The organism is Sphaerotilus sp. FB-3 (genome assembly GCF_023706025.1).
GTDB lineage: Bacteria > Pseudomonadota > Gammaproteobacteria > Burkholderiales > Burkholderiaceae_C > Sphaerotilus > Sphaerotilus sulfidivorans.
The window spans coordinates 55,617-112,303 of record NZ_BQWE01000004.1; the positions used below are offsets into that span (position 1 = coordinate 55,617).

General features: G+C 69.7%; 52 protein-coding genes (1 of these 52 only partly in view). 25 read left to right on the top strand and 27 right to left on the bottom strand.

From position 1 onward, the window contains the following. Both NFT33_RS00865 and NFT33_RS00870 read right to left on the bottom strand, forming a co-directional pair. A protein-coding gene (locus NFT33_RS00865; RefSeq protein WP_251672584.1) for a glutamate synthase-related protein crosses the window boundary here: on the bottom strand, window positions 1-1,395 show its beginning. It extends 3,363 nt beyond the left edge of the window; only the first 1,395 of its 4,758 coding nucleotides appear in the window; its start codon is at window positions 1,393-1,395; its stop codon lies beyond the left edge, outside the window. Window positions 1,396-1,520: 125 nt separating this feature from the next. Then, a complete protein-coding gene (locus NFT33_RS00870; RefSeq protein ID WP_220787104.1) occupies window positions 1,521-2,231 on the bottom strand; it encodes a transposase in 711 nt (236 codons plus the stop codon). A gap of 133 nt (window positions 2,232-2,364) precedes the next feature. On the opposite strand from NFT33_RS00870, the gene cysK reads away from it, so the two are divergent. Then, window positions 2,365-3,288 carry a cysteine synthase A gene (gene cysK / locus NFT33_RS00875; protein WP_149504394.1) on the top strand — a complete coding sequence of 308 codons (924 nt, stop codon included), beginning with the start codon at window positions 2,365-2,367 and terminating at the stop codon, window positions 3,286-3,288. A gap of 15 nt (window positions 3,289-3,303) precedes the next feature. On the opposite strand, the gene NFT33_RS00880 is transcribed toward cysK, so the two are convergent. The 14 genes from NFT33_RS00880 to NFT33_RS00945 all read right to left on the bottom strand — a co-directional run bounded on the left by NFT33_RS00880 (window position 3,304) and on the right by NFT33_RS00945 (window position 18,477). Continuing rightward, window positions 3,304-4,491 (bottom strand): HupE/UreJ family protein, encoded by a 1,188-nt coding sequence (locus NFT33_RS00880; protein ID WP_251672585.1) that lies wholly within the window; start codon window positions 4,489-4,491, stop codon window positions 3,304-3,306. Continuing rightward, the gene (locus NFT33_RS00885) at window positions 4,488-5,738 is read right to left on the bottom strand and encodes a hypothetical protein (RefSeq protein ID WP_251672586.1); all 1,251 of its coding nucleotides are present in this window, start codon (window positions 5,736-5,738) and stop codon (window positions 4,488-4,490) included. The genes NFT33_RS00880 and NFT33_RS00885 overlap by 4 nt, the downstream gene beginning before the upstream one ends. A 21-nt stretch (window positions 5,739-5,759) precedes the next feature. Beyond that, complete coding sequence (locus NFT33_RS00890; protein ID WP_251672587.1) at window positions 5,760-6,041, bottom strand: hypothetical protein; 282 nt, start codon at window positions 6,039-6,041, stop codon at window positions 5,760-5,762. A 47-nt stretch (window positions 6,042-6,088) separates the two neighbouring features. Then, complete coding sequence (locus NFT33_RS00895) at window positions 6,089-7,636, bottom strand: DUF4331 domain-containing protein (RefSeq protein ID WP_376744111.1); 1,548 nt, start codon at window positions 7,634-7,636, stop codon at window positions 6,089-6,091. Window positions 7,637-7,794: 158 nt separating this feature from the next. Further along, complete coding sequence (locus tag NFT33_RS00900; protein WP_251672588.1) at window positions 7,795-8,520, bottom strand: anti-sigma factor; 726 nt, start codon at window positions 8,518-8,520, stop codon at window positions 7,795-7,797. Between the two features lies 1 nt (window position 8,521). Next, window positions 8,522-9,151, bottom strand: coding sequence for a sigma-70 family RNA polymerase sigma factor (locus NFT33_RS00905; RefSeq protein ID WP_251672589.1), 630 nt, complete (start codon window positions 9,149-9,151; stop codon window positions 8,522-8,524). Between the two features lie 66 nt (window positions 9,152-9,217). Beyond that, on the bottom strand, window positions 9,218-10,357 hold the full coding sequence (gene aroB, locus NFT33_RS00910) for a 3-dehydroquinate synthase (RefSeq protein ID WP_251672590.1): 1,140 nt from the start codon (window positions 10,355-10,357) through the stop codon (window positions 9,218-9,220). Between the two features lie 34 nt (window positions 10,358-10,391). After that, window positions 10,392-10,940: a shikimate kinase gene (locus tag NFT33_RS00915; RefSeq protein WP_220787110.1), complete on the bottom strand. Its 549-nt coding sequence runs from the start codon at window positions 10,938-10,940 to the stop codon at window positions 10,392-10,394. Between the two features lie 204 nt (window positions 10,941-11,144). Continuing rightward, on the bottom strand, window positions 11,145-13,148 hold the full coding sequence (locus tag NFT33_RS00920; protein WP_251672591.1) for a hypothetical protein: 2,004 nt from the start codon (window positions 13,146-13,148) through the stop codon (window positions 11,145-11,147). Window positions 13,149-13,212: 64 nt separating this feature from the next. Continuing rightward, the gene (locus NFT33_RS00925) at window positions 13,213-15,420 is read right to left on the bottom strand and encodes a type IV pilus secretin PilQ (protein WP_251672592.1); all 2,208 of its coding nucleotides are present in this window, start codon (window positions 15,418-15,420) and stop codon (window positions 13,213-13,215) included. Beyond that, entirely contained in the window at window positions 15,417-15,992 is a 576-nt protein-coding gene (locus NFT33_RS00930; protein ID WP_251672593.1) for a pilus assembly protein PilP, read from the bottom strand. The genes NFT33_RS00925 and NFT33_RS00930 overlap by 4 nt, the downstream gene beginning before the upstream one ends. Beyond that, entirely contained in the window at window positions 15,992-16,732 is a 741-nt protein-coding gene (locus NFT33_RS00935) for a type IV pilus inner membrane component PilO (RefSeq protein ID WP_220787113.1), read from the bottom strand. The genes NFT33_RS00930 and NFT33_RS00935 overlap by 1 nt, the downstream gene beginning before the upstream one ends. 15 nt (window positions 16,733-16,747) lie before the next feature. Further along, window positions 16,748-17,401: a PilN domain-containing protein gene (locus tag NFT33_RS00940; protein WP_251672594.1), complete on the bottom strand. Its 654-nt coding sequence runs from the start codon at window positions 17,399-17,401 to the stop codon at window positions 16,748-16,750. Further along, window positions 17,398-18,477: a pilus assembly protein PilM gene (locus tag NFT33_RS00945; protein ID WP_251672595.1), complete on the bottom strand. Its 1,080-nt coding sequence runs from the start codon at window positions 18,475-18,477 to the stop codon at window positions 17,398-17,400. Before NFT33_RS00945 ends, NFT33_RS00940 begins: the two co-directional genes overlap by 4 nt. Before the next feature lie 288 nt (window positions 18,478-18,765). Between NFT33_RS00945 and NFT33_RS00950 the strand changes: the two genes are divergently transcribed. Further along, a complete protein-coding gene (locus tag NFT33_RS00950) occupies window positions 18,766-21,153 on the top strand; it encodes a penicillin-binding protein 1A (RefSeq protein WP_251672596.1) in 2,388 nt (795 codons plus the stop codon). Between the two features lie 43 nt (window positions 21,154-21,196). On the opposite strand, the gene cyaY is transcribed toward NFT33_RS00950, so the two are convergent. The 4 genes from cyaY to NFT33_RS00970 all read right to left on the bottom strand — a co-directional run bounded on the left by cyaY (window position 21,197) and on the right by NFT33_RS00970 (window position 24,854). Further along, entirely contained in the window at window positions 21,197-21,577 is a 381-nt protein-coding gene (gene cyaY / locus NFT33_RS00955) for an iron donor protein CyaY (RefSeq protein ID WP_251672597.1), read from the bottom strand. Between the two features lie 226 nt (window positions 21,578-21,803). Continuing rightward, window positions 21,804-22,883: a porin gene (locus NFT33_RS00960; protein ID WP_251672598.1), complete on the bottom strand. Its 1,080-nt coding sequence runs from the start codon at window positions 22,881-22,883 to the stop codon at window positions 21,804-21,806. A 143-nt stretch (window positions 22,884-23,026) separates the two neighbouring features. Continuing rightward, a complete protein-coding gene (locus NFT33_RS00965) occupies window positions 23,027-23,764 on the bottom strand; it encodes a DUF3047 domain-containing protein (protein ID WP_251672599.1) in 738 nt (245 codons plus the stop codon). Window positions 23,765-23,888: 124 nt separating this feature from the next. After that, window positions 23,889-24,854 (bottom strand): porin, encoded by a 966-nt coding sequence (locus tag NFT33_RS00970; RefSeq protein WP_251672600.1) that lies wholly within the window; start codon window positions 24,852-24,854, stop codon window positions 23,889-23,891. 304 nt (window positions 24,855-25,158) lie between these two features. Here NFT33_RS00970 and coq7 point away from each other — a divergent pair, with 304 nt between their 5' ends. Next, the gene (gene coq7 / locus NFT33_RS00975) at window positions 25,159-25,809 is read left to right on the top strand and encodes a 2-polyprenyl-3-methyl-6-methoxy-1,4-benzoquinone monooxygenase (protein WP_251672601.1); all 651 of its coding nucleotides are present in this window, start codon (window positions 25,159-25,161) and stop codon (window positions 25,807-25,809) included. Between the two features lie 16 nt (window positions 25,810-25,825). Here the strand turns inward: coq7 and NFT33_RS00980 are convergent, their stop codons facing one another. The 3 genes from NFT33_RS00980 to NFT33_RS00990 form a co-directional block, all read right to left on the bottom strand. Next, a complete protein-coding gene (locus NFT33_RS00980; protein WP_251672602.1) occupies window positions 25,826-26,419 on the bottom strand; it encodes a FlgO family outer membrane protein in 594 nt (197 codons plus the stop codon). 54 nt (window positions 26,420-26,473) lie between these two features. Continuing rightward, window positions 26,474-27,118 carry a FlgO family outer membrane protein gene (locus NFT33_RS00985; RefSeq protein WP_251672603.1) on the bottom strand — a complete coding sequence of 215 codons (645 nt, stop codon included), beginning with the start codon at window positions 27,116-27,118 and terminating at the stop codon, window positions 26,474-26,476. A 497-nt stretch (window positions 27,119-27,615) separates the two neighbouring features. Beyond that, the gene (locus tag NFT33_RS00990) at window positions 27,616-28,050 is read right to left on the bottom strand and encodes an OsmC family protein (protein WP_149504418.1); all 435 of its coding nucleotides are present in this window, start codon (window positions 28,048-28,050) and stop codon (window positions 27,616-27,618) included. A gap of 315 nt (window positions 28,051-28,365) precedes the next feature. On the opposite strand from NFT33_RS00990, the gene ilvA reads away from it, so the two are divergent. Continuing rightward, a complete protein-coding gene (gene ilvA, locus NFT33_RS00995; protein ID WP_251672604.1) occupies window positions 28,366-29,898 on the top strand; it encodes a threonine ammonia-lyase, biosynthetic in 1,533 nt (510 codons plus the stop codon). Window positions 29,899-30,020: 122 nt separating this feature from the next. Then, entirely contained in the window at window positions 30,021-31,106 is a 1,086-nt protein-coding gene (locus NFT33_RS01000) for a nicotinate-nucleotide--dimethylbenzimidazole phosphoribosyltransferase (protein WP_149504420.1), read from the top strand. Between the two features lie 6 nt (window positions 31,107-31,112). Here the strand turns inward: NFT33_RS01000 and NFT33_RS01005 are convergent, their stop codons facing one another. Then, window positions 31,113-31,715 carry a hypothetical protein gene (locus NFT33_RS01005; RefSeq protein WP_251672605.1) on the bottom strand — a complete coding sequence of 201 codons (603 nt, stop codon included), beginning with the start codon at window positions 31,713-31,715 and terminating at the stop codon, window positions 31,113-31,115. 80 nt (window positions 31,716-31,795) lie between these two features. Here NFT33_RS01005 and gspG point away from each other — a divergent pair, with 80 nt between their 5' ends. The 11 genes from gspG to gspF all read left to right on the top strand — a co-directional run bounded on the left by gspG (window position 31,796) and on the right by gspF (window position 42,590). Beyond that, window positions 31,796-32,230 carry a type II secretion system major pseudopilin GspG gene (gene gspG / locus NFT33_RS01010; RefSeq protein WP_037481015.1) on the top strand — a complete coding sequence of 145 codons (435 nt, stop codon included), beginning with the start codon at window positions 31,796-31,798 and terminating at the stop codon, window positions 32,228-32,230. Beyond that, window positions 32,227-32,742, top strand: a complete 516-nt coding sequence (locus tag NFT33_RS01015) for a prepilin-type N-terminal cleavage/methylation domain-containing protein (protein WP_251672606.1) — start codon at window positions 32,227-32,229, stop codon at window positions 32,740-32,742. Before gspG ends, NFT33_RS01015 begins: the two co-directional genes overlap by 4 nt. Continuing rightward, window positions 32,726-33,091 carry a type II secretion system minor pseudopilin GspI gene (gene gspI, locus NFT33_RS01020; protein ID WP_251672607.1) on the top strand — a complete coding sequence of 122 codons (366 nt, stop codon included), beginning with the start codon at window positions 32,726-32,728 and terminating at the stop codon, window positions 33,089-33,091. Before NFT33_RS01015 ends, gspI begins: the two co-directional genes overlap by 17 nt. A gap of 5 nt (window positions 33,092-33,096) precedes the next feature. Continuing rightward, window positions 33,097-33,843, top strand: a complete 747-nt coding sequence (locus tag NFT33_RS01025; protein WP_251672608.1) for a PulJ/GspJ family protein — start codon at window positions 33,097-33,099, stop codon at window positions 33,841-33,843. Then, window positions 33,840-34,844, top strand: a complete 1,005-nt coding sequence (gene gspK / locus NFT33_RS01030; protein WP_251672609.1) for a type II secretion system minor pseudopilin GspK — start codon at window positions 33,840-33,842, stop codon at window positions 34,842-34,844. The genes NFT33_RS01025 and gspK overlap by 4 nt, the downstream gene beginning before the upstream one ends. Before the next feature lie 144 nt (window positions 34,845-34,988). Further along, the gene (gene gspL, locus NFT33_RS01035; protein WP_251672610.1) at window positions 34,989-36,221 is read left to right on the top strand and encodes a type II secretion system protein GspL; all 1,233 of its coding nucleotides are present in this window, start codon (window positions 34,989-34,991) and stop codon (window positions 36,219-36,221) included. After that, entirely contained in the window at window positions 36,218-36,742 is a 525-nt protein-coding gene (gene gspM, locus NFT33_RS01040) for a type II secretion system protein GspM (protein ID WP_251672611.1), read from the top strand. Before gspL ends, gspM begins: the two co-directional genes overlap by 4 nt. 13 nt (window positions 36,743-36,755) lie before the next feature. Next, the gene (gene gspN / locus NFT33_RS01045) at window positions 36,756-37,682 is read left to right on the top strand and encodes a type II secretion system protein N (protein WP_251672612.1); all 927 of its coding nucleotides are present in this window, start codon (window positions 36,756-36,758) and stop codon (window positions 37,680-37,682) included. A gap of 2 nt (window positions 37,683-37,684) precedes the next feature. Then, window positions 37,685-39,916: a type II secretion system secretin GspD gene (gene gspD, locus NFT33_RS01050; protein ID WP_251672613.1), complete on the top strand. Its 2,232-nt coding sequence runs from the start codon at window positions 37,685-37,687 to the stop codon at window positions 39,914-39,916. A 32-nt stretch (window positions 39,917-39,948) separates the two neighbouring features. Next, a complete protein-coding gene (gspE, locus tag NFT33_RS01055; protein ID WP_149504427.1) occupies window positions 39,949-41,364 on the top strand; it encodes a type II secretion system ATPase GspE in 1,416 nt (471 codons plus the stop codon). Further along, window positions 41,364-42,590 (top strand): type II secretion system inner membrane protein GspF, encoded by a 1,227-nt coding sequence (gspF, locus tag NFT33_RS01060; RefSeq protein ID WP_251672614.1) that lies wholly within the window; start codon window positions 41,364-41,366, stop codon window positions 42,588-42,590. Before gspE ends, gspF begins: the two co-directional genes overlap by 1 nt. On the opposite strand, the gene NFT33_RS01065 is transcribed toward gspF, so the two are convergent. Continuing rightward, the gene (locus NFT33_RS01065) at window positions 42,583-44,376 is read right to left on the bottom strand and encodes a diguanylate cyclase (RefSeq protein ID WP_251672615.1); all 1,794 of its coding nucleotides are present in this window, start codon (window positions 44,374-44,376) and stop codon (window positions 42,583-42,585) included. The genes gspF and NFT33_RS01065 overlap by 8 nt on opposite strands. A gap of 316 nt (window positions 44,377-44,692) precedes the next feature. On the opposite strand from NFT33_RS01065, the gene NFT33_RS01070 reads away from it, so the two are divergent. Next, entirely contained in the window at window positions 44,693-45,634 is a 942-nt protein-coding gene (locus NFT33_RS01070) for an AAA family ATPase (protein WP_251672616.1), read from the top strand. Window positions 45,635-45,636: 2 nt separating this feature from the next. Here NFT33_RS01070 and NFT33_RS01075 read toward each other — a convergent pair whose 3' ends face one another. Together NFT33_RS01075 and NFT33_RS01080 are read right to left on the bottom strand one after the other, a co-directional pair. After that, on the bottom strand, window positions 45,637-46,245 hold the full coding sequence (locus NFT33_RS01075) for a histidine phosphatase family protein (RefSeq protein ID WP_251672617.1): 609 nt from the start codon (window positions 46,243-46,245) through the stop codon (window positions 45,637-45,639). Then, a complete protein-coding gene (locus tag NFT33_RS01080) occupies window positions 46,242-46,985 on the bottom strand; it encodes a Crp/Fnr family transcriptional regulator (RefSeq protein WP_251672618.1) in 744 nt (247 codons plus the stop codon). Before NFT33_RS01080 ends, NFT33_RS01075 begins: the two co-directional genes overlap by 4 nt. Before the next feature lie 171 nt (window positions 46,986-47,156). Here NFT33_RS01080 and NFT33_RS01085 point away from each other — a divergent pair, with 171 nt between their 5' ends. The 8 genes from NFT33_RS01085 (at window position 47,157) to NFT33_RS01120 (ending at window position 56,658) form a co-directional block, all read left to right on the top strand. Beyond that, entirely contained in the window at window positions 47,157-49,103 is a 1,947-nt protein-coding gene (locus NFT33_RS01085) for an AMP-dependent synthetase/ligase (RefSeq protein ID WP_251672619.1), read from the top strand. Then, the gene (locus NFT33_RS01090; RefSeq protein ID WP_220785820.1) at window positions 49,100-49,903 is read left to right on the top strand and encodes an ABC transporter ATP-binding protein; all 804 of its coding nucleotides are present in this window, start codon (window positions 49,100-49,102) and stop codon (window positions 49,901-49,903) included. The genes NFT33_RS01085 and NFT33_RS01090 overlap by 4 nt, the downstream gene beginning before the upstream one ends. 20 nt (window positions 49,904-49,923) lie before the next feature. Then, window positions 49,924-50,853, top strand: coding sequence for a branched-chain amino acid ABC transporter permease (locus tag NFT33_RS01095; protein ID WP_251672620.1), 930 nt, complete (start codon window positions 49,924-49,926; stop codon window positions 50,851-50,853). Window positions 50,854-50,877: 24 nt separating this feature from the next. Next, entirely contained in the window at window positions 50,878-51,942 is a 1,065-nt protein-coding gene (locus tag NFT33_RS01100) for a branched-chain amino acid ABC transporter permease (protein WP_251672621.1), read from the top strand. A gap of 65 nt (window positions 51,943-52,007) precedes the next feature. Continuing rightward, entirely contained in the window at window positions 52,008-53,336 is a 1,329-nt protein-coding gene (locus NFT33_RS01105; protein ID WP_251672622.1) for an ABC transporter substrate-binding protein, read from the top strand. Window positions 53,337-53,375: 39 nt separating this feature from the next. Beyond that, a complete protein-coding gene (locus NFT33_RS01110) occupies window positions 53,376-54,188 on the top strand; it encodes an ABC transporter ATP-binding protein (RefSeq protein ID WP_220785824.1) in 813 nt (270 codons plus the stop codon). A 58-nt stretch (window positions 54,189-54,246) separates the two neighbouring features. Next, window positions 54,247-55,515, top strand: a complete 1,269-nt coding sequence (locus NFT33_RS01115; RefSeq protein WP_251672623.1) for a phenylacetate--CoA ligase family protein — start codon at window positions 54,247-54,249, stop codon at window positions 55,513-55,515. A gap of 171 nt (window positions 55,516-55,686) precedes the next feature. Then, window positions 55,687-56,658: a tripartite tricarboxylate transporter substrate-binding protein gene (locus NFT33_RS01120; RefSeq protein ID WP_251672624.1), complete on the top strand. Its 972-nt coding sequence runs from the start codon at window positions 55,687-55,689 to the stop codon at window positions 56,656-56,658. The last annotated feature ends 29 nt before the right edge of the window (window positions 56,659-56,687 follow it).

Consider the following 56,687-nt stretch of genomic DNA (forward strand, 5'->3'; position numbering starts at 1 on the left):
CGCGTCCAGACGGATGCGCACGTTCTCGATCCACTGGCGATAGGGCTTGGCCGACGCGAACTGGTTCTTCAGCTCCTCGTCGTCGATGATGCGGCCCTGCTCGAAGTCGATCAGGAACATCTTGCCCGGCTGCAGGCGCCACTTCTTGACGATGCGGTTCTCGGCGATCGGCAGCGTGCCCGACTCCGAGGCCATCACCACCAGGTCATCGTCGGTGACGATGTAGCGGGCCGGGCGCAGGCCGTTGCGGTCCAGCGTCGCGCCGATCTGCTTGCCGTCGGTGAAGACCATCGCGGCCGGGCCGTCCCACGGCTCGATCATCGCGGCGTGGTACTCGTAGAAGGCGCGGCGGCGCTCGTCCATCGTCGCGTGCTGCTCCCAGGCTTCCGGGATCATCATCATCGCGGCATGCGCAAGCGGGTAGCCCGACATCGACAGCAGCTCGAGCGCGTTGTCGAAGGTCGCGGTGTCCGACTGGCCCTCGAAGCTGATCGGATAGAGCTTCTTCAGGTCGTCGCCCAGCACCGGCGACTTCATGACGCCTTCGCGGGCGCGCATCCAGTTGAAGTTGCCCTTGACGGTGTTGATCTCGCCGTTGTGGGCGACCATCCGGTACGGGTGGGCCAGCGGCCACTCGGGGAAGGTGTTGGTCGAGAAGCGCTGGTGCACCAGGGCCAGCGCCGACACGCAGGCCGGATCCTGCAGGTCGAGGTAGTACTTGCCGACCTGGTCGGCCAGCAGCAGGCCCTTGTAGATGATGGTGCGGCACGACATGCTGGGCACGTAGTACTCGCGGCTGTGCGTGAGCTTCAGGCGCTGGATCGCGGCGGACGCGGTCTTGCGGATGACATACAGCTTGCGCTCGAGTGCGTCCGGCACGATCACGTCGGCGCCACGGCCGATGAAGATCTGGCGGATCACCGGCTCGGTCTTGCGCACGGTGGGCGACATCGGCATGTCGGCGTCCACCGGCACGTCGCGCCAGCCCAGCAGCACCTGGCCCTCGGCCTTGACGGCGCGCTCGAGCTCCTGCTCGCAGGCCAGACGGGAGGCGTGCTCCTTCGGCAGGAAGATCATGCCGACGCCGTACTCGCCCGGCGGAGGCAGATCGACGCCCTGCTTGGCCATCTCGGCGCGGAAGAACTCGTCCGGGATCTGGATCAGGATGCCCGCGCCGTCGCCCATCAGCGGGTCGGCGCCGACCGCGCCGCGGTGGTCGAGGTTCTCGAGGATCTTCAGACCCTGCTCGACGATGGAATGCGCCTTCTGGCCCTTGATGTGCGCGACGAAGCCGACGCCGCAGGCATCGTGTTCCTGGGTCGGGTCATACAGACCGCCGGCAGCGAAGGTCTGGATCTCTTGGCGGGACGCGGGTCCCGAGGCGGCCTGGCTCATGGCGCACTCCTAGGAATGACAATAGGGAAAACCGTGCGAATCTACCGCAGTGCAGCAGACCCCTCAAGCAAAACAAAAAGGGGTCAGACTCCTTGAATCCAGATCCAACCAATCCGCAAAAAAAATTAGGGACAGACTGGATCCACCTTGGTCGACCGTGCCGGACGCCCCCGGGGACGCGGCGCCATCGGACGCTCGCAGGAGGCGCCCAGTTTTGCAAGAAACGCGCCAGAACCCAGCGCCCAGCCCTTGGTGGCGCTGTCGGTGTGCTGCTGCACCTCCTCGGGCGTCAGCGGCTCGTCGAGCAGGCGCTGCCAGGCCAGTTCACGCTCGAAGGGCGTGTTGCCGAGCTGCCAGTGGCACAGATGCGTGCTCACCAGCGTGTCGCGCCGGCGTCCGAGATGGTGCATCGCGCTGGACCAGGCGTAGTCGCCCGCCGGCGTGGGCGGAATCAGGCGCTGGGGGTTCTGCTCGATGTAGCGCATGCAGGTCAGCAGGTGCGGCCCGTTCTCGATGACGGTGGCACGGAAGCGCCCGTCCCACAGCGTGCCGATGCGGCCATGGCGGCGGTTGAAGGCCGCGACATAGCGCCGGCCGATCGCCTGCAGCATCTTGCTCAGCGCCTCGGCGGTCGGCGGCGTCACCAGCAGGTGCAGATGGTCGTTCATCAGCACATAGGCATGCACCGCGACCCGGTGCAGCGCGGCCGACTCGCGCAGCGCGGCCAGGTAGGCCAGGCGGTCCTCGTCGTCGAGAAAGATCGGCTGGCGGTTGTGGCCGCGCTGGATGACATGGTGAGCAAGACCGGCGATGGAGAGGCGAGGCAGTCGGGCCATGAGCGGGAACCGGGACAGGTCGGATCGGACAGGGGGAGGCTTGGCCGACGGTGATGCTGTCGATGGGCCAGAATGCACATTTTCCACCCCCCATCCCATCTGTCACGCGCTCGTACCAGGGCAAGGAACTCCGATGAAAGCTGACAACGTTCTCGCCACGATCGGCCGCACGCCGCACATCCGCGTCAACCGCCTGTTCGGCGCGGGCCATGAGGTCTGGATCAAGTCCGAGCGCGGCAATCCCGGCGGCTCGATCAAGGACCGCATCGCGCTGGCGATGATCGAGGACGCCGAGGCCAGCGGCGCGCTGCAGCCCGGTGGCACCATCGTCGAGCCGACCTCGGGCAACACCGGCGTCGGCCTGGCGATGGTGGCCGCGGTCAAGGGCTATCCGCTGGTGCTGGTGATGCCCGAGAGCATGAGCATCGAGCGCCGCCGCCTGATGCTGGCCTATGGCGCGAAGTTCGTGCTGACGCCGCGCGAGAAGGGCATGAAGGGCGCGATCGAGAAGGCGCAGGAACTGGTCGCCGCCACGCCCGGCGCCTGGATGCCGCAGCAGTTCGAGAATCCGGCCAATGTCGCGGTGCATGTGCGCACCACGGCGCAGGAGATCCTGGCCGACTTTCCCGAGGGTCTGGACGTGCTGATCACCGGCGTGGGCACCGGCGGCCACCTGTCGGGCTGCGCGCAGGTGCTCAAGGCGGCCTGGCCGAACCTGAAGGTGTTTGCGGTCGAGCCGGCGGCCTCGCCGGTCATCAGCGGCGGCGCGCCCGCGCCGCACCCGATCCAGGGCATCGGCGCCGGCTTCGTGCCGAAGAACCTGCACACCGATCTGCTCGACGGCGTGATCCAGGTCGAGGCCGAGGCCGCACGCGAGATGGCCCGCCGCAGCGCCCGCGAGGAAGGTCTGCTGGTGGGCATCTCCAGCGGCGCCACGCTGGCGGCCATCGCCCAGAAGCTGGCCGAGCTGCCGGCCGGCAGCCGCGTGCTCGGCTTCAACTACGACACCGGCGAGCGCTATCTGTCGATCGAGGGCTTCCTGCCGGTCGAGGGCTGAGCCCCGCGCCGCCGCTCAGAGCTGCGGCAGCAGCGACAGGTCCAGGCCGCGCTCGGCGGTCCAGACCAGCGCCAGCAGCGCGATCGCGCCCGAGCCGCCCTGCACCGCCAGCCGCCGATAGGCCGGCGCATGGCGCAGCGCGATCGCCAGCGGCAGCAGCAGCGCCACCAGCGCGAGCTGGCCCAGCTCCACACCGAGATTGAAGCCCAGCAGCTGCAGCAGCAGCTGGTCCTCGCGCAGGCCGAGGTCCTGCAGCGGTCCGGCGAAGCCCACGCCGTGGATCAGCCCGAACAGGCCGACCAGCGGCCAGCGCGGCCCGGGCAGCAGCGGCCGCAGGTTGTCGAGCGCCGCCAGCAGCACGCTGACGGCGATCAGCGCCTCCACCCAGCGCGTGGGCGGCGGCAGCACCCCGACGGTGACCAGCCCGAGCGTCAGCGAATGCGCCAGCGTGAAGGTGCTGACCAGCACCAAGGCCTCGCGCCAGGCCGCCGATGCGGTCTCGCGCGGCGTCCAGCCATCGCCCTCGCGGCGCCAGACCGCCACCAGCAGCAGCGTGACCAGGAACAGGATGTGATCCAGGCCGATGGCGATGTGGTGCATGCCCTCGCGGACGAAGTCGAGAAAGCCGCCGCCCGCCTGCGCCAGCACCCAGGACCGCTCGCCCTCGCCGGCAATCAGCACGGCAGCCTGCCCGTCTGACGCCGGCTGCCCGGCCGTCTCCGCCACAGCGATGTTCAGCAGGCCGCGGTGGCTCGGATCGGTGCGGGCGAACAGCCGGTAGTCGAGCTGCGCCACCTGGACCGGGGCCGCACAGGCCCAGCTGCTGCGCAGCACCAGGTGCTGGCCATCGGCATGGCGCTCGACCTGCATCGGTGCTCGTGCGCTCAGGCGGCAGTCGGCGCCGTCGGCACGCGGCTGCAGCGCCGCATCGACCAGGCGGATGATGTCGGCCTCGCGGGAGCGGATTTCGCCCCAGCGCAGCACGCCGTCGTCATCGGCGTCCAGAACCAGCTCGCGGTCGAGGTCGCGCAGCGACAGGTCGATGCGCTGCTCGATGCGCTCGCCGTCGATGCGCCAGTTCAGATAGGCATCGCTGGCCTGATGCGCCCGGGCCGGCGCCAGCGCGACGAACAGCAGCACCAGCACGGCAAGCAGATGCCCTGGCCACAGCATCGGATGCATGGCGGCAGATCGGATCTTCATGTGCGTTCTCCCGGACGCCGGACACCGCCGGCAGCCGCGTCGGTCGGGGCGGCGCGCAGTCTCACGTCGACACGCGCCGGATCGCGGGTCCAGGCCTGCAGCAGTCGCACCGCCTGCGCGGTCTGGCCGGCACGCAGCGCGCTGCGCCACAGCAGCACCGCATCGGCCGGCTCGCGCTGGCCCGCCCAGTTCTCCTGGGCCAGCGTCCAGGCGCGGGCCGGATCGCGGCCCACATCCAGCGCCAGGCGCGCTTCTTCACGCAGATGCGGCTCGCCGCGGCGGCGTGCCGCATCCAGCCGCGCTGTCATGCCCGACAGCACCGCAGCGGCCCGCGCATCGCCCAGGCGATGCAGCGCGATCGCGCGGCGCAGCTGCAGCGCGTCGGCCTCGACCGGGCCGACCGACACCGCCGCCAGCGCCTCGGCAGCGCGGCCGCGGTCGAGCAGCCAGTCGGCCCGCGCCGCCTGCGCATAGGGATCACCGCCCTGCCCGGCCGCCTGGGCCAGCAGCCGCTCGGCCTCGGTGTCATCGCCCAGCCGCACCGCCAGCTCGGCGCGCACCAGCGCCAGCCAGCGGTCATCGGGCGCCTGGCGGGCCAGCGCGTCCAGACGAAGATCGGCCTGGCGCGGATCGAGGTCGCCGCGCAGGCTGTCGATCTCGACCGCACAGACCTCGGCCGCCCGGGCCAGCCCCGCACCGGCGGCCGCCAGCTCGGGCGCCTGCAGGGCGCGGCAGGCGCGCGCCGCCTCGGCCAGCCGACCCTGCACCTGCAGCACCGCGACCTGCGTCAGCCCGGCCTGGGCCCGCAGCGCCAGCGGCACCGACGCGTCGCCCACCAAGGCCTGCAGGTCGAGCAGCGCAGGCGCGAACTCATGCCGCGCCTGCAGGATCGTGGCACGCAGCAGCCGCACCGGCGCCGGTGCGTCGCGCTGCGCCCACCACGGCGCCAGCGCGGCCTGCGCGGCGCCGTACTCGCGCGGATCGCCCTCGCGGCGGGCGCGGTCGATCGCCTCGCGCGCCACCGACAGCGCCAGCGGCAGACGCGAGGGATCGCGCTGCAGCTCGGCGCGGGCGCGGCGCTCGGCCAGGCCGGGTCGGGCCGGCAGCCGCTCGACCACCTCCTCGTCGGAGGCCGGCGTGAACGGCGCCGCCTGCAGCGGCCCGGCCAGGGCCAGCAGCAGGATCAGCGCCAGACGGGGAGCCCGCAGGTGCGAGGCGGTGTGCGGTGGCGTGGAGGCGATGGGCATCGGCACAGCTCCTGGCGCCGCTCAGCGCAGCTCGACCGGCTCGGCAGTCTCGGAGGTCGGCGGCACGACCATCGCCAGATCGATCGGCTCGGCGGTGTCGTCGGACTGGGCCGCCAGCGTCGAGGCGAAGCCGCTGTAGGCCTCGGCCGAGACGGTGGCGCTGGCCGGCACCTCGGTGATGACGGTCGCGCCGGCATGGGCCGCGGTGTCGCCGCTGCCGCCGCAGGCCGCCAGCAGCAGGGCCAGGCCGGCCGCGCCCAGAAGGCGGCCGCCGCGGCGGCGCCAGGACAGGCAAGAGGTCATGGTGATGCTCCGGATGAGGATGGTGGAATGCGCGTTCGCCTCGCGGCTCACTTGCTGCCGGGCACCGGCGTGTTCAGGTAGGGGAAGCCGGACAGCAGCGGCACGACACCCTGGTCGACCGCGTCATGCAGCTTCAGCGCCGTCGCGCCCAGCGGCACCGCGGACGGACGGCAGGCCGAGCCGAAGCCGAGCTTGTCGGTGTCGCCATTGGCCAGGCACAGCCCGCCCATCACCGCCACCAGCGAGATGTCGACCACATCGTCCTTGGGCCGGCGGCCATTCGGAAAGCCGGCGTTGTCGTTGCCGCCGGCCAGCAGGTTGCCGACGATGCCGAGCCGGTTCTGCTCGGCGTAGGCCACCGGCGCGATGCCGGTGTTCAGCCGCAGCATTTCCGAGGCGACGACGTTCTTCGGCTGGTTCACGCCCTTGATGCCGGTCAGGAAGGTGGTGACCAGATCGGTGCGCGGCAGGTTGGTCGGCGCGGTCTTCGGCAGGTTCAGCGCGATCTCCAGCAGCGCCGGCAGCGTCGGATGGGTCACATAGTCGGCGAACTGCGCGTCGCCCGAGGGCTTCGAGGCGTTGAAGCGGTCCTTGTCCTTCAGCCCGATGACCACCTCGTTGACCAGGGGCATGCCCAGGCGAGACACCTGCGTCCAGGCACCGCCGGCGCGCTCGCTGGCCTGATGCCCGCTGCCGGGCTTGCCGTCGATCAGCCGGGCCTGGCGCAGGCTGGCGCTGGTCCAGCCGCCGATCACGTCGTCGCCGCTGGTCAGGCAGCTGCGGTGGATCTCCAGCGCGATCGCGGTGACGTTCTTCGCGCCGAGCGGGTTGGGCACCGCACCGGTCAGCGCCGGATCGGTGATGACCGAGACCGGTGCGTTGACCAGGTCGAAGACCGGACCGAGATTGACCGCAAACGGATCCTGGCGCTGGCCGACAAACATCCGTCCCGGCGTCGCGCAGCCCGGAATCGCGACCGCATGCACATGCTTGGCGGCGTAGCCGGGATAGTCGGGAATCGTCTTGACGCCGATGTTGTCGACCGGCTTGGCAAAGGTCTCGCTGCCGGTGCCGACCTGGGTCAGCGCCTGGCGGGTGCCGGTGCGGCGGTCGCCGCGCACCACCTGGACGGTGTAGGTCTCGGCCAGCTGCAGGTTCGGGTCGCCCACCTGCGAGACCTGGCCGGACTGGACCAGCGGAATGCCCACCGAGCGGTCGCCGATCTTCAGGCTGGTGCCGGCGCCGCCGTTGGACAGGGTGTTGCGGAAGCGGAACTGGAAGCTCAGGTCCTCCTTCGCGTCCCCGTTGTTGTCGATGTGGATCTCGTAGAGCGCGTTCGGATCGAGCGCGAAGTAGTTCGGGCCGCCGTAGGCATCCTGCAGCGGCAGGTAGTTGGCGATCAGCGTGACGAAGTCGGAGCGGCCGGCCTCGTAGCTGCGGAACATGTAGAAGTCGCTGGCATCGACCTTCGGGGCGGTGGTGATGAAGGGCGCCTCGCGGTGGCTGGAAGCAAGTGCGGAACCGGAAAGCAGCGTCAGGGCCAGCGGGAGGGCAGCCAGCGGGCCGCCGATGCGTTGCAGGGTCGTCGACAAGATCTGTCTCCTTGGAGCCGGGTCGGGAAAGCGGACGGGGGTGACACCGCGATGCGGCATCTGTCCATTCCCTACGCACCCCGGACAGGAGCGGATGCAACCCCACGATTCAGGGGGTCTTTCGACGTCAGACCCGGTCGGATGCCGGATCGGACTCCGGATCAGATGCCGATCTGGCCGACCGAGACGACCGGCCCGGTCGGCTGGCCGGTGGGCGAGCCGCCCGCGGGCTCGACGCTGATCGCAAAGGCGCGGGTATCGTCGAGCAGCCGAGCCCGGCGCAGCACGGTCTGTCCGCGCGCATCGACCAGACCGAGCGAGCGCGGCGTCCCGTCGGCCGGCAGCGCCCACAGCTCCAGCGCACGCCCGGTCTCGAGCGGGACCAGATCGATCGGACGCAGCACCAGGGCCTGGCCATCGGCGCTGACGCTGGCGACGAAGCTGGCGTGCATCACTCCGCCACCCGATCCGCCGCCCGACTTCGGGCTGGCCACCAGCAGCACCACGATCGGCGCACCGTCCGGATCGGCGGGCGGCGGCTGCAGCATCAGCACCGCCATGCCCAGCGCTGCCGCGCTCGCCAGGCCGCTGAGCAGGCGCCACGGCAGCAGCTGCTGCCACCAGCGTGCGGGCGCCTCGTCGGGCGCCGGTGCCGGCTCGCCGAACAGGCGCTGCTCGATCTGCTGCCAGACCCGGTCGGGCGGCGCGACCGGCGCCACGCTCAGCGACATCGGCTCCAGCCGCAGCCGCCAGCCCTCGACCGCCTCGCGCAGCGCCGGATGCGCCGGCAGCAGCGCCTCGAAGCGCCGGCGGGCGGGCCCGCGCAGCGTGCCCAGCACATAGGCCGCCGCCAGCCGGTCGGCCCGTTCGCGTCGTCCGTAGTCCATGTCAGCGCTCCCGGGCCACCGCGTGGCCCAGACAGTCCTTCAGCGCCAGCAGCGCGCGGCGCACCCAGCTCTTGACCGTGCCCAGCGGCTGGGCGAGATGCTCGGCCACCTCGGCGTGCGACAGCCCCTGGTAGTAGGCCAGCGCGACGCACTGCTGCTGCTCGGCCGACAGCACCTGCACGCAGCGCGAGAGCTCGCGCGCCTCGGCCGCCTGGTGCAGCAGTTCCTGCGGCCCGGCCGCGTCGTCGGGCAGATCGGCCAGCAGGTCGCCGCCCTCCTCGTCGTCCTCGTCGTCGGCGACATGACGGCTGACGGTGCGCACCTCGCCGCGACGGCGGCGCAGGCTGTCGATCGCACGATGGCGCGCGATGCTGGTCAGCCAGGTCAGCGGCTGGCTGCGCTGCGGGTCGAAGCTTCCGGCGGATTGCCAGAGGCTGATGTAGATGTCCTGCAAGAGATCCTCGGCGCGGGCTGTGTCAGGCTGTATACGCAGCACGACGCCAAACAGATGCGCAGAGGTCTCGCGGTAGAGCGCCGCGAAGGCCTGGCGGTCGCCCAGGGCGATGTGCGACAGCCAGGCGGCCAGCCGGTGGCTGCGCTGGGCCCAGGCGTCGACAGGCGTGCTCGGCATCGGCGGGACTCCTTGGAGGGAACAGTCGGGCGTGACGGCGCCGGGGCCGTCGGACGGCGCCGGCCGTCAGCTGGCGCTGGCGCAGGCGCTGCAGTGTGCGGCCAGCACCTCGCGCACCATCGCTTCAGGAGCCCCCTGCATCCGGGCACTGCCCAGGCGATCGATGACGACGAAGCGGATCTCGCCGCCCTCGGACTTCTTGTCGATCTGCATCAGCTGCAGGTAGCGCTCCGCCCCCAGGGCCGGGCCGACCACCGGCAGGCCGGCGCGCTCGCACAGCAGGCGCACCCGCGCGACGAACTCGGCCGGCATCAGGCCGAGCCGCGCCGACAGGTCGGCGGCCATGACCATGCCGCAGCCGACCGCCTCGCCGTGCAGCCATTCGCCGTAGCCCAGGCCCGCCTCGATCGCGTGGCCGAAGGTGTGGCCGAAGTTCAGGATGGCGCGCAGGCCGCTCTCGCGCTCGTCGCAGCCCACCACCTGCGCCTTGATCTCGCAGGAGCGCTTGACCGCCTGCGCCAGCGCCGCCTTGTCGCGCGCGCGCAGCCGCTCGATGCTGGCCTCGATCCAGGCGAGGAACTCGGCATCGGCGATCGGGCCGTACTTGATGACCTCGGCCAGTCCCGCCGAGAGCTCGCGCTCGGGCAGCGTGTCGAGCGTGTCGAGGTCGCAGATCACACGCACCGGCTGGTAGAACGCGCCGATCATGTTCTTGCCCAGCGGGTGGTTGATCGCGGTCTTGCCGCCGACCGACGAGTCGACCTGCGACAGCAGCGTCGTGGGCACCTGCACGAAGGGCACGCCGCGCATGTAGCAGGCCGCGGCGAAGCCGGTCATGTCGCCGATCACGCCGCCGCCCAGCGCGAACAGCACCGTCCTGCGGTCGCAGGTGGCGCCCAGCAGCGCGTCGTAGATGCGCTCGAGCGTCGCGGCGTCCTTGAAGGCTTCGCCGTCGGGCAGCTCGACCGTCAGCACCCGTGCGTAGTGCGGCGCCAGCGCCGCCTGCAGCCGGGCGGCGTACAGCGGCCCGACGGTGGTGTTGGTGACGATCATCGCGGTCTGCGCCTTCGGCAGGCCGGTCCAGGCGGCGGGATCGTCCAGCAGGCCGGTGCCGATCAGGATGTCGTAGCTGCGATCGCCCAGCTCGACGCGGACGGTCGCGCGGATCGGGGCGGCGGGGGAAGGAGCGGCGGAGGTCGTCGGCATCATGGCGGGCGGATGATCGTCGTCGGCGGCCGGGTCAGCGGCGGGAACGGGAAGGAAAGCTGCCGGGCAGCGGCCGCTCGTCGTCGGGCACGACGCCGGCCAGCTCCAGCTGCATCAGGATCATGTTGACCAGCGTCGGCACCGAGGGGCGGCCGGTCTCGATGACGAAGTGCGCGGTCTCGCGGTAGAACGCGTCGCGGTCGCGGTAGAGCTCGCGCAGCTTGCGCAGCGGGTCGGCCACCTGCAGCAGCGGGCGCTGGGTGTCGTGGCGCAGCCGGCGAAACAGCTCCTCCGGCGAGGCGCGCAGGTAGACGACGACCGAGTTCTCCTTGAGCGCGCGGCGGTTGGCCTCGCGCAGCACCGAGCCGCCGCCGGTGGCCAGCACGATCGGCGGACGGATCTGCACCAGCTCGGCGATCACCTGCTGCTCCAGGTCGCGGAAGGCCTGCTCGCCCTCGCGCTCGAAGTAGGCGCGGATCGACATGCCGATGCGCTGCTCGATCTCGACGTCGGCATCGACGAAGCGCCAGCCCAGGGCGGCCGCGAGATGCCGGCCGGCGGTGGACTTGCCGGCGCCGGGCATGGCGACAAGACTGACGGAGGAGCCGGGGCGGACGCGGGGGTCGCCCCCGTCGGACGAGATGGAAGACACGCGGGCGGGGGAGGAAGTCGGACAGGTCGGGAAAAGACGCGAACGGCGCCGGAACGCGGGGTTCCGGCGCCGTCACGGGCGTCAAGTCTAACGCGGGCGCAGCCTCAGGCCGCTGACGCAGCCGCGCCCGGCGAATCAGTTGATGCGGCCGAGGTCGTAGGTGTAGCTCTGGCCGTTGGGCATCTTGATCGTCAGGTCGATCGCGCCGGGAGCCTCCAGCGCCTTGGTGCAGTCGTCGAGCTCAGCGATCAGACGATGTATTGTCGGAGCCGTACCACTCGGAATAGGACTGTTGTCAATTCGAATTGACGCGCCTTTGGCTTTTGTCGTGACAGCCAGCGTCGCACCAATCGGAATTCTGTTGCCCCCAAGGGCATCAGCCTCCTGATTGGAATCTCGAACACAGATGTCTCGAGTCACACGGCAAACCGATGTCGTCGGCTGAAAAGACAGCCCCAAAGAATCCGTTGTGGGGGTCGTCCCTGAACAGCGATCCACCTGCAAACGAGGCGCATATCGAGAGTCAGACAGGACAAAGACAATTCGATCCTTGAAGCGGACATAGGTGTTGCCATCCCACGTACCATTGGCAGTCAGGCCGGCCAGGTACTCGCCATTGGCGGTGTCCATCAAGCCGTTTTCGTCCTTGTCGATGTAGAGCTGGCCAAGATCCTCGAATGTCTCGCCCGGGGTGTAGAGCTGGTCACCGTTCGTATCGACAAAGGACTCTTCACCCTGCGCATAGGCCAGCACCGTGACGCGACCATTGAGTGGCCTGTAGTTGCTGGACACGAACTTGGTCGTGCAGACGCCATTCACTGTCGTGCATTTGGCGGGAATGATGCTGGCGCCCTCGGCCACGAAGCTGACCGCCGTCCCATCAGACACGGGATTGCCGAACCGGTCATTGAGCTGAACACGGATCTCGCTTTCAGTTCCATCGCGCCAACCCCCATCGGGATTCAATGCCGCAGCCGCAAAACTGAACGCATTGTTCGTTGGCAAACCAGCATTGATCGCCAACACATTCGACAGAGTCATCAGCGGCGACCCTGTCGGCAAGACGGCATCAGAACCATCGGCGTTCAGCACCTTGGCACGCACACGAACGGGGGTCGGCGTCGCCTTGGCGGTCACGGAAACAGTAACAACGCCGTTGGCATCCGTCGGCAGGGATGTGGCCCCCAGTATCGCGACATTAGGGATATCCAGTGAAAACTCCACCATTCGATTGGCGATGACGCCCCCCGAAGGGTCTCTGAGCTTGAAAGACACTTGGGACGAAATCGGACAGCCGCTGCCAGCCAGGCAGATCTTGTCCGGCGAGGCCGAGACGAACTCGAGCGACTGCGCGACCGGCGCGGCCACCACCAAGTCGACCTGCTTCTGCTGGCTGGTGCCGGAGATCGAGGCGCTGATGCGGTCGGTCGCCGCACAGCCCTTGTCCTGGTAGGTGGTCGAGGCGCTGGAGCCGGTCACGGTGATCGAGGTCGGCGACAGCACCGCCTTGCCGGCGGTGGCGCAGGTCGACGAGAAGTTCACCGTCACCGGCGAAGCCGACGAGGCGCCGCTGACGTTGACCGTCACGACGGAGGCACCATACGACGAGATGCTCGTCGGCGAGGCCGCGGCCGAGGTCAGGCTGACATTGGTCGCCGAGACGGTGAAGACCTTCTGCGCCGTCAGCGCGGTGCTGCTGCCCGTGGGCGTGAAGCTGGCGGTGACGGTATCGGCCCCGACCTGGCCCGAGACGGGCTGCAGCGTCGTCGTCGCCTGCCCGTTCGCATCGGTCTTGACGCGCGCGACATCGACGGTGGCCGCGCCATTGGCCACCGAGAAGGTCACCAGCACGCCCGCGGCCGCCGTGCCGTCGGCGTTCTTGGCCTGCGCGGTCACCGTGCCGGGCGTCGAGGCGCTGACCGTGTCGGAGGTCATGGCCACCACGATGCTGGCCGCCGCCGCGGTCGTCGTCGAGCCGGAGCTTGACCCGCTGCTTGAGCTGGAATCGGTGCTGGTGGAACAGCTGCCCGAGAAGCTCACGCAGCCTGCATCGCTGCCGCCCCCGCCGCAGCCGGCCAGCAAGGCCGCCGCCGCCAGGGCCAGCGCACTGGCGCGCAGCGCCGTGATCGTCGTCGTCATGAAATCAATCCCCTGCCTGTCGGTCGATGTTCGTCTTGTGGCCGCCCTCCCCTCGCGGGCGGGCTCAGCGTGCCGGCGCGTTGCGGTCGGTGATGACCTTGGGCGTCAGGAAGACCAGCAGCTCGGTCTTGTTCGATGACCGCGTCTTGTTGCGGAACAGCGCGCCCACATACGGAATGTCGCCCAGCACCGGCACCTTGTTGACCGACTCGGTCTCGTCGATCTGGAAGATGCCGCCGATCACCACGGTGCCGCCGTTCTCCACCAGCACCTGCGTCTTCACATGCTTGGTGTTGATCGCGAAGCCGGCCGAGGTCGACTGGCCGACGCTGTCCTTGTTGACATCGACATCGAGAATGACGCTGCCCTCGGGCGTGATCTGCGGCGTGACCTCGAGCTTGAGGTTGGCCTTGCGGAACTGGATCGCGGTGGCGCCGCTGGAGGTGGCCGACTGGTAGGGCAGCTCGGTGCCCTGCTCGATCAGCGCCTTGACCTGGTCGGCGGTGATGACCCGCGGGCTCGACACCAGCTTGCCGCGCCCTTCGGCCTCCAGCGCCGACAGCTCCAGGTTCAGGAAGCGGTTGGACGCCGCACCGAACAGCGACAGCGCGAAGCTGGCGGCACTCGCGCCGCCGAAGGAGGAGGTGTTGGCCGGCAGGTTGACGAACTGGGTGTTGCTGAAGTCGACCTGCTCGCTCTGGTTGGTCTGGTAGCCGATCGCGTTGTAGTTGCCGCCGATCGCCAGATTGCCCACACCGGCGTTCCAGCCGGGCACGCCCCCGCGAATGCCGCGCATGTCCGAGCTGCCCAGCTTGATGCCCAGCGAGCGGCCGAAGGTGTCCTCGGCCTCGACGATGCGCGCCTCGATCATCACCTGACGCACCGGGATGTCGATGCGCGAGACCATCTGCGCGACCTCCTCGAGCTTGGCCGGAATGTCGGTGACGAAGAGCTGGTTGGTGCGCGCCTCGTAGAGCACGCTGCCACGCGCCGACAGCAGCCGGGTGGCGCTGGTGGACGCCCCGGCGCTGGCGCCGGAGGCGCCGCTGGAGCCGGTCTGCTGGCCGGTCAGCGCACGCGAGATCTCCTCGGCCTTGGTGTAGTTGAGCTGGAAGGCCTGGGTGCGCAGCGGCTCCAGCGCGGCGACCTGGGCCCGCGCCTCGAGCTCGGCCTTCTCCTTGGCGGCCAGCTCCTCCTTGGGCGCGACCCACAGCACATTGCCGGTCTTCTTCACGCCCAGGCCCTTGGCCTGCATGATGATGTCGAGCGCCTGGTCCCAGGGCACATCCTTCAGCCGCAGCGTGACATTGCCGGTCACGGTGTCGCTGGTGACGATGTTGAAGTTGGTGAAGTCGGCGATGACCTGCAGCAGCGCACGCACCTCGATGCTCTGGAAGTTCAGCGACAGCTTGTCGCCGCTGAAGCCCGGACCGGCGGTGAGCTTCTGCGGATCGACCTTGACCGGCCGGACCTCGAGCACGAACTGGTTGTCGCTCTGGTAGGCGCTGTGCTCCCAGTTGCCGCGCGGCTCGATCGTCATGCGCACCCGGTCGCCGACCTGGGTGGTGGAGACCGACTGCACCGGCGTGCCGAAGTCGGTCACGTCGAGGCGGCGACGCAGCCCCTCCGGCGCGGTCGAGCGCAGGAACTCGACGATCAGGTTCTGGCCCTGCTGGCGGATGTCGACGCCGACCTGGTTGCTCGGCAGGTCGACCACCACCCGGCCGGCGCCGTCGCGCCCGCGGCGGAAGTCGATGTCGCGCAGCGACTCAGGTGCGGTGTTGCGGCTGTCGGCGAAGTGCAGCGGTTCGGCCGAGGTGCGCACGCCGGCGGCAGCGGCCGTGGCCGGCGTGCCGGAGGACACCTGCACCGGCTCGAGCGTGACCACCAGCGCCTTGCCGTCGATCTCGGCGCGGTAGCGGGTGGACTGCTTCAGGTTCAGCACCAGCCGGGTGCGGTCGCCGGCCTGGGCCAGCGCCACCGAGCGCAGATTGCCCTGGTTGACCTCCTGCTGGGACCGGCCGGTGGCGTTGATGACACCGGGCAGGTCCAGCGCCACCCGGGCGGGCGACTGCAGCACGAAGCCGGCGGGCAGCGCGGCCAGCGGCTCGGAGAGCTCCAGCCGGATCACCTCGCCGCCGTCCTTCACGCCGCTCGACAGCGACTGGATGGCGTTCTGCGCCCAGCCGAGCACCGGAGCGGCGGCCAGCGCGGCCAGCGTCGCCAGGCGAACGCTCCAGCGGGGGATGGGGGCTTTCTGGGTCGTCTTCATCGCTTCTCCTGGGCCCGCTCCTGGAGGGTCAGCGTGCTGGCGCGCTCGACGATTTCTCCGAGGGTGTCGGGCACGAGTTCGCGCAGGGCAATCTCGGTTTCCGTGATGCGGGTGACGCGGCCGTAGTTCTGGCCGAGATAGTCACCCACCTTGACTTGGTAGAGCAGGTTGTCGGCCTTCAGCAGCGCATGCGGCCGCCCGCCGCGCACGACGCTGCCGACCATCGTCAGCGCGTCGAGCGGGTAGGCCTCGAGCGGCTCGCGGCGCCGGTTCATCTCGGCGGCCAGCAGCGAGTTGGGCTGGCGGCTCTCCTGCTTGAGCGCCCCCTGCATCTTCTGGCTGCTGAAGGGCTCGGTCTGCGAGAAGGCCGCATAGGGCTGCGGATCGAACTTGCGCGGCGCCACCAGCGGCGAGACCTGCGGCTTGGCCACGCGGCGCTGCTCCTCCATCCAGGCACGCAGTTCCTCGTGCGGATCGGAGCAGCCCGACAGGCCCGCCAGGCCGGTCAGCGCCAGCAGGACCAGCGCCGCGCGGGACGGTCGCCGCGACCGGCGGAAAGGACGGGCGGTCATCATGGCTGGCCTCCGGACTGGGGCGCGCCGCCGGGCTTGCCGCCCTTGGCCGCCTGCTGCGCCTTGCGATGCTCGGCGACCTCGGCCGGATCGAGATAGCGGTAGGTGCGCGCGGTGGCCTCCATCGCCAGCAGGCCATTGGCGCTGGGCAGCATCTGGCCGCTGGCCTGGCCCGGCGTGGTGATCACCAGGTTGTGCAGCGTGACGATGCGCGACAGGTTGGCCACATCCGCCGCGAAGGCGCCGACGTCGTGGTAGCGGCCGGTCACCCGCAGCGCGATCGGCAGCTCGGCGTAGTAGTCCTTGATGATGACCTGGCCCGGCCGGAACAGCTCGAACTGCAGGCCGCGACCGAGGCCGGCCTGGTTGATGTCCGACAGCAGCGCGTCCATCTCGGCCTTGCCGGGCAGCTGGCGCTCGAGCTGGGTGACATATTCCTGCACCTGCAGCTTCTGCTTGCGCAGTTCGTCGAGATTGATCGCCTGCGCCAGCTTGGCCTGGTACTCGGTCTTGAGCGTGGCCTCGCGGTTGCGCTCGGCCTCGAGCTCGTCGGCGGTGAGCGAGACCAGGCCGAGCCAGCCCAGCAGCACCACCAGGCCGGTCATCGCCGTCCAGGCGGCCACCTTGGGCAGCAGCGGCCACTGGCCGGGCTCGTTCGGATTGAGGTTGCGGAACTGGGACGACACCTGGTCGACCAGGGTGTCGAGCTCGATGTTCATGGACATGCGGGGAGAGGCCATGGTGATACGTCTGCGTCAGCTACGACGACGGCCATGTCGACCAGAAGAAACACCACCAGGATCAGAAGCACTTGCGTCAGGGGATGCCGCGCCAGGGGCCGGCTCGAGATCCTGCGGCCGGCGCAGCGTCAGCCGCACCGAGACGTCGTAGAGCCGCTTGGCATCGCGCACCGTCGAGACCGGCGCGGCCTTGATCTCGACCAGCTCGGGCTTCTCCAGCCAGGTCGAGCTGCGCGCGGTGTTGCGCAGGAATTCCGACACCCGCTCGTTGGTCTGCGCCACCGCGGTCACCGCGATGCTCTGGCCGTCCTGGCGCACCGTCGTCAGGTACATGCCCTCGGGCGTCTGCGCGGCCAGCTCGTTGAGCAGGTGCACCGGCATGTTGCGGTCGATCTGGAAGTTCTCGACCACCTGCTGGCGGGCCTTCAGCGCCTCGATCTCGGTCTTGAGCGACGCGATGTCCTTGATCTGGTTCTCGAGCCGCTGGATCTCCGACTGCAGGAAGGTGTTGCGCGAGTTCTGCTGCGCGGTGAGCTCGCCCAGCACCGCGTTCCAGCCCAGCGCGATGGCCGCGCCCGCAAGCGCAGCCGCGCCCAGACCCATGAAGAAGGCCTGGCGGCGCCGGCGCCGCTTCTCTTCCCGATGCGGGAGGAGGTTGATCAGGATCATTGGAGGAATCTCCGCATCGCCAGGCCGCAGGCGATCAGGTAGGACGGCGCCTCGCGGCGCAGCTTGCTCTCGCGCACCGCGGAGCCGATGCGCATGCCGTTGAACGGGCTGACGATCTGGGTGGCGAAGCCGGTGAACTCGGTCACCCGCTCCTTCAGTCCGGGCAGCGTCGCCGAGTTGCCCGACAGCATCACATAGTGGACCTTGTGGTGCGGCGTGCTGGTGAAGAAGTACTGCAGCGCGCGGCCGATCTCCTGCGCCAGGCTGTCGATGAAGGGCGCCAGCAGCGTCGACTCGTAGTCCTCGGGCAGATCGCCGTTGGCGCGGCGCTGCTCGGCCTCGTCGAAGGTCAGGCCGTACTGGCGCACGATCAGCTGGGTGAGCTGCGCGCTGCCGAAGGTCTGGTCGCGGTCGTAGAGGATGTCGTCGTCGCGCAGCACCTTCAGGCTGGTCGAGTCGGCCCCGATCTCGAACAGCGCCACCAGCACGTCGCGGCCCTGGTTGGGCAGGGTCTCGACGACGCGGCTCATCGCCAGCCGCGAGGCATTGGATTCGATGTCGAGCACCACCAGCTTCAGTCCGGCCGACTCGGCCAGGCCCTGGCGGTCCTGGATGCGGTCCTTGCGCGAGGCCGCCAGCATCACCTCGACATCGCCGACCTGCTCGATGCTGGGCCCGATGACGCAGAAGTCGAGGCTGACATCGTCGAGCGGGAACGGAATGTACTGGTGGGCCTCGGCCTCGACCTGCAGCTCCATCTCCTCCTCGGTCAGCCCGCCCGGCAGCACGATCTTCTTGGTGATGACCGCCGACTGTGGCATCGCCATCGCGACCTGCTTGGTGCGGGTGCCGCTGCGCTGCACCAGCCGCTGCACCGCCTCGGCCACCTCGTCGAACTTCTCGATGGTGCCGTCGTTGATCCAGCCCTTCTCGAAGTTCTCGCTGGCGAAGCGCTCGACGATGTACTCCCCGGAGGCGGTCTGACCGAGTTCGACCAGCTTGGCGCCGGACGAGTTGATGTCCAGCCCGATCAGGGACGCATGACGGCGGCCCAGCAGGAGGTCAAGAAAGCCCACGCAATTCCCCAATGCACGTCCGAAAACGCGCCGGACTGTTAACAAATCACTTCAATGCTATCAACAAAGGCATTGAGGGCCCAAGGATATCCCGGCTTTCGCATTCCGGGGATGTTGCAAAGCCGTCAACTGGCTGCGCAAGGCAAAGCTTGTCATGCGATCACGATACAGGAGCCGGGGCAAGGGGGGGCTCGCCCGCCGTTACAAACGTATCTCGCGGTTCGTGACCAGTTCCTATAATCCGCCGCGATCGGCCTGCCATCCGGCGGCCCCCTGTCCCGAGAGTCCATGAGCGATAAAGGCACTTCCCCGAACACGCCGAGTCCGGCCGGGACGGCGAACGGCGCCCGGAAGGTGCTGCGAACCCTGGGCTGGATCGTCGGCCTGCCGCTGGCCCTGCTGCTGACGGGCACGCTGCTGCTGGGCATCGCGCTGGCGATGGCCTACCCGAACCTGCCCGAGATCCACTCCCTGGTCGACTACCGGCCCAAGCTGCCGATGCGGGTGGTTTCCTCCGACGGCGTGATGCTGGGCGAGTACGGCGAGGAACGCCGCAGCTACCTGCCGATCGAGCAGATCCCGAAGGTGATGCAGGACGCGGTGCTGGCCATCGAGGACGCGCGCTTCTACGAGCACGGCGGCATCGACTACAAGGGCATCCTGCGTGCGGCGGTCGAGAACCTGCGCGACTCGCGCAGCCAGGGCGCCTCGACGATCACGATGCAGGTGGCGCGCAACTTCTACCTGTCGACCGAGAAGACCTTCACCCGCAAGATCTACGAGATCCTGCTGTCGCTGAAGATCGAGAGCCAGCTGAGCAAGCGCAAGATCCTCGAGGTCTACATGAACCAGATCTTCCTGGGTCAGCGCGCCTACGGCTTCGCTGCAGCCAGCGAGATCTACTTCGGCAAGCCCCTGAAGGACATCACGGTGGCGGAAGCCGCGATGCTGGCCGGCCTGCCCAAGGCACCGTCGGCCTACAACCCGATCCGCAACCGCAAGCGCGCGACCCTGCGCCAGCGTTACATCCTGGAACGAATGGTCGAGAACGGCTTCATCACCGAGGCCCAGCGCGACGAGGCGCTGGCTCAGGAGCTGAGCTATCCCAGCCCGCGCGGCAGCGACATCCATGCCGAATACGCGGTCGAGACCGCACGCCAGCTGATCTTCGCCCAGTACGGCGAGGCGGCCTACACCCGCGGCCTGACGGTCGAGCTCTCGCTCGATGCCGGCGAGCAGATGCAGGCCTACCGCGCGCTGCGTCGCGGCCTGCTGAACTACGAGCAGCGCCGTGCCTACCGCGGCCCGACCGGCTTCGTCGAGCTGCCGGTGACCGACGCCGGCCTGGACGTGCGCATCGCCGAGGCACTGGAGGACCATCCCGACTACGACGACGTTCGCGCCGCCATCGTGACCGTCGCCTCGCCGCGCAAGGTCAGCGCGATGCTGCAGAACGGCGAGACCATCACGATCAGCGGCGCCGGCCTGAAGCTGGCGGCCTCGGCGCTGGGCGAACAGGCGCCGCCGGCGCAGCGCGTGCGGCGCGGCGCGATCATCCGGGTCATGAAGTCAGGCAGCGCCGGCGACTGGAGCATCGTCAGCCAGCCCGAGGTCGAGGGTGCATTCGTCGCGCTCGATCCGCGCACCGGCCACATCCGTGCGATGGTCGGCGGCTTCGACTACGCCAAGAGCAAGTTCAATCATGTGACCCAGGCCTGGCGCCAGCCGGGCTCGAGCTTCAAGCCCTTCGTCTACTCGGCGGCGCTGGAGAAGGGCTTCTCGCCGGCGACCGTCATCAACGACGCGCCGCTGTTCTTCGACGCCGGTACCACCGGCAGCCAGCCCTGGGAGCCGAAGAACTACGACGGCCAGTTCGACGGCCCGATGTCGATGCGTCGCGCGCTGGCCAAGTCGAAGAACATGGTCTCGATCCGCATCCTCAAGTCGATCGGCCCGAGCTATGCGCAGCAGTGGGTGACGAAGTTCGGCTTCGAGGCCGACAAGCATCCCGCCTACCTGACGATGGCGCTGGGCGCGGGTTCAGTCACGCCGATGGAGATGGCCGACGCCTATGCGGTCTTCGCCAACAGCGGCATGCGGGTCGATCCGGTGCTGATCACCCGCATCACCGATGCACGCGGCCAGGTGATCGCGCAGGCCCGCGCGCCGGCCGGCCATGACGAGCGGCTGCGGGTGATCCCGGAGCGCAATGCCTTCATGACGAACAGCCTGCTGCAGGAAATCACCCGCAGCGGCACCGCCGCCAGCGCGCAGGCGCGACTCAAGCGGCCGGACCTGTATGGCAAGACCGGCACCACCAACGATTCTCAGGACGCCTGGTTCACCGGCTTCAGCTCGTCGCGGGTCGCGGTGGTGTGGATCGGCTACGACAAGCCGCGCTCGCTGGGCGCACGCGAGACCGGCGGCGGACTGGCCCTGCCGGTCTGGATCGACTACATGGGCCACGCGCTGCGCGGCGCGCCGGTGGTCGAGTACACCCCGCCCGATGGCGTGATGCAGGTCGGCGGCGAGTGGTACTACACCGAGAACGCGCAGGGCGGTGGCGTGCGCTCGCTGGGCCTTGACGAGGGCCCGCCGCGCACCGGCGAGGAAGAGCGCAAGGGCATTCTCGACCTGTTCCGCTCCGACGAGAGCGGCGCCAGCGCGCCGCAGTGAGGGCGATGGCGCCCGGCAGGAAGGGCCGGCGCCATGGTGGCGGTCAGGCCGCCGGCGCCTCGAAGCGCAGTGCCCGGCCGCCCTGGGCGCTGGCCTGCACCGACAGCGCGGCAAAGAACTCCTCGCCGCTGCGGGTGTCGCGCCAGGCGCCGTCGGCCCAGCGGTAGTGGTAGCCGCCGGCACGCGCAGCCATCCAGATCTCATGCAGCGGTGGCTGGGTGTTCAGGATGATCTTGCTGCCACCGGAAAAGCTCAGCTCCAGCAGGCCGCCGGTGCGGTGGGTGTCGATGTCGATGAGGTCCTCGTCGAGCCAGCGGTCGATCGTGGTCTCGATCGCGGCCAGCGCCGCATGGGCCAGACGAAGGTACTCGGCATCGGCGAGGCCGGAGGGCGTGCTGTGGGCAGGGGTGTCCGGAGTGGTCATGGCGGTCAGGCTAGAATCGTCTTCATGTTGCAAGGTCTGCTGAAAACGAGTGTAGCGCTGGCCTGCACGGTCCTGCTGGCGACGGGATGTGGCCAGAAAGGGCCGCTGACCCTTGCCCGCGAAGCAGCAGTCACCCCGGCGCCCGCGCCGGCCTCAGGCCCGGTGCCGCCCGCCGCACGCTGAAGCGCCGGCAAGCAGACCGGGCGGATGAATCCGCCCGAGCCACTCAGAAGCGGTGGCGCACGCCCACCATCGTGCCGACCCGGCTGGTCGCGCCGTTGGCGAAGGTCAGGCTGTCGCGGAAGCGCGTGCGGTCGATCTCCAGGTAGACGTCGGTGCGCTTCGAGAAGGCGTAGTCGGCCACCACCGCGTAGAAATCGGCCTTGCCGTCACCAGCGATGTTGCGGCCGGTCTGGCGTACATGCCAGTAGTGCGCGCCCAGGTTGAGCTGCGGCGTGAGCTGGTAGCCGGCGCCGACCGACAGCATGTCGCGGTGCTCGACATTGCCCAGCGCGAAGGTGCCATTGGTGCCGCCATTGCCCAGCAGCGAGGCGATGATCAGCGGATTGAAGCCGCTCTCGAACTTGTTGCGCGCCAGACCGAGCGAGGTGCTCCACGGACCGCTGCTGTAGGAGCCGCCCAGGGTGACGACCTCGCTCTTGCGCGCCGCGCCGTCGCGCAGCGCCAGATAGGCGCCACCCGCCGCGAAGCCGCCGCTGGCATAGCGCACGTAGCCGCCGCTCGACTTGCCGCCGGTGGCCGCGCCCTCGGACACGCTGGCCTGGACCGCTGCGCGCCACGGACCGCTTTCGACCAGGTACTTGACCATGTTGCTGTTGCGCGAGCCCAGCGAGAAGCCGATCTCCGGCTTGAAGGCCTCGATGTAGGGCGAGTAGCGGAAGGACGCGTAGGTCGAGGTGAAGACATCGAACAGCACGTTGTACTGACGACCCACGGTGATGCGACCGAAGCCGCCCTGCAGGCCGACCCAGGACTGGCGCCAGAAGTCGGTCGCCGCCTGCGTGCCCTCGTCGGCATTGAAGCGATGCTCGAGATTGCCCAGCGCGCGCAGGCCGCCACCGAGATCCTCGGAAATGTTCAGGCCCAGCCGGCTCTGCGACATGCCGGCGGTCACCTGGCTCTGGGAATCACCCCGAGTGGCTGCGGTCGCGCCATCGTTGGTGGTGTGGCGCAGCGCCAGATCGACGATGCCGTAGATCGACACCGCGCTGGGCGCAGGCGTCTGGGCCAGCACGCCGCCATGCAGGGCGGCAGTCGCTGCGGCAAACAGGAGGGTCTTCTTCATGGGGACTCCGTCAGCAAGGTGAGACACCGCCATTCTTGGCCCTCGCCCGCCGGACGTGCAGTCTGGAAGATCCTGAGGCCGCCGGCTCACATCTCGTCACCACAGTGACAGAAGGGGCATGACGACGCAGGCGCCACGCCGGATCAGAACAGCCGTGCTGGCCCGTAGCAGGCCTCGGCACGGCCCTGGGTGTTGTCGGCGTCGGTCATGTAGGCCAGGCTGGTCAGCGGCCCCGACGGCTCGCCGAAGGCCCGCTCGAAGTCGGCGCGGACATCACGCTCGTAGTGGCGCCAGCCGTTGAGCTGGCCGCGACCGGACTCCACGACGATCTTGCGGATGCGGTCGCTGCGGCTGCTGACGATGACGCTGCCGACCGGCGCCTGCGCATCCCACACATACATCAGCGTGGCGTAGGGCGGCATCTCGCCGGTCAGGGTGTGCGCCAGGTCGAAGAGCATGCGGTTGCGTGCATTCAGCCTCGACAGATCGCCGTCGAAGGCCAGCACCACCCGGGCGACCGCATCGTCGCTGTCGGCCTGCGCCACCGTGGCGCGCTCGTCGAGGTCGGCAGCCCACCAGGAAAAGCGCAGCAGGCGGGCTGAGGTGCGCGGCGCCTGCAGCCGCATCCGCCACAGGCTGGCCGAGCGCTCGGCCCGCGCATGCAGGCAGGGCTGGCCCAGCCGCTGCGCCGGGCGGTAGAGCGTCTCGCGCTTGCCCGGCAGGCGCTGCATGCCCCCTGCGTCGGTCGCCACCACCGGCGACTGCGGATCCTCGGGCAGGCTGGCGGGCCGCTCGACGGCAGAGGGCTGCCCTGCGCAGCCCGCCAGCACGAGGCTGACCGCCGCCAGCACGAGCCGGCCCCGGGAAAGGATCATCGTCATGGGGAGAAGCGCCATGGAACAGCAAGGTATCAGTCCGTCTACCCATGACAAAAGGCAGAAGGCCACCCGAGGGTGGCCTTCTGCGCATCTTCGATCTTCAAGCCTGCAGGACGCAGGCCGGGAATCAGAAGGTGTGGATCACGCCGAAGTCGTAGCCGGTCTTATCGGTATTCTTGATAGCGTCGTTGATGCGGGTGACGTCGGTGTACAGCTGGGTGCGCTTCGACAGGTTGTGGCGATAGCCCAGCGAGACCTTCTTGGTGGCGTCGTCCGTGCCGACTTCTTGCTGAGCGTAGCCGGCCAGGACTTGACCAGCGGCGCCAACGCTGACGGTCACGCCGGCCAGAGCCTGCTTGACGGTACGCGAGCTGGCCTCGTCAGTCTTGCCACGACCCAGGCCAAGAGAGACCTTGGCCGGACCGAAGGTGTACGAACCACCCAGAGTGGTCAGGTTGTCGTTGGCGCCGGTCGGGTTGTCGTACGAAGCGGCGACCATGAACGGGCCGGCAGCGTACTGAGCAGCGACCGAGTACGGACGATCGACGCCAGGCGCCGGGGTTTCGGCGATGTCGGCAGCGACCTTCAGGCCACCGAAGGCGCCGTCGTAGCGGACCGAGTTCTCGGTGCGCAGACGGGCCAGATCGGTCGAAGCAGTAGCGCCAACTTTCTTGTACTTAGCAGTGAGCGATTCGTCACGCAGGCCGGCGACGGTATAACCACCGAACGGATCGATGACGTCGGTGGCCAGCGAGAAGGCGGCCGTGTACTGGCGGCCCAGGTTCACGGTGCCAAACGAGCCGCCCAGACCGACGGTCGAAATGCCGTGCCAGAAGGCGGCGTTAGTGACGGTACCGTCATCCGGGTTGAAACGGTGCTCGAACTGGAACATGGCCTTCAGACCGCCACCCAGGTCCTCGACGCCACGGAAGCCGACGCGGCTCTTCGAGCCGTCGGCGACTTGCTTGTCAGCCGAACCAGCAGCCTTGGCGAAGCCAAGATCCAGCTTGCCATACAGCGTGACCGACGACTGGGCCGAAGCGGCACCGGCGAAAGCGCCCAGGACGGCGAGAGCGAGCAGAGACTTCTTCATGCAAATATCTCCTAGGTTGAACTAGAGGGTCCTGCAGCACGAGGTGTCGTCGCACGACACTGCCCGGGCCAGGCCGACCTCCTCATCGGAAGCTGACGGTATTGCACCAGAGCCGTTCTCGCATTGCCAAGCGAGACAACACCGAGCGGGAATTGGCCGTTGCTGCAACACAACAAGCGGGACTTTCGTGACACTGACAAGTCGGAAGTGCCTCGCGACTGTCACGCAACGACGCAGCAAGTGGCGTGGAAACGCCCGGATCTGTCGCAATTCGTCATCGGCGCCCCACTACACTGCCAGCGCCATGAAGATCACATTCTCGCCGATCGACCGCCTGGTGTCGGTCATGGACCAGAGCCTGCGCACCGTCTGGAGCCACCACCATGCCGGCCGGCCGACACCGTGCCCCGACCCTCAGACCGCGGCCGAGACGCCGGAGCTGGACGAGGCCGAACGCCGGCTCTCGGGCGCGCTGATGCGGGTGAACCATGTCGGCGAGGTCTGCGCGCAGGCGCTCTACACCGCGCAGGCGCTGGCCACCCGCGACGAGCGGCTGCGCGAACAGCTCGAGGAAGCCTCGCGCGAGGAGACAGACCATCTCGCCTGGACCGAGCAGCGCCTGAAGGAACTCGGCGACCGGCCCTCGCTGCTCAATCCGCTCTGGTACGCCGGCGCGTTTGCGATCGGCTGGGGCGCGGCGCGCCTGGGCGACCGTGCCAGCCTGGGCTTCGTCATCGAAACCGAGCGCCAGGTCGAGCAGCATCTCGACGGCCACCTGCAGCGCCTGCCGGCCCATGATCACGCCTCGCGGGCGATCGTCGCGCAGATGCGCGACGACGAGATCCGTCACGCCGAATCGGCTCAGGCCGCCGGCGGCATCCGCCCGCCGCTGCCGGCGCGCTGGCTGATGCGCGCGGCGGCGAAGGTCATGACCGCCACCGCGCACAGGATATGAGCTCAGAACAACGACATCACTTCATCATGAAGGTGATGTCAGTCTCGCCTGTAAGAAGGGGGGTGCAGCGCCACTGCACCTCACGCGAAGCCATGTGCGTGATCACGGAGTCCGTGATGCGCACCGCACGGGCGACAACCGTCAACCGATCTGGCGCAAGGCTGTAGGTCGCCACCATCGCCACGGGCAAAGCCGCTGACTGCTCACGCAGCACGCTGCTGTCACGCGACAGCGCCATCAGCCCGTCGGGAGTCAGGCTGAAGTCTCTGGCCATCTCCACCTGCTTGATCGGCGTACGACAGTTTCGGTGCAAGCTTTCCCTGAAAATCTCGCTGGCGGCCAGCCCGAAGGCATGGGGCTGATATGACAGCACATCCACGACATCCGGCACCAGCAGCGGATGGGACGATCGATAATGATCTGGAGCGACACCCCCGGCAACCTGGCAGACTTCGGACGATATCTCGTCCATCATCTGCTTCAGATCAATTCTCGAGAGAATGCGGTCTGTTGACATCGCGCAATGTCCGACCACCTTGCCCGGCTGAGCTGCACAGCCCATCAGGAAAATCGATGCAGCAAAAAGCGGAATCATCCGCACCTTGTTCATCCCAGCCAAGATCAACCGCATCGCACTGCCCTTCAGCCTGGTTCGGCCTTGCTGTCAACGCGAAAATCTTACCACGGGCAGAACAGGTGGCTTGTCCACCAATGCAGCAACAAAAGCATCCCGGGGGAACCGTGTCTGCGCCGTCGACAGAACCTGACCCGATGCGACATCCAGAACCCGGACGCTCAGCAGAACGCCATCCTTGGTCGTGGTATAGGTCCCCGTGACGACATTGGCCATCGGCATCGATTCGCGGATCTTCATGATGTCCCGGCTGAGAATGAATTCACCGGAATCATTGATGATGAGATTGCGGGTCATGCGCATGTCAGCCACCAGCCAGCCTCGCACGACCAGTTCATGCATCAGATGCTCGCCAATCAGCCGCCCGAACGATGACGATTCGCTCAGATCGCCCAGCGGCGAGAAGCTGGTGACCACCGTCTGGCGAGACTTGCCGTCTGGCGACACATTGCGGTTGATCTGCTCGGCGAGGAAGATCATTCCGCTGTTGAAGATGCCTGCAGGCGAGCCCGCGTGGTGCGAAATGATCGGCTCGTAGCGGTAGACATTCGGCTCGAGATAGTGCTGCCGACGCAGATCCATGCGCTCATCGATCAGCACGACTGGCTGCGCCACAGCAGCGGCACCCATCAGGCTGGCGCCAGCCAACGCAAGGAGGACACGGAGGAAATTCATGACTGCGCCCTCTCACATCACTTGCAGCACGGCGAGGACCCACAGGCAGCGTAATAACCACCCGTGGAAACCAGCTGGGATCGATCGACCGGGCGAATGCGATCATCCACCTCCGGAATCTGGACCCGATAAGTGACCGGATAATCATTGCACGCACCCGGACGGGTCACTGCAGTGGCATAGTAGGGAGCAGGCTTGCAGGTTGCACAGGACGACACCACGGGCGCCGGCTGCTCCACTGAATTTCGGACTTCTACCGTCGAGCAACCGGACATCAGCCCGATACCCAAAAGGGAGAACAGAGTGGAGAAGACGGTCTTCATTGCTGCAACTTCCTGTGATTGAACCTACTGCTTCACAGATCGGCCCCTCTACCGAGGAAACCTGACCACTGAAGTCATCCAGACTTCGCCTGACAAGTATCGACAGGCGAACCGACGGATTGAGGGCAAACAATCACGCGGCGCAGCAAACCTGCAGCCGACCGTCCCGAAGAATCAACCGCCCGCAGCGGTGTCGACGATCTCGACCTCCAGATCGATCTGCGCCGTCTTGGCCAGCATCGCGGTGGCCGAGCAGTATTTCTCGTAGGACATCTGCACCGCGCGCTTCACCGCCGCCTCGGGCAGCTTCGCGCCGCTGACGACGAACTTCATGACGATGCGGGTGAAGACCTTGGGCTCGGTCTCGGCGCGGTCGGCGCTCATCTTCACCTGGCAGCCCTGCACCGCATGGCGGCCGCGCTTGAGGATCAGCACCACGTCATAGGCGGTGCAGGCGCCGGCGCCGGCGAGCATCGTCTCCATCGGACGGGGCGCCAGGTTGCGCCCGCCGCCCTCGGGGGCGCCGTCCATCATCAGAAGGTGCCCGCTGCCGGTCTCGGCGGAAAAGGCCATGCCCGAGGCCGGCATCCAGTTGATCGTGCACTCCATCGTTCGTGTCTCCGCAGAAAAGGGAGCGATTGTGACGCCTCACCGCGACGCCTTGCACGAACCGCCCGCCCGGGCGGCGCAGAGTCTCGTTGCAATGCAGCAATTGCTTTGGTACAATTTCGAACAAGCAATCGAGACTGTCCCCTAGAACTTTTCGAACGACGGGCACTCTAACGCACTGGTTGTCTCCTCCACCCTCCTCCATAGGTGGATTGAGCCCGAGGCCTCAAGCCTCGGGCTTTTTTTCGTCCGCCATCCGGGTTTGCGAGACACTAGCGGCCGTTTCTGCCCTTGTTCCCGCTCTTGCTCCCGCCCATGTCCGACGACCGCCAGACCCTGCTGAACCATTACCTGAAGCGCATCCTGACCGCCCGGGTCTACGACGTCGCGCGCGAGACCGAACTGGAGCCGGCACGCCAGCTCTCGCGCCGGCTGGACAACCAGGTGCTGCTCAAGCGCGAGGACAACCAGCCCGTCTTCAGCTTCAAGCTGCGCGGCGCCTACAACAAGATGGCGCACCTCAGCCCGGAGCAGCGCGCGCGCGGCGTCATCTGCGCCTCGGCCGGCAACCATGCGCAGGGCGTGGCCCTGGGCAGCCAGCGCCTGGGCTGCCGCGCGGTCATCGTGATGCCGGTGACGACGCCGCAGGTCAAGGTCGACGCGGTGCGCCACCTCGGCGGCGAGGTCGTGCTGCACGGCGACAGCTACAACGACGCCTACGACCACGCGCTGAAGGTCGCCGAGGCCGAAGGCCTGACCTTCGTGCACCCCTTCGACGATCCGGACGTGATCGCCGGCCAGGGCACGATCGGCATGGAGATCCTGCGCCAGCACGAGGGCCCGATCGACGCGGTCTTCGTCGCCATCGGCGGCGGCGGCCTGATCTCGGGCGTGGCGGCCTACATCAAGGCGGTGCGCCCGGAGATCCGCATCATCGGCGTGCAGACGGTCGACTCCGACGCGATGCTGCAGTCGGTGCGCGCCGGCCAGCGGGTGCGTCTCAACGATGTCGGACTCTTCGCCGACGGCACCGCGGTCAAGTTCGTCGGCGAGGAGACCTTCCGCGTCGCGCGCGAGCTGGTCGACGAGTTCATCGTCGTCGACACCGACGCGGTCTGCGCGGCGATGAAGGATGTCTTCCAGGACACCCGCTCGATCCTGGAGCCGTCGGGCGCGCTGGCGGTCGCAGCGGTCAAGCAGTACGTGGCGCGCGAGGGCTGCGCCGACCGGACCTTCGTCGCGATCACCTGCGGCGCCAACATGAACTTCGACCGCCTGCGCTTCGTCGCCGAGCGCGCCGAGGTCGGCGAGGAGCGCGAGGCCCTGTTCGCGGTGACGATCCCCGAGGAGCGCGGCTCCTTCAAGCGCTTCTGCGAGCTGATCGGCCCGAGGAGCGTCACCGAGTTCAACTACCGCATCAGCGACGAGCGCATCGCGCACATCTTCGTCGGCCTGAGCACGAAGACCCGCGGCGAGTCGGCCGAGATCGGCGCGCTGTTCGCGGCCCAGGGCTTCGGCGCGGTCGACCTGACGCATGACGAGCTGGCCAAGACGCACCTGCGCCATCTGGTCGGCGGCCGCTCGGAGCTGGCCCGCGACGAGCGGGTCTTCCGCTTCGAGTTCCCGGAGCGGCCGGGCGCGCTGATGCGCTTTCTCTCGAGCATGCACCCGGACTGGAACATCAGCCTGTTCCACTACCGCAACCAGGGCGCCGACTACGGCCGCATCCTGGTGGGCATCCAGGTGCCGGCGGCCGACGGTGCGGCTTTCAGCGAATTCCTCGACACGCTGGCCTATCCCTTCACCGAAGAGACCGACAACCCGGTCTACCGGCTGTTCCTGCGCTGAATTCACGCGCCGGAATGCACTGAAGCGCCACGGGATGCCGGGGCGCGCGGGTCACGGCCGGGCGGGCTGGCGCACACAATCTGTCGCCTTCTCCGTCGCCCTGTCCTGAACCCGGATTCCCGATGTCTTCCGCTGCCCGGCCCCTGATCGTCCCGACCGCCCACCCCCAGCTCGAGGAGGCGCTGCGCTTCAAGCTCGAGCGTCGCGTCGCCACCGCCGGCGGACTCGGCGAGCTGGTGCCGCTGGCGCTGCGTCTGGGGCTGATCCAGGGCACGCTGCGCCCGCGACTGCGCCAGCCGCAACTGCTGCTGTTCGCCGGCGACCACGGCCTGGCGGTCGACCTGAACCCGCCGCAGCACCACAGCACTGCCGCACAGATCGAGGATCTGCTGGCCTGCCGGGTGCCGCTGCCGGTGTTCGCCCATCAGCAGGGCATGACGCTCGACATCGTCGACTGCGGCCTGGCCAGCGCGATGCCTGCCCGGCCGGGCATGCTGCTGCGCAAGATCGCGCATGGCACCCGCAACGGCCGCGTCACCGCGGCGATGACGCTCGACCAGGTCAATGCCGCGCTGCGAGCCGGCATGGAGATCGCCAAGGCGCTGCCGGGCAATGTGCTGGGCTGCGCCGGGCTGGGCGTGGGCTCGGGTGCCTCGGCCGCGCTGGTCATCTCGCGCATCACCGGCCTGCCGCTGCGCGAGCTGGTGCGCTCGGGCGCACGGATGGACGAGGACGAGCTCAACCATGTGCTGACGGTGCTGCACAGCGCCCACTCGCGCCACCCCGGCAGCGAGGATCCGGTGCAGGCGCTGGCCAGCTTCGGCGGCTTCGAGATGGCGGTCATGGTCGGCGCGATGCTGAGCGCGGCCGAGCGGCGCATGCTGATCCTGGTCGACGGCATGAGCGCCTGCGCCGCGCTGCTGGTGGCCTCGCAGATCGCGCCGGCGGTGGTCGACTATGCGCTGTTCTGCCGCAGCACCGACCACCGCGGTCTGGATGTGGTGCTGGCCGGCTTCGAGAGCGCGGCGCTGCTGGCGCTGGGCCTGGAGTCGATCGACGGCACCGGCACCGCGCTGAGCTGGCCGCTGGTGCGTGCCGCCTGCGCGCTGCTCACCGAGGTCGAGGACACCGTGGAGCCGATGCCGCCGCCGGCCGAACCCGCCGAGACCACGCCGTCGGACTTCGACCCACGCCCGGTGCGCGGCTGAGACGCTTCAGCGCACCATGGGCGGCTCGACCACCCCGCCGCTGACGGTGCCGGCCCCTTCGGGCGGCGCCTGGATGATCGGCGGCTGCCCCGGCATCACGCCGTCGGGCGGAACCTGGATGGGCGGCACCGGCTGCATGCCCTCCGGCATCATGCCGGCCGGCGCAGGCGCAGCCGCTGCGCCCTGCTGACCCGGCACGCCGGTGGCCGGCGGCGGCAGCTGAGGCAGATCGAGCGTGAGCTGCGCGGGCGCGCCGGCCGGGCCGAGCGTGACCTGACGGGCGCTCACCGACTGCAGCACCCAGTTCGAGTCCACTGCGGCGCCGACGCGCACCACGCGCGCCGGCTGACCGTCGACCGCCAGCGTCGCCCAGCCTTCGCCGCCGTCGCGGGCCACCGCACCGATCAGGCGAAAGCGTGCTGCCGCCTCAGGTGCGGCCGCCGGCAGACCGACGACGGCGGCCGGCACCGCACCGAGCATGCGCAGCACATCGCCACGCACCGCCTGGTCGGTGGCGACCGTCTGCACCTGCGGCGGCAGACCGCCCGGACGCACACCCAGGCGCAGGCCCCAGAAGACCAGGCTGCCCGCCAGGGCGGCCCACACCAACCATGCTGTCCAACGTGCTGCCATGGCGCCGGATTATGATCGACGACCCCGCCGACTCATCGCCCGACAGGATTGCCCGAATGAAAAGTTCGCGTCTCGCCCGCACTGCCGCACGCGGCTTCACGCTGATCGAGCTGATGGTGGTGCTGGTCATCATCGGCGTGCTGGCCGCGCTGGTCGTGCCCAACGTGCTCGACCGTGCCGACGATGCCCGCGCCACCGCCGCCCGCACCGATGTCAACAACCTGATGCAGGCGCTCAAGCTCTACCGGCTCGACAACCAGCGCTACCCGACCAGCGAGCAGGGCCTGCAGGCGCTGGTGGCCAAGCCGAGCGCCGCGCCGGTGCCGGGCAACTGGAAGCCCTATCTGGACAAGCTGCCCGCCGACCCCTGGGGCCGCGCCTACCAGTACGCCAATCCGGGCGTGAAGGGCCCGATCGACGTCTTCAGCTACGGCGCGGACGGCCAGGCAGGCGGCGAAGGCAAGGACGCCGACATCGGCTCCTGGCAGTGAGCCGTTCCGGCCAGCGCGGCGGCCAGCGCGGCTTCACGCTGCTGGAGCTGCTGGTGGTGGTGGCCATCGTCGCGCTGGCCAGTGCGGTCGTCACGATGGCGCTGCCGGACCCGGCCTCGACCCGGCTGGAGCGCGAGGCCTCGCGGCTGGCCGCGATCCTGGAGGCCGCACGGGTGCAGGCCCGCGCCTCGGGCACGCTCGCCGGCTGGGCGCCCGGGCCGGGTCGGCCGGGGAGCTTCGGCCCGGACGATCGCGCCGAGGACGCCGACTTCCATTTCCAGGGCCTGCCGCCGCAGCACGGCCTGCCACAGCGCTGGGCCGAGCGCGAGCTCTCCGGCCGCATCGAGGTGCAGCTGCCGCCCGGTCAGCGCGCGCTGGTGCTCGGGCCGGAGCCGGTCATTCCGGCGCAGCAGCTGGTGCTGCGGCTCGAGGACCGCAGCGTGCGCCTGGGCAGCGACGGCCTGGCACCCTTCGCGGTCATCAGCGAGGACGGCGATGCGACCCCGCGCTGAACGCGGCCTGACCCTGGTCGAGGTGCTGGTGGCGCTGACCATCGTCGCGCTGACGCTGGCCGCCGGCATCAAGGCCGCCGGCGCGCTCAGCGGCAACGCCGAGCGGCTGGAGAGCACGCTGGCCGCGCAGTGGTGCGCCGACAGCCATCTCGCCAACCTGCGCCTGTCGCGCCAGCTCCCGCCGGTGGGCGACAGCGAATTCAGCTGCGAGCAGCTCGGGCGCAGCTATGCCGGCCGGGTCTCGGTGCGGCCGACGCCCAATCCGCTGTTCCGCCGCATCGACGTGCGCATGCTCGATGCCGACGGCCAGAGCCTGCTGACCTACAGCACCGTGATGTCGAGGCTCTGATGCCAATGCGCCCACCCGTTCCCGGATCGCGGTCGCGGTCGCGCGGCTTCACGCTGATCGAGCTGCTGGTCGCGCTGTCGATCATGGCCGTCATGGCCGCGATGGCATGGCAGGGCGTCGACGCGGTGGTGCGCAGCCGCGAGATCACCCAGGCGCACATGGAGCGGCTGCTGCGTCTGCAGTCGGTCATGTCGCAGTGGGAGATCGACCTGCGCGAGGTGCATGACTCCCAGGTGGTGCCGGGACTGAACTTCGACGGCGCCACGCTGCGCCTGACCCGCCGCCGCCCCGAGGGCCTGCAGGTGGTGGCCTGGACGCTGCGCGGCGGCACGCTGTGGCGCTGGAGCTCGCCGGCGGTCACCGCGATGGACGCGCTGCAGGAGCACTGGATGCGCAGCTACCAGCTGCTGGGCAGCGAGGCCGGCACGCTGGCGATGCTGCACGGCGTCAGCCAGTGGCAGCTCCATCACTATCACCAGAGCAGCAGCAGCTGGAGCAATGCGCAGTCCAGCGGCGACCTGGACGGCAGCGCACCGGCGGCAGAGCCGGCAGCAACGCCCGGGCGGCAGGACGGCCAGAGCCCGGATGGCGGCGGTGCCGGCGCCGGCGCGGGCTCGAACAACAGCGCGACACCGCCGGTCATCGTCAACCAGGAGGCCCTGCCCGACGGCGTGCGCCTGCTGCTGCAGTTCGGCGAGGGCGGCACCGCCGCCGGCACGCTGACCCGCGACATCCGCCTGATCCATCCATGAGACCGATCCTCCTCGCCCGACGCCGCGCGCTGCCGGCACGCCCCCGCGGCGCGGCGCTGCTGACCGCGATGATCCTGGTCACCGTGGTGGCGACGCTGGCGGCGGGCATGCTCTGGCAGCAGTGGCGCGCGCTGCAGGTCGAGGCGGCCGAACGCACCCAGACCCAGGCGCAATGGCTGCTGCAGGGCGCGATGGACTGGTCGCGCATGATCCTGCGCGAGGACGCGCGCAGCGGCGGCACCGACCACCTCAACGAGCCCTGGGCCGCGCCGCTGGCCGAGGCGCGCCTGTCGACCTTCCTGGCCGCCGACCGCCAGATGAGCGAGGGCATGCCCGACGCCTTCCTGTCCGGCCGCATCGAGGATGCGCAGGCACGCTACAACCTGCGCAATCTGATCCAGCAGGGCAAGATCAGCCCGCCCGAGCTGCAGACGCTGACGCGGCTGTGCGAGCACATCGGCCTGGGCGCGGATGTCGCGCAGCGGCTGGCGCTGGCGCTGCGCCGCGCCACGCCCGGCGGGGCCACCGAGGCCGAGGCCGAATCGGCCACCGGCACGGCGGCCTTGCCGCTGATGCCGCCCTCGGTCGACGAGCTGGGCTGGCTGGGCCTGTCCGAGCCGGTGGTGCGCACGCTCAGGCCCTATGTGGTGCTGCTGCCGCGCGAGACGCCGGTCAATCTGAACACCGCGCCCAAGGAGGTCATCGCCGCGGTGCTGCCCGGCATCGACCTGGCCGGCGCGCAGCGCCTGGTGCAGGCGCGCCAGCGCGATCCGCTGCGCTCGCCCGACGAGGTGCAGAAAGTGCTGGGCGAGCGCGCGCTGACCGACGCACGCCGGATCAGCGTCAACAGCGCCTATTTCGTGGTGACCGGCTCGCTGCGGCTCGACACGATGATGATCGCGCAGCGCTCGCTGATCGAGCGCCAGGGCCGCGAGGTGCGGCTGCTGTCGACCCGGCGGCTGACCGATCCGCTCGAGCTGCAGGCGCTGCTGCAGCCCTGAAGCGCCCTTGAAGCAGCGCGGCCCCCGTCGATCGAGGCAGAACCAGGCCGGAAATGCCGCTCTGTTCATGAAACGGACACCACGCCCGGTCACAGTCCGCCCCCGCCCCGCGCCCTACAATCGGCCCGAATTGACCGAACCCGCATGAGCCTGCTCGTTGTCCAACTGCCCGACCGTCCGCGCCTGCATCCGCAGGGCCGCACGGCTGCGGCACCCGCACAGGAACTGGGCTGGGTGCTGAGTCCGGACGGCCGCACTGTCCAGTCCGAAGGCCGCTGCGCCGCCGCGCTGCTGCCCCAGGCCGGCACCACGGTGCTGGCCTGCGGTCCGGCCGATGTGGCCTTCCACCGCATCGACTGGCCCAAGGCGCCGCCGGCACGGCTGCGCGCGGCGCTGGCCGGCCTGGCCGAGGAAGCGCTGCTCGACGAGACCGACGCGCTGCATCTGGCCGCCGCACCCGATGCGCAGGCCGGCGAGCCCGGCTGGCTGGCCGCGATCGACCGCGACTGGCTGGTGGCGCAGATCGGCGCGATCGAGGCCGGCGGCCGGGCGGTCGACCGGATCGTGCCGATGCTGTGGCCCGACACGCTGGCGCGCGGCCATTTCCATGTCGACCCGGCCGACGAACCGCCGCGCCCGCGCCTGAGCTGGGCCGACGCGCAGGGTGTGTCGACCTGGCCGGTGGCGGGCTCGCTGGCGCGCTCGCTGCTGCCCGAGCCGCTGCCGGGCGACACGCTGTGGACGGCCGAGCCGGCCGCCGCCGCGCCGGCCGAGCGCTGGCTGGGCCAGCCGGTGCAGGTCACCCGTCAGGCCGAGCTGCTGCTGGCCGCCGCGCAGAGCCCCTGGAACCTGCGCCAGTTCGAGCTGGCACCGCGCCACCGCGGTCTGGCCCAGCTGCGCGAGGGCTGGCGCCGCTTCATGACCCCGGCCTGGCGGCCGGTGCGCCTGGGCCTGCTCGGGCTGGCGCTGGTGCAGGTGGTCGGCCTCAATGCCTGGGCCTGGCTGCAGGAGCGCGAGATCCGCAGCCGCCGGCTGGAGATGACCCAGCTGCTGACCCGCACCCATCCGCAGGTGCGTGCGGTGCTGGATGCCCCGGTGCAGATGGAACGGGAGAACGAGATGCTGCGAACCAGCGCCGGCCGCGCCGGCGACGGCGACCTGGAAACGCTGATGCAGGTGGCCGCCAGCGTCTGGCCCGAGGGCCGCCCGCCTCAGACCGTGGCCTTCGAGCCGGGCCAGATCCGCCTGGGCGTGCAGGGCCTGCCGCCCGAGCTGCTCGAGCAGATGCGCACCACGCTGGCGCCCGGCGGCTGGCGGCTCGAACCGGGCGCCGATCAGGTGCAGATCAGCCAGGCCCGCGGCGGAGCGCCCCGATGAGCCGCCCCGCCCCGGCGACGGACCCGCGGCTCGGCGCGCTGATGCAGCAGCTCGCGCCGCTGCGCCAGCGCTGGTCGGCGCTGGCCCCGCGAGAGCGCCTGCTGGTCGGCGCTGCCGCGCTGGTGCTGGGCCTCTTCCTGCTGTGGAGCGTCGCGATCGCACCGGCGCTGCGCAGCCTGTCGACCGCGCCGGCCCGACTGGCCGAGGTCGATGCGCAGCTCGCCCAGATGCGCCGCCTGGCTGCCGAAGCGGGCGAGCTGCGTGCGCTGCCGCCGGTGGCACCGCCCCAGGCCGAGGCCGCGCTGCAGTCGGCCACCCAGCGGCTGGGGGCGGCCGCACGACTGCAGGCCAGCGGCGAGCGCATCACCGTGCAGTTCACCGCCATCGAGCCGGCGGCGCTGGCCGCCTGGCTCGACGAGGTGCGCAGCGCCGCGCGGGCCCGGGTGGTCGAGGCCCAGCTCGGCCGCAGCGGCAATGGCTACAGCGGCAGCATCGTGCTGACGCTGGCCGCACCGCGCTGACGAGGCCGCCCGCATGAGCCGACGACCCGACCTGTCGCTGCACTCCCGCCCCTGGCGTCCGACCTACCAGCCCAGCGTCGGCCCGCTGTCGACCTTCGACGATGCGCTGACGCGCTCGCGCACCGGCTGGGTCGCGCAGGCCCGCTCCAGCCGCCGCTGGGCGGTGGCCGGCGCGCTGACCGGCGCGCTGGTCACGCTGCCGCTGGTCGCGCCGGCGGCCTGGCTGGCCCAGGCGGTCAGTGCGGCCACCCGCGGCCATGTGCTGCTGGCCGATGCCCGCGGCTCGCTCTGGGCGGGCGATGCGGTGCTGGTGCTGACCGCCGGCCCCGGCAGCCGCGAGGCCATGGCCCTGCCCGGCCGGCTGGGCTGGCGGCTGAGCCTGGACGGCCTGGCCGCGCAGCTGGCGCTGCGCCACGACTGCTGCCTGGGCGGCGAGCCGCGACTGATCGTGCGCCCCGGCCTGGGTCGGGTCGAGGTGCGGATCCAGCCCTCGCCCGACGGCCCGGACGGGCGCATCGGCCAGTGGCCGGCGGCCTGGCTGGTCGGCCTGGGCACGCCGTTCAACACCATGCGGCCGGGCGGTGCGATGCAGCTCGGCACGCAGGACCTGCGCCTGACCTGGGCCCGGGGCCGCTTCTCGATGGAAGGCAGCGCGATGCTGGAGCTGCGCGATCTCTCCTCGCGCCTGACCACGCTGCCCCGCCTGGGCAGCTACCGCCTGACGGTGCGCAGCGATGCGGCCCAGGCGGGCACCGCGCAGATCGGGCTCGACACCCTCGACGGCGCGCTGCAGCTCAGCGCCACCGGCAGCTGGGGCGCCGGCGGCCTGCGCCTGCGCGGCGAGGCCAGCGCCCGCGAGGCCGAGCGTCCCGCGCTCGACAACCTGCTCAACATCATCGGACGGCGCCAGGGCGCGCGGTCCCTGCTCTCGATCGGATGACCATGAAGCCGTGCTCCCGCCCTCCCGTGCCGCCGCGCCTGCTCGCCGCCGCCCTGGCCGGCCTGACCGCGCTGGGCGGTCTCGCCCCCGCCTCCGACGCGCTGGCCCAGCAGGGCAGCCGCCGCGCGGCCGCCGCCAGCGCCCAGAAGGTCACCGTCAACTTCGTCAATGCCGAGATCGACGCGGTCGCGCGGGCGATGGCGGCGATCGTCAAGCGCCAGATCGTGGTCGACCCGCGGGTGCGCGGCCAGATGACGCTCTACAGCGAGCAGCCGCTGACCGAGCGCGAGGCCTTCCTGAACTTCATGTCCGCGCTGCGCGGCCTGGGCTTCACCGTCATCGAGGTCTCCGGCCTGCTCAAGGTGGTGCCCGAGGCCGAGGCCAAGCTGCAGACCGGCACCGTCTCGGTCGGCCAGGTGGTGCGCTCGGGCGACCAGATCCTGACCCAGGTCTTCAGCCTGAAGCATGAGAACGTCAACAACCTGGTGACGGTGCTGCGCCCGCTGATCTCGCCGAACAACACCATCAACGCCAACCCCGGCAACAACACGCTGATCATCACCGACTACGCCGACAACCTGCAGCGGCTGGCCAAGATCATCGCCGCGCTGGACACGCCGGCGGCCACCGATGTCGAGGTGGTGCCGGTCAGGCATGCGGTGGCCTCCGACATCGCGCAGATGGTGCAGCGCTTCGCCGACAGCTCGGCCGGCGGCACGCCCGGCGCGCCGCCGGCCACCACCGGCGGCGCGGTCTCGGTGCTGGCCGACCCGCGCACCAACGCGCTGCTGATCCGCGCGCCCAATGCCGCGCGGCTGGCGGCCATCCGCGCGGTCATCGCCAAGCTGGACCAGCCGCCCACCGGCGCCGAGGCGACCGGCAACATCCGCGTCGTCTACCTGAAGAACGCGGATGCCACCCGGCTGGCCACCGTGCTGCGCGCGGCCTTCAGCGCCGGCGGCAGCGGCGGCGGGGCGGGTGCCGCCGGCGGCCTGTCAGGCGCGGGCGGCCTGGGCAGCAGCACCGCCGCCAGCGGCGGCGGCCTCGGCACGATGGCGGGCCAGAACGGCAGCAACGGCGCCTCGACCCAGTCGACCAGCCCGGTCAATGCCGCGGCCAGCCCGTCGACCGGCGGCTTCATCCAGGCCGATCCGGCCACCAACGCGCTGATCATCACCGCGCCGGAGCCGATGTACCGCCAGCTGCGTGCGGTCATCGACCAGCTCGACGCGCGCCGCGCCCAGGTCTATGTCGAATCGATGATCGTCAAGATCGACGCGAACAAGACGGCCGAGTTCGGCTTCCAGTGGCAGGGCCTGCTGGGCAAGAACGGCGACAAGTACGGTCTGGTGGCCGGCACCAACTACGGCGCGACCGGCAACATCGTCAATCTGTCGACGACGACGACCTCCTCGCTGAGCGCCACCACCACCGCCTCGAGCCTGCTGGGCAACGGCCTGAACGTCGGCCTGATCCAGGCGGTCAACGGCGTCTACACGCTGGGCGCGCTGGCGCGCTTCCTGGAGTCCGAGGCCGGCGCCAACGTGCTGTCGACGCCCAATCTGGTCGCGCTCGACAACGAGGAGGCCAAGATCGTCATCGGCCAGAACGTGCCCTTCGTCACCGGCAGCTTCACCGGCACCGGCTCGAGCAGCAACTCCACCAACCCGTTCCAGACCATCGAGCGCAAGGATGTCGGCCTGACGCTGCGCCTGAAGCCGCAGATCGGCGAGAACGGCACGGTGCGCATGCAGGTCTACCAGGAGAACTCCAGCGTCGTCAGCACCAGCACCACCAGCGGGCCGACCACCGACAAGAGCGCGATCGAGACCACCGTGGTGGTGGACGACGGCCAGATCATGGTGCTGGGCGGCCTGCTCAAGGACGAGTTCGGCGACGGCGAGGACCGGGTGCCGGGTCTGGCCTCGCTGCCGCTGGTCGGCAACCTGTTCAAGTCGGGCTCGCGAAAGCGGGTCAAGACCAATCTGCTGGTCTTCCTGCGCCCGGTGGTGATGCGCACGCAGGCGGATGCCACCGCGCTGACGCTGGACCGCTACGAGGCGATCCGCGCCCGCCAGCAGACCAGCCAGCCGACGCCGTCGGCGACGCTGGGCAACATCAACGACGCTCCGGTGCTGCCGGCCCTGCCCGAACGACCGGCCGCCACGCTGCCGGAGCCCACGGCGCCGGCAGCGCCGCGCCCCCCATCCTCGTCCAACGGCTCCCTGCCCTGACCCGAAGCCCGATCCCGCCAAGGAATCCTGCCGTGCGCCATCCCCTGCCCTATGCCTGGGCCAAGTCGCAGCGCCTGCTGCTCGAGGACGACGGCGAGCGCCTGGTGCTGTGGGCCGATGCCCAGGCACCGCGCGCCGCGCTGGCCGAGGTCATGCGCCTGCATGCGGTCGATGCGGTCGAGCTGGAGGCCTCCGAGCGTCTGGCCCAGCGCATCGCCCAGGCCTATGCCGGCGGCGAGTCCAGCGCCGCGGCGGTCATCGGCGAGGTCGAGAGCGCGGTCGACCTGAGCCGCATGATGCAGGACCTGCCCGCCGTGGAGGATCTGCTGGAAGCCGCCGACGACGCGCCGATCATCCGCATGCTCAACGCGCTGCTGACGCAGGCCGCCAAGGACGGCGCCAGCGACATCCACATCGAGCCCTACGAGCGCTCCTCGGCCGTGCGCTTCCGTGTGGATGGCACGCTGCGCGAGGTGGTTCAGCCCAACAAGGCGCTGCACGCGGCCCTCATCAGCCGGCTGAAGATCATGGCCGAGCTCGACATCGCCGAGAAGCGCCTGCCGCAGGACGGCCGCATCTCGCTGCGCATCGGCGGGCGCGCGATCGACGTGCGGGTGTCGACGCTGCCCGGCGTGCATGGCGAACGCGCGGTGCTGCGCCTGCTCGACAAGGGCGAGGCCAAGTTCTCGCTGGCCAGCCTCGGCATGCAGGGCGACACGCTGGCGCGCTTCTCGCAGCGCATCGCGCAGCCGCACGGCATCGTGCTGGTCACCGGCCCGACCGGCTCGGGCAAGACGACGACGCTCTATGCCGCGCTCGGCCAGGTCGACACCTCGACCACCAATGTGCTGACGGTCGAGGACCCGGTCGAGTACGAGCTGGCCGGCATCGGCCAGACCCAGGTCAATGCCAAGATCGACCTGACCTTCGCCAAGGCGCTGCGCGCCATCCTGCGCCAGGATCCGGACGTGATCATGATCGGCGAGATCCGCGACCATGAGACGGCGCAGATCGCGGTGCAGGCCTCGCTGACCGGCCACCTGGTGCTGGCGACGCTGCACACCAACGACGCGCCCAGCGCGGTGACCCGCCTGACCGACATGGGCATCGAGCCCTTCCTGCTGTCGTCCTCGCTGCTGGGCGTGCTGGCGCAGCGCCTGGTGCGCAAGCTCTGCCCGCACTGCCGCAGACAGGGCGAGGACGGCCTGTGGCATCCGGTCGGCTGCGACCACTGCGGCCACAGCGGCTACAAGGGCCGCACCGGCGTCTACGAACTGATGACGGTCGACGAGCGGGTGCAGGCGCTGATCCATGCGCGTGCACCCGAGTCCGAGCTGATCGCCGCGGCGCGCGGCGCCGGCCTGCGCTCGATGCGCGAGGACGGCGAGCGGCTGGTGGCCGCCGGCATCACCTCGATGGAAGAGCTGCTGCGGGTGACGAGGGACTGATGCCCGCCTACCGATTCGAGGCGCTCGACGCCAGCGGCAAGACCCAGAGCGGCCTGCTCGAGGGCGACAGCGCCCGCGCGGTGCGCGCGCAGCTGCGGGCGCGGTCGCTGGTGCCGCTGGAGGTCAGCCCGGTGACCTCCGAGAGCGAGGCCACCGGCAGCGGCGCGGGCGCCTCGCTGCTGCGCCGGCGGGTCTTCACCGCGACCACGCTGGCGGTCTGGACCCGCCAGCTCGCCGGTCTGGTGGCCGCCGGCCTGCCGCTGGAACGCGCGCTGACCGCACTGGCCGACGAGGCCGAGGAGCCGCGCCAGCGCGAGCTGCTCGCGCATCTGCGCGCCGAGGTCAATGCCGGATCGCCCTTCGCGCGTGCGCTGGCCGGCGCGCCGCGCGAGTTCGACGAGGTCTACCGCGCGGTGGTGGCCGCCGGCGAGCAGAGCGGCCAGCTCGGCCGGGTGCTCGAGCGCCTGGCCGACGACCTGGAGGAGCGCCAGGCGCTCAAGGCCAAGCTGATCGGCGCGACGCTGTATCCGGCCATCGTCTCGGTGGTGGCGGTCGTCATCGTGATCTTCCTGGTGACCTACGTGGTGCCTCAGGTCGCACAGGTCTTCGCCGGCAGCAAGAAGGCGCTGCCGCTGCTGACCAGCGCGATGCTGGCGCTCAGCGCCTTCCTGCGCCAGTGGGGCTGGGCGCTGCTGCTGGCCCTGGTCGGCGCGAGCGGCGCGCTGCTGCTGGCGCGCCGCAACGAGGCCACCCGCGAGCGGCTCGATGCGGCGATGCTGCGCCTGCCGCTGGTCGGGCGGCTCGCGCGCGGCTACAACGCCGCGCGCTTCGCCGGCACACTGGCGATGCTGGCCGGCTCGGGCGTGCCGATCCTGAAGGCGCTGCAGGCCGCGGCCGAGACGCTGTCCAACCGCGCGATGCGCGCCGACGCGATGGAGGCGCTGGTGCAGGTGCGCGAAGGCGCGCCGCTGGCCTCGGCGCTGGCGGCGAAGAAGCGCTTTCCAGGGCTGCTGGCGATGTTCGCCCGCCTGGGCGAGCAGACCGGCGAGCTGCCGCTGATGCTGCAGCGCGCCGCCACCCAGCTCGGCGCCGAGGTGCAGCGCCGCGCGATGCAGACCGCGACCATCCTGGAGCCGCTGCTGATCGTCGGCATGGGCGGCATCGTCATGGTGATCGTGCTGGCGGTGCTGCTGCCGATCATCCAGCTCAACACCTTCGTCAAGTGAAGCGCCGCACCTGGCGCTTGCCGGCCTGCTTGCCCGCATACATCGCCTGATCGGCGCGCTCGAGCAGCACGGCGATGTCGCGCCCGTCGTCCGGCACCATCGCCAGGCCGATCGTCGCGCCGACGCGGCAGGGCTGGCCCGGCTCCACCTCGATGTCGGGCGCGATCGCATCCAGCAGCGCCTGCCCGAGCCGCAGCGCTGCCGGCTCGTCCGGCAGGCCGGCGGCCATCACGACGAACTCGTCGCCGCCGATGCGGGCCACCAGATCGGTCTGGCGCACCTGGGCCTGCAGGCGGCGGGCCACCTCGACCAGCACCCGGTCGCCGGCCTGATGGCCGAAACGGTCGTTGATCGGCTTGAAGCCGTCGAGGTCGAGCAGGAAGAGCACGGTCGCCTGGCCGGGCCGGACGCGTTCCAGCAACGGTCCGGCCGCCTGATGCAGGCCGCGCCGGTTGAGCGCACCGGTCAGCGCATCGGTCTCGGCCAGCAGGCGCAGGCGCTCGCCATCATGGCGCACCCGCTCGGCCGCGCGCCGCAGCGCGGCCACCCGCACGCCGGTGACCACCAGCCACATCACCATCTCCGCCAGCGACGCGATCTGGAAGCCGTGCAGCACCAGCGGCGTCGCCGGCAGCCGGCCGCTGATCAGCAGCGCCAGCACCAGCACGCCGGCGGTGTAGACCGTCCAGCCCGCCAGGATGTAGCCGGCCGCCGCATCGCCCTGACGCCAGCGCCGCCAGGCCAGCGGCAGCGCCAGCAGCGTCGGCAGCTGGCCCAGCACCTTGGCGATGCGCTGCCCGTCGCGATAGCTCAGCAGGCCGAGCAGCACCAGCAGCGCCGCGCCGGCACACAGCAGCGCGCCGATCTTCATCGCCCATGACAGCCGCGGCGACAGCTCCGCGATGGCCAGCGCCCGGTTGATGAACAGGAAGGTGCCGGTGATGCCCAGCAGCACGCAGACCGGCGGTATCTTCTCGGCCAGCGTCGGATATTCGCTCCACAGGTGCTGCATGCCCACGCCCTGGAAGGCGATCTGGAACAGCCCCAGGCTCAGCACGCTCAGGCCGTAGTACGCGAACATGCGGTCGCGCAGGCTGTACCACTGCGCCAGGCTGTACAGCAGCAGCGACAGCATCACCCCGGTCGCCAGTCCCTGCACCAGCTGCGCGCGCTCCTCGTGCAGGCGGTGCATCTCGGGCGTCATCAGCCGCAGCGGCACGATCAGGCTGCCGGAGCTGCGCACCCGCAGGATCAGCTCATGGCGGCCCGGCTCCAGCCGCAGCGGCATCAGATGGGTGCGGGCCAGCAGCGGGCGCTCGCGGCCGGTCAGCCGGTCGCCATTGCGCAGCATCGCCACCTCGCGGCCGTCGCGCAGCACCTGCAGGTCCACCTCGTCGAGCGAGGGATAAGCAATGTCCAGCAGCCACTCGCCGGCCGCCTGCGGGCCGATCTCGACCTCCAGGAAGAGCCAGAGCGTGCCGGCATGTTCACCGAAGTTGGCCAGGGGCACCGCAGGCCGTTCAGCCCGGTCACGCAGCACGCGGACCGCACTGAAGTCGAGCGCGTGGCCATCGTCGCGCAGCACCTTCAGGCCGGACCACACCTCCAGCGCAGCGCCAGCGCGCGAGTCCAGCCGGAGCAGCTCCGGGGCTGAGGTCGGGGCCAGGGCGGCGCGCGCCGACGGCAGGCCGGGCACGCCAAACACACCAAGCACGCCGAGCAGGCCGAGCAGCAGGATCGTCCTCAGCAGCCGCGACAGCCATGGCGGCCGCAGGGCTGCCGTCACGCGCCCTGCCGGTCGTCCTGCGATCGCCCCTGCTCCCACTGTCCTCGACATCTGCCCCACACACCCTCGTCGGCCCATGCCCCATCGCACCGCAGCTCGCACTGTGATGCCGCATCGGCCGATGCAGTCAGCAGATCAACCCCCGCTTGCGGGAGCATCCCGGAGTGACAGGCCGCCCTGGCCTGCGGCATGCTTGTCTCCAGCGCAGGTTCCCGGATTCCCGGATCTTCAGGAGACTGACATGCTGCCCCCACGCACGGAACTGGTCTGCACGACGGGTGCGGACTCTCCCCGCGGAGCGATCCCGATCGCGCGGATGCGCTCCGTCTACCGGCTCGACGAGGTCGAGCGGCGCCTCGGCAAGCTCGCCGGCAAGGAGCACGAGAACCTGCGTGCCACCTACGAGCGCATGCTGGAAAAAGGCCCCGAGCGCTTCCAGGTCAAGCCCGCCGGCCTGCCGGCGATGGCGCACCTCTACGAGGAGCTGCCCAACTTCCATGCGGTGCTCGACGACGTGCGCCGCCAGATCGCGCTGTGCGAGGACAGCGGCGATGTGCTCGAGATCACGCCGATGCTGCTGCTGGGCCCGCCCGGCGTGGGCAAGACGCACTTCGCCAGGGCGCTGGCCGGGCTGCTGGGCACCGGAATGGGGATGGTGCCGATGAGCTCGCTCACCGCCGGCTGGGTGCTCTCGGGGGCCTCGAGCCAGTGGAAGGGCGCACGGCCCGGCAAGGTCTTCGAGACGCTGGTCGACGGCCAGTATGCCAACCCGGTCATTGTCATCGACGAGATCGACAAGGCCGGTGGCGAGCAGGCCTACGATCCGCTGGGCTCGCTCTACAGCCTGCTCGAGCACGACACCGCGCACAGCTTCACCGACGAGTTCGCCGAGGTGGCCATCGACGCCAGCCAGGTGATCTGGGTCGCCACCGCCAACGACGAGCGCGCGATTCCCGAGCCGATCCTGAACCGGGTCAACGTGCACGAGATCGAGCGGCCGGACGCGGCCGCAGCCCGCCAGATCGCGCTCAGGCTGCACGCCTCGATCCGCGCCTCGCACGACTGGGGCCGGCGCTTCGACGAGACGCCCTCCGAGGCGGTGCTCGAGCGCTTCGCCGAGATGGCGCCGCGCGAGATGCGCCGCGCCTGGATGACCGCCTTCGGCAACGCCAAGCTGGCGCGGCGCACCACCATCCTGGTCGCCGACCTGCCCGAGGCCGGCGCAGGGCGGCGCTCGCCGATCGGCTTCGTGCACTGAGTTCAGGGCGCCGGCCGGATCCGCCCCAGCAGCGGCAGGTCGGCGTCGCGCACGTTCAGCACCACCGCCTCCCCGGGGGCCGGAAAGACGCCGGTCAGCGCGGTGATGTTGACCTGGTGCGTGATCACCACCAGCACGCCCGGCCCTCGCCACTGCCGCAGCAGCTGCCGCGCGTCGGCCGTCCGGGCCTCGCGCCGCTGCGGCGTGCCGAAGAAGGAATCGAAGACTTCGGCCTCCTGCACCGGCTCGCCGAAGGCCAGGCGTGCGGTGTCGCGCGCCCGGCACCAGCGCGAACTGAGCACCCGGCCGACCCGGATGCCGCGCTCGCGGAAAGCCTGGCCGATGCGCCGCGCCTGATCGCGCCCGACCTCGTCGAGATTGCGCTGCGTCGTGCAGTCGTCGAGCCGGAAACCCGGCGGATCGCCGCCGCCCGGCGCCTCGGCATGACGCATCAGCACCGCCGCGCCGTCGTCCATCGCCAGCCAGATGTCGGCGCTCTCGGCCGGCCCGGCGGCCAGCGCCTGCGACAGCACACCCGCCAGCAGCGCGGCCACGCCGGCGCGCCGGGCCAGGACGATTCGCGCCCTTGCGCCGGGTGCGGCGGCCGTCATGTCGCCATCCTCTCCAGGCCGGCCCTGCGGCTGTCCGGCGCGTAGGTGCGCAGACCGGGCAGATCCAGCACCCGCACGCCGCCGTACTCGATGCGGATGAGCTGCTGCGCCTGCAGCGTGCGCAGCGCCTCGTTGACCCGCTGGCGCGACAGGCCGACCAGATAGCCCAGCTCCTGCTGGGTGATGCGCAGCATCTCGCCGACCGCGGGGTACAGCACAGGATGGAACAGCGCCGCCAGATTGCGCGCCACCCGCGAGTCGGGATCATGGATGCGGTCGATCTCGCGCGCCGCGATGAACTGGCCCAGCCGCTCGTTGAGCTGGTTCACGACGAAGCGGTTGAACGGCAGACTGTGCGCGATCAGCTCATGGAAGACCTCGACCGGGATGCCGGCCACCACCGATCGGCGCAGCGCCTCGATGTTGTAGCGGTAGGCCTCGCGCTTGAGCAGCGTTCCCTCGCCGAACCAGGCCCCGGGCGGCACGCCGGTGAAGGTCAGCGGCGCGCCGCCGTCGCCCGCATCGCTGCTCATCTTCAGCAGTCCGTCGACCACCCCGAACCAGTAGACCGCCGGCCGACCGGTGCGGCACAGCACCTCGCCGGGCTCGGCCTGCACCACCCGCATCGCGCCGGCCGCCAGCCGTCGGTGCGAGGCCGACAGCGTGCCCAGCCAGAGAATGCCGTCCAGCTCCGCCGCAGAGGGAAGGCGAGAGCGCTCGCGCAGCGTCATCAGGCTCATCGGGATGCCTCCAGATCGGGAAACTCCGCTTGGGAGAGTCCCTAGGATTGTCGTCAGGCTGACATCCTGGCGTCAAACCCGGACTTACCATGCCTCACGGACAACAAGACGGATCCGCCGCCCGGCACCGATCCGCATCCCACCCGACAACGAGGACGAGGAGACGCCAAGGTGAGCTCGACCTTTCCGCGCCTGCTGCTGGAACATGCCCGGCAGCGCCCCGATGCAGACGCCATCCGGGAGAAGGAATACGGCATCTGGCAGACCCGCAGCTGGCGCCGGCTGGCTGACGAGGTCGCCCGCATGGCCGCCGGCCTGGCCGCGGCCGGCCTGCAGCGCGGCCAGCATCTGGTGGTGGTCGGCGACAACCGGCCGCGACTGACGATGGCCATGCTGGCCGCGCAGTGCCTGGGCGCCATTCCGGTGCCGCTCTACCAGGATGCGACCGGCGCCGAATATGTCTTCCCGCTGAACAATGCCGAGGTCGGCTTCGCGGTGGTCGAGGACCAGGAGCAGGTCGACAAGCTGCTCGAGGCCCGCGAGCAGTGCCCGCAGCTGGCGCGCATCTGGTACGACGATCCGCGCGGCCTGCGCAAGTACGACGAGCCCGGCCTGGCCTCGATCGACACGCTGATGGCCGAGGGCGAGGCCTGGGCGGCCCGCCATGCGGGCTTCTTCGATCGGGCGGTCGAGGCGGTGCAGCCCGGCGATGTCGCGGCGATGTTCTTCACCTCCGGCACCACCGGCAATCCGAAGGGCGTGGTGCACACCCACAGCTCGCTGATCGACCGCGCGCAGGCCGGCGCGAAGTTCGACCGCCTCACCGCCGCCGAGGAGGTGCTGGCCTACCTGCCGCCGGCCTGGATCGGCCAGAACATCTTCAGCTACGCGCAGTGGCTGGCCTGCGGCTATGTCGTCAACTGCCCGGAATCGGCCGCCACCGTCACGATCGACCTGAAGGAGATCGGCCCGACCTACTACTTCGCGCCGCCGCGGGTCTTCGAGGGCCTGCTGACCAGCGTGACGATCCGCATGGAGGATGCCGGGGCGCTGAAGAAGAATCTCTTCAAGACCTTCATGGACCATGCGCGCCGGGTCGGCCCGGACCTGATGGACGGCAAGCCGGTCGGCTTCATGGACAGGCTGAAGTACCGCCTGGGCGATCTGTGCATCTACGGCCCGCTGCGCAACACCCTGGGCCTGAGCCGGGTGCGGGTGGCCTACACCGCCGGCGAGGCGATCGGCCCGGACCTGTTCACCTTCTACCGCTCGATCGGCATCAACCTGAAGCAGCTCTACGGCTCGACCGAGACCGCCGTCTTCGTCTGCCTGCAGCCCGACCACGAGGCACGCGCCGACACGGTGGGCGTGCCCTGCGACGGCGTCGAGATCCGCCTGGCCGAATCCGGCGAGATCATGATCAAGTCGCCGGGGCTGCTGAAGGAGTACTACAAGAACCCCAAGGCCACCGAGGAGGTGCTGACCAAGGACGGCTGGTACCACAGCGGCGACGCCGGCTTCATCGACGCCACCGGCCACCTGAAGATCATCGACCGCGCCAAGGATGTCGGCCGCATCCGGGGCGGCGTGCACGACGGCGCGATGTTCGCCCCGAAGTACGTCGAGAACAAGCTGAAGTTCTATCCCTTCATCAAGGAGGCGGTGGCCTTCGGCGACGGCCGCGACCGGGTCTGCGCCTTCATCAACCTCGACATGGAGGCCGCGGGCAACTGGGCCGAGCGGCGCAACCTGCCCTACGCCGGCTACACCGACCTGGCCGGCAAGCCCGAGGTGCTCGCGCTGATGCGCGAGTGCGTCGAGAAGACCAATGCCGACCTGGCGCAGGACGAGATGCTCGCCGGCAGCCAGATCCACCGCTTCCTGGTGCTGCACAAGGAACTCGACGCCGACGACGGCGAGATGACCCGCACCCGCAAGGTCAAGCGCGGCGCCATCGCCGACAAGTACCGGGTACTGATCGACGCGATGTACGACGGCCGGTCCGAGCAGTTCATCGAGACGGCGGTCAAGTTCGAGGACGGCCGCAGCGGCAGCGTCTCGGCGACGCTGAAGATCATCGACGCGAAGACCTTTCCCGCGGTCCGGAGGGCGGCATGAGCAACAGCCACGACAGCAGCGGCAAGAAGATCGGCGACGTCATCCTGGACGTGGCCAACATCTCCCTGCGCTTCGGCGGCGTCAAGGCGCTGACCGACATCAGCTTCAATGTGCGCGAGCACGAGATCCGCTCGATCATCGGCCCGAACGGCGCCGGGAAAAGCTCGATGCTGAACTGCATCAACGGTGTCTACGCGCCGCAGGAGGGGCAGATCACCTTCCGCGGCCAGCGCTTCAGCCACATGAACCGCCGGCAGGTCGCCGAGATGGGGCTGGCGCGCACCTTCCAGAACCTGGCGCTGTTCAAGGGCATGAGCGTGATCGACAACATCATGACCGGGCGCAACATGAAGATGAAGAGCAACATCTTCCTGCAGGCGCTGCGCTGGGGCCCGGCCGAGCGCGAGGAGTCGGCGCACCGCGAGCGTGTCGAGCACATCATCGACTTCCTCGAGATCCAGGCCTTCCGCAAGACGCCTGTGGGCCGGCTGCCCTACGGCCTGCAGAAGCGGGTCGACCTGGGCCGGGCGCTGGCGATGGAGCCGCAGGTGCTGCTGCTCGACGAGCCGATGGCCGGCATGAACGTCGAGGAGAAGCAGGACATGTGCCGCTTCATCCTCGACGTCAACGAGGAGTTCGGCACCACGATCGTGCTGATCGAGCATGACATGGGCGTGGTGATGGACATCTCCGACCGCGTCGTCGTGCTCGACTACGGCAAGAAGATCGGCGACGGCACGCCCGACGAGGTGCGCAGCAACGAGGACGTCATCAGCGCGTACCTCGGCACCAGCCACTGAACCGCAGGGAGACACGCAACATGGGATTCTTCCTCGAGACCCTGATCGGCGGCCTGATGACGGGCATGCTGTATTCGCTGATCGCGCTCGGCTTCGTGCTGATCTTCAAGGCCTCCGGCGTCTTCAACTTCGCGCAAGGGGCGATGGTGCTGTTCGCCGCGCTGGCGATGGCGCGCTTCTCCGAATGGATCCCGGCCGGCCTGGGCATCGAGAGCAAGACGCTGGGCAACGTCCTGGCCTTCGTCGCCGCGATGGCGGTGATGGTCGGCGTGGCCTGGGTGATCGAGCGCTGGGTGCTGGGCAAGCTGGTCAACCAGGAGGGCATCACGCTCTTGATGGCCACGCTGGGCGTGACCTACTTTCTCGACGGCGCCGGCCAGACGATCTTCGGCTCGGACATCTACAAGATCGACGTCGGCCTGCCCAAGGACCCGATCTTCCTGCTGGAGAACGTCTTCCAGGGCGGCATCCTGGTCGGCCAGGAGGATCTGTATGCGGCGCTGATCGCCGCCTCGATGGTGGCGGTCCTGGCGGCCTTCTTCCAGTACACCGCCACCGGCCGCGCGCTGCGTGCGGTGGCCGACGACCACCAGGCCGCGCAGTCCATCGGCATTCCGCTCAACCGCATCTGGGTGATCGTCTGGTCGGTGGCGGGCTTCGTGGCGCTGGTGGCCGGGATCATCTGGGGCAGCAAGCTGGGCGTGCAGTTCTCGCTGTCGCTGGTGGCGCTGAAGGCGCTGCCGGTGGTGATCCTGGGCGGCCTGACCTCGGTGCCGGGCGCGATCATCGGCGGGCTGATCATCGGCGTGGGCGAGAAGCTCTCGGAGGTCTACATCGGCTCGATGGTGGGCGGCGGCATCGAGATCTGGTTCGCCTATGCGCTGGCGCTGGTCTTCCTGCTGGTGCGTCCGCAGGGCCTGTTCGGCGAAAAGATCATCGACCGCGTCTGAGTCAGAGTCCGAGGAGACACCCCCATGCTTTACCGTGAGAACGGCCAGTTCAAGACCAGCTACGCCTCGGACCAGCAGATCTTCCCGATCGCGCAGGACCGGCTGGGCATCCTGCTGCTCGTCGCCTTCGCGGCGGTGGTGGTGCCGATGGTGGCGTCGGAGTACATCTTCCGCGCCATCCTGATCCCCTTCCTGATCCTGTCGCTGGCGGCGCTGGGGCTCAACATCCTGGTGGGCTACTGCGGCCAGATCTCGCTGGGGACCGGCGGCTTCATGGCGGTCGGCGCCTACGCGGCCTACAACTTCTTCGTGCGCATCGAGGGCATGCCGGTGGTCCCGGCGCTCCTGCTGGGCGGGGTCTGCGCGACGGTGGTGGGCGTGCTGTTCGGCATTCCGTCGCTGCGCATCAAGGGCCTCTACCTGGCGGTGGCGACGCTGGCGGCGCAGTTCTTCATCGACTGGAGCTTCCTGCGCATCAAGTGGTTCACCAACGACTCGGCCTCCGGCTCGGTGAGCGTCTCGGGCCTGCAGGTGCTGGGTCTGCCGATCGATACGCCGACGGCGAAGTACCTGTTCTGCCTGGCCTTCCTGTGCGTGTTCGGGCTGATGGCCAAGAACCTGGTGCGCGGCAACGCCGGGCGCGAGTGGATGGCGATGCGCGACATGGACGTGGCGGCCTCGGTCATCGGCATCCGCCCGGTCTGGGCCAAGCTGAGCGCCTTCGCGGTGTCGAGCTTCATCGTCGGCGTGGCCGGCGGCCTGTGGGGCTTCGTGCACCTGGGTTCGTGGGAGCCGGCGGCGTTCTCGATCGACCGCTCCTTCCAGCTGCTGTTCATGATCATCATCGGCGGCCTGGGCTCGATCATGGGCAGCTTCTTCGGCGCGGCCTTCATCGTGATCCTGCCGATCCTGCTCAACCAGATCCCGGCCTGGCTGGGCGTGCCGATCTCCACCGCGACCGCCTCGCACCTGGAATACATGATCTTCGGTGCGCTGATCGTCTTCTTCCTGATCGTCGAGCCGCACGGCCTGGCCCGGCTGTGGTCGATCGCCAAGGAGAAGCTGCGCCTGTGGCCCTTCCCGCACTGAATCGCGTCCGTCCCGTCCCCCGCCCCACCGCATGTTTCCTCACTCCCGCTGACCCGGAGGTTCCCATGAAGCTGAAGTCGCTCGCCCTTGCCGCCTCGATCGTCGCCGCCGTCGCCGGCGCGACCACCGCACCGGCCGCGTTCGCGCAGGCCAAGGAGCAGTTCTTCCCGGTGCTGGTCTACCGCACCGGCCCGTACGCCCCCAATGGCGTGCCCTTCGCCAACGGCTATGTGGACTACCTGAAGCTGGTCAATGCCAACGGCGGCCTCAACGGCGTGAAGATCTCCTTCGAGGAATGCGAGACCGGCTACGCCACCGACCGCGGCGTCGAGTGCTACGAACGCCTGAAGAGCAAGGGCGCGACCGTGTTCCAGCCGCTGTCCACCGGCATCACCTTCGCGCTGACCGAGAAGGCACCGGTCGACAAGATCCCGCTGATCACCGCCGGCTACGGCCGCTCGGAGTCGGCCGACGGCGGCGTGTTCAAGTGGAACTTCCCGCTGCTGGGCACCTACTGGATCAACGCCGACGCGCTGGTGCAGCATGTCGGCAAGAAGGAAGGCGGCCTCGACAAGCTCAAGGGCAAGAAGATCGCGCTCGTCTACCACGACTCGCCCTTCGGCAAGGAGCCGATCCCGGTGCTGCAGGAACGCGCCAAGATGCACGGCTTCGAGCTGCAGATGCTGCCGGTGACCGCACCGGGCGTCGAGCAGAAGTCGACCTGGCTGCAGATCCGCCAGAGCCGCCCGGACTATGTCTTCCTGTGGGGCTGGGGCGTGATGAACTCCACCGCGCTGAAGGAGGCGGTGGCCACCGGCTATCCGCGCGAGAAGATGTACGGCGTGTGGTGGGCCGGCGCCGAGCCCGATGTCAAGGACGTCGGCGAGGCTGCCAAGGGCTACAACGCCGCGGCCATGCAGCACGGCGCGCAGCCCGATGCCAAGGTGGCGCAGGACATCCTGGCCAAGCTGCATGCCAAGGGCCAGGGCACCGGCCCGAAGGAGGAGGTCGGCTCGGTGCTCTACATGCGCGGCATGATCTCGGCGATGCTGGGCGTCGAGGGCGTCAAGCGCGCCCAGGAGCGCTTCGGCAAGGGCAAGGTCATGAGCGGCGAGCAGGTCCGCTGGGGCCTGGAGAACCTCGCGCTCGACCAGAAGAAGCTCGACGGCCTGGGCTTCGCCGGCGTCATGCGGCCGGTCTCGACCAGCTGTCAGGACCATGTCGGTGCCGGCTGGGTCCGGGTGCACACCTGGGACGGCAAGAAATGGGGCTTCACCTCCGACTGGCTGCAGGCCGACGAGATGATCCTCAAGCCGATGGTGCGCGCCGCAGCCGACAAGTACGCCGCCGAGAAGAAGCTCGAGCGCCGCAAGCCCGAGGACTGCCAGTCCTGATCGCCCTCGCCTGATTCCCCACCCCAGCGGACACGCCCCATGAGCACTCCGAACATCCTCCTGAACGTCAACGGCATCGAGGTGATCTACAACCATGTGATCCTGGTGCTCAAGGGCGTGTCGCTGCAGGTGCCCGAAGGTCGGGTCGTCGCGCTGCTCGGCGGCAACGGCGCGGGCAAGACGACGACGCTGCGCGCGGTCAGCAACCTGCTCGCCGGCGAGCGCGGCGAGGTCACCAAGGGCTCGATCGAGCTGCGCGGCGAGCGCATCGAGAAGCTCTCGACCTCCGACATGGTCAACCGCGGCGTGGTGCAGGTCATGGAAGGCCGGCACTGCTTCGCGCACCTGACCATCGAGGAGAACCTGATGACCGGCGCCTACACCCGCCGGGACGGCAAGGCGGCGGTGGCCGAGACGCTGGAGAAGGTCTACAACTACTTTCCCCGGCTCAAGACCCGCCGCACCAGCCAGGCCGCCTACACCTCCGGCGGCGAGCAGCAGATGTGCGCGATCGGCCGCGCGCTGATGGCCAACCCGAAGATGGTGCTGCTCGACGAGCCTTCGATGGGCCTGGCGCCGCAGATCGTCGAAGAGGTGTTCGAGATCGTGAAGGATCTGAACACCAAGGAGCGCGTGACCTTCCTGCTGGCCGAGCAGAACACCAACATCGCGCTGCGCTACTCGGACTACGGCTACATCCTCGAGAACGGCCGCATCGTGATGGACGGCGAAGCCAAGGCCCTGCGCGAGAACGAGGATGTCAAGGAGTTCTACCTCGGCATGGGCGGCGGCGACCGCAAGAGCTTCAAGGACGTCAAGAGCTACAAGCGCCGCAAGCGCTGGCTGGCCTGAGGCCTGCGCCTCTCCCCTCTCCCCTCCTCTCTTCACCCCGAGCAAGAAAGGCTGCGCCGTGAGCGAGTTCTACGACGCACTGGAAATCCGCGACCCGGCCGGACGCGAGGCGGCGCAGTTCGCGGCGCTGCCGGCCCAGGTGGCGCACGCGCAGGCGGGCACCCCGGCCTTCGCCGAGCTGCTGGCCGGCATCGATGCCGCCGCGGTGACCGACCGCGCCGCGCTGGCGCGCCTGCCGGTGATCCGCAAGGGCGAGCTGCTCGAGCGGCAGAAGGCACAGCGGGCGCAGGACGCCTTCGGCGGCTTCGCCGCGATCGGCTGGCGCGGCCAGGGCCCGGGGCGCGGCGCGATGCGGGTCTTCCAGTCGCCCGGTCCGATCTACGAGCCCGAAGGTGCCGGGCGCGACTACTGGCGCATGGCGCGCGCGATCTTCGCTGCCGGCTTCCGTGCCGGCGACCTGATCCACAACAGCTTCAGCTACCACCTGACGCCGGCGGGCTCGATGATGGAGACCGGCGCGCATGCGCTGGGCTGCGCGGTCTTCGCCGGCGGCGTCGGCAACACCGAGCTGCAGCTGCAGGCCATGACCGGGCTGCGCCCGCACGGCTACATCGGCACGCCGGGCTTCCTGAAGATCCTGATCGAGAAGGCGGCCGAGACCGGCGCCGACATCGGCTCGCTCACCAAGGCGCTGGTCAGCGGCGAAGCCTTTCCGCCCAGCCTGCGCGACTGGCTGGCCGAGCGCGGCGTGCAAGGCCACCAGTGCTACGCCACCGCCGACCTCGGCCTGATCGCCTACGAGACCGCCGCACGCGAGGGCCTGGTGCTCGACGAGGGCGTGATCGTCGAGATCGTGCGTCCCGGCACCGGCGACCCGGTGCCCGACGGCGAGGTCGGCGAGGTGGTGGTGACGACACTGAACCCGGACTACCCGCTGATCCGCTTCGGCACCGGCGACCTGTCGGCCATCCTGCCCGGCCCCTGCCCGAGCGGCCGCACCGCGCCGCGCATCCGCGGCTGGCTCGGCCGCGCCGACCAGACCACCAAGGTGCGCGGCATGTTCGTGCACCCCTCGCAGGTGGCCGAGGTGCTGCGCCGGCACCGGGTGGACGGCCTCGGCCGCGCGCGGCTGGTGGTCGAGGGCGAGATGAGCGACGACCGCATGACGCTGCAGGTCGAATGCGCGCAGGCGCCCGAGGGCCTGGCCGCCCGGCTGGCCGACACGGTGCGCGAGGTGACCAAGCTGCGCGCGGCGATCGTGCTGGCCACGCCGGACAGCCTGCCCAACGACGGCCGGGTCATCGAGGACCGGCGCAGCTACCGCTGAACACTGAACAACCAGGCAGAAGCTGACAGGAACTGACAGCCTTAAGTAGTTTCCGAGATACCGGCACCGGCACGGGCCGCTACCATGCGCTCGCGCGCCGGCTCCGGCTGGCACGCCGATCGATCCACCCGTCCTTGCGGACACACCCAGCCCACAGATCCCGGAGACCCCATGAAGCGTCTGCTCACGGCCGTGACCCTCGCCACGATGGCCCTTGGCGCCTCGGCCCAGAACTATCCCGAAAAGCCGATCACCATCGTCGTGCCGTTCGCCGCGGGTGGCCCGCTCGACAAGGTGGCCCGCGATCTGGCCGAAGCGATCCGCAAGCCGCTGGGCGGCCAGGTCATCATCGAGAACGTCGCCGGCGCCGGCGGCACGCTGGGTCACACCAAGGTCGCCAAGGCGAGTGCCGACGGCTACACCCTGCTGCTGGCCCACGTCGCGATGGCCACCGCGCCGGCGCTGTACCGCAAGCTGCAGTACGACGCGCTCAACGACTTCGAGTACCTGGGCCTGGTCAACGAAGTGCCGATGACGCTGATCGCGCGCCCGACGATGCCGGCGGCCAACTACGCCGACCTCGCCAAGTGGCTCGACGCCAACAAGGGCAAGATCAATCTGGCCAACGCCGGCCTGGGATCGGCCTCGCACCTGTGCGGCCTGCTGTTCCAGCAGAGCACCAAGATCGACATGACCACCGTGCCGTACAAGGGCACCGGCCCGGCGATGACCGACCTGATCGGCGGCCAGGTCGACCTGATGTGCGACCAGACCACCAACACCACCAGCCAGATCAGCGGTGGCAAGGTCAAGGCCTATGCGGTCACCACCACCAAGCGCCTGACCGGCGACGCGGTGAAGAACCTGCCGACCCTGAACGAAGTCGGCCTGAAGGGCTTCAACGTCACCATCTGGCACGGCCTGTACGCGCCGAAGAACACCCCGAAGCCGGTGCTCGACAAGGTCAACGCCGCGCTGAAGACCGCGCTGAAGGATGCCCAGTTCATCAAGAACCAGGAAGCGCTGGGCGCCGACATCGTCGACGACGGCCGCGTCAACCCGGCCGAGCACAAGAAGTTCGTCGAGGCCGAGATCGCCAAGTGGGGCCCGGTCATCAAGGCCGCCGGCCAGTACGCCGACTGAAGGCACCGGCTCAGGCACTGGCTGCTGCG

Coding starts and splice junctions, on each gene's coding strand:
- NFT33_RS00870 (WP_220787104.1), bottom strand. CDS start 2,231: ATGGCCCGACTGCCTCGCCTCTCCATCGCCGGTCTTGCTCACCATGTC.
- cysK (WP_149504394.1), top strand. CDS start 2,365: ATGAAAGCTGACAACGTTCTCGCCACGATCGGCCGCACGCCGCACATC.
- NFT33_RS00880 (WP_251672585.1), bottom strand. CDS start 4,491: ATGAAGATCCGATCTGCCGCCATGCATCCGATGCTGTGGCCAGGGCAT.
- NFT33_RS00885 (WP_251672586.1), bottom strand. CDS start 5,738: ATGCCCATCGCCTCCACGCCACCGCACACCGCCTCGCACCTGCGGGCT.
- NFT33_RS00890 (WP_251672587.1), bottom strand. CDS start 6,041: ATGACCTCTTGCCTGTCCTGGCGCCGCCGCGGCGGCCGCCTTCTGGGC.
- NFT33_RS00900 (WP_251672588.1), bottom strand. CDS start 8,520: ATGGACTACGGACGACGCGAACGGGCCGACCGGCTGGCGGCGGCCTAT.
- NFT33_RS00905 (WP_251672589.1), bottom strand. CDS start 9,151: ATGCCGAGCACGCCTGTCGACGCCTGGGCCCAGCGCAGCCACCGGCTG.
- aroB (WP_251672590.1), bottom strand. CDS start 10,357: ATGCCGACGACCTCCGCCGCTCCTTCCCCCGCCGCCCCGATCCGCGCG.
- NFT33_RS00915 (WP_220787110.1), bottom strand. CDS start 10,940: ATGCCCGGCGCCGGCAAGTCCACCGCCGGCCGGCATCTCGCGGCCGCC.
- NFT33_RS00920 (WP_251672591.1), bottom strand. CDS start 13,148: ATGACGACGACGATCACGGCGCTGCGCGCCAGTGCGCTGGCCCTGGCG.
- NFT33_RS00925 (WP_251672592.1), bottom strand. CDS start 15,420: ATGAAGACGACCCAGAAAGCCCCCATCCCCCGCTGGAGCGTTCGCCTG.
- NFT33_RS00930 (WP_251672593.1), bottom strand. CDS start 15,992: ATGACCGCCCGTCCTTTCCGCCGGTCGCGGCGACCGTCCCGCGCGGCG.
- NFT33_RS00935 (WP_220787113.1), bottom strand. CDS start 16,732: ATGGCCTCTCCCCGCATGTCCATGAACATCGAGCTCGACACCCTGGTC.
- NFT33_RS00940 (WP_251672594.1), bottom strand. CDS start 17,401: ATGATCCTGATCAACCTCCTCCCGCATCGGGAAGAGAAGCGGCGCCGG.
- NFT33_RS00950 (WP_251672596.1), top strand. CDS start 18,766: ATGAGCGATAAAGGCACTTCCCCGAACACGCCGAGTCCGGCCGGGACG.
- cyaY (WP_251672597.1), bottom strand. CDS start 21,577: ATGACCACTCCGGACACCCCTGCCCACAGCACGCCCTCCGGCCTCGCC.
- NFT33_RS00960 (WP_251672598.1), bottom strand. CDS start 22,883: ATGAAGAAGACCCTCCTGTTTGCCGCAGCGACTGCCGCCCTGCATGGC.
- NFT33_RS00965 (WP_251672599.1), bottom strand. CDS start 23,764: ATGACGATGATCCTTTCCCGGGGCCGGCTCGTGCTGGCGGCGGTCAGC.
- NFT33_RS00970 (WP_251672600.1), bottom strand. CDS start 24,854: ATGAAGAAGTCTCTGCTCGCTCTCGCCGTCCTGGGCGCTTTCGCCGGT.
- coq7 (WP_251672601.1), top strand. CDS start 25,159: ATGAAGATCACATTCTCGCCGATCGACCGCCTGGTGTCGGTCATGGAC.
- NFT33_RS00980 (WP_251672602.1), bottom strand. CDS start 26,419: ATGAACAAGGTGCGGATGATTCCGCTTTTTGCTGCATCGATTTTCCTG.
- NFT33_RS00985 (WP_251672603.1), bottom strand. CDS start 27,118: ATGAATTTCCTCCGTGTCCTCCTTGCGTTGGCTGGCGCCAGCCTGATG.
- NFT33_RS00990 (WP_149504418.1), bottom strand. CDS start 28,050: ATGGAGTGCACGATCAACTGGATGCCGGCCTCGGGCATGGCCTTTTCC.
- ilvA (WP_251672604.1), top strand. CDS start 28,366: ATGTCCGACGACCGCCAGACCCTGCTGAACCATTACCTGAAGCGCATC.
- NFT33_RS01000 (WP_149504420.1), top strand. CDS start 30,021: ATGTCTTCCGCTGCCCGGCCCCTGATCGTCCCGACCGCCCACCCCCAG.
- gspG (WP_037481015.1), top strand. CDS start 31,796: ATGAAAAGTTCGCGTCTCGCCCGCACTGCCGCACGCGGCTTCACGCTG.
- gspI (WP_251672607.1), top strand. CDS start 32,726: ATGCGACCCCGCGCTGAACGCGGCCTGACCCTGGTCGAGGTGCTGGTG.
- NFT33_RS01025 (WP_251672608.1), top strand. CDS start 33,097: ATGCGCCCACCCGTTCCCGGATCGCGGTCGCGGTCGCGCGGCTTCACG.
- gspK (WP_251672609.1), top strand. CDS start 33,840: ATGAGACCGATCCTCCTCGCCCGACGCCGCGCGCTGCCGGCACGCCCC.
- gspL (WP_251672610.1), top strand. CDS start 34,989: ATGAGCCTGCTCGTTGTCCAACTGCCCGACCGTCCGCGCCTGCATCCG.
- gspM (WP_251672611.1), top strand. CDS start 36,218: ATGAGCCGCCCCGCCCCGGCGACGGACCCGCGGCTCGGCGCGCTGATG.
- gspN (WP_251672612.1), top strand. CDS start 36,756: ATGAGCCGACGACCCGACCTGTCGCTGCACTCCCGCCCCTGGCGTCCG.
- gspD (WP_251672613.1), top strand. CDS start 37,685: ATGAAGCCGTGCTCCCGCCCTCCCGTGCCGCCGCGCCTGCTCGCCGCC.
- gspF (WP_251672614.1), top strand. CDS start 41,364: ATGCCCGCCTACCGATTCGAGGCGCTCGACGCCAGCGGCAAGACCCAG.
- NFT33_RS01070 (WP_251672616.1), top strand. CDS start 44,693: ATGCGCTCCGTCTACCGGCTCGACGAGGTCGAGCGGCGCCTCGGCAAG.
- NFT33_RS01075 (WP_251672617.1), bottom strand. CDS start 46,245: ATGACGGCCGCCGCACCCGGCGCAAGGGCGCGAATCGTCCTGGCCCGG.
- NFT33_RS01080 (WP_251672618.1), bottom strand. CDS start 46,985: ATGAGCCTGATGACGCTGCGCGAGCGCTCTCGCCTTCCCTCTGCGGCG.
- NFT33_RS01090 (WP_220785820.1), top strand. CDS start 49,100: ATGAGCAACAGCCACGACAGCAGCGGCAAGAAGATCGGCGACGTCATC.
- NFT33_RS01095 (WP_251672620.1), top strand. CDS start 49,924: ATGGGATTCTTCCTCGAGACCCTGATCGGCGGCCTGATGACGGGCATG.
- NFT33_RS01100 (WP_251672621.1), top strand. CDS start 50,878: ATGCTTTACCGTGAGAACGGCCAGTTCAAGACCAGCTACGCCTCGGAC.
- NFT33_RS01105 (WP_251672622.1), top strand. CDS start 52,008: ATGAAGCTGAAGTCGCTCGCCCTTGCCGCCTCGATCGTCGCCGCCGTC.
- NFT33_RS01110 (WP_220785824.1), top strand. CDS start 53,376: ATGAGCACTCCGAACATCCTCCTGAACGTCAACGGCATCGAGGTGATC.
- NFT33_RS01120 (WP_251672624.1), top strand. CDS start 55,687: ATGAAGCGTCTGCTCACGGCCGTGACCCTCGCCACGATGGCCCTTGGC.